Annotated in this window: 53 protein-coding genes and 1 tRNA gene (1 of these 54 running past the window's edge); 36 read left to right on the plus strand and 18 right to left on the minus strand. The window is 71.0% G+C overall.

Annotated features, from left to right (window positions below; genetic code table 11):
- The first annotated feature begins 529 nt into the window (after positions 1–529).
- The gene (locus tag ACZ4A5_RS17115) at positions 530–3,307 is read left to right on the plus strand and encodes a M4 family metallopeptidase (protein ID WP_467583847.1); all 2,778 of its coding nucleotides are present in this window, start codon (positions 530–532) and stop codon (positions 3,305–3,307) included.
- 82 nt (positions 3,308–3,389) lie between these two features.
- On the opposite strand, the gene ACZ4A5_RS17120 is transcribed toward ACZ4A5_RS17115, so the two are convergent.
- Entirely contained in the window at positions 3,390–4,259 is an 870-nt protein-coding gene (locus ACZ4A5_RS17120; RefSeq protein ID WP_467583850.1) for a lysozyme, read from the minus strand.
- A 215-nt stretch (positions 4,260–4,474) separates the two neighbouring features.
- On the opposite strand from ACZ4A5_RS17120, the gene ACZ4A5_RS17125 reads away from it, so the two are divergent.
- Positions 4,475–4,948, plus strand: a complete 474-nt coding sequence (locus ACZ4A5_RS17125; protein ID WP_467583853.1) for a MarR family winged helix-turn-helix transcriptional regulator — start codon at positions 4,475–4,477, stop codon at positions 4,946–4,948.
- A 274-nt stretch (positions 4,949–5,222) separates the two neighbouring features.
- Here ACZ4A5_RS17125 and ACZ4A5_RS17130 read toward each other — a convergent pair whose 3' ends face one another.
- Entirely contained in the window at positions 5,223–5,993 is a 771-nt protein-coding gene (locus tag ACZ4A5_RS17130; protein ID WP_467583855.1) for a hypothetical protein, read from the minus strand.
- Positions 5,994–6,228: 235 nt separating this feature from the next.
- Here ACZ4A5_RS17130 and ACZ4A5_RS17135 point away from each other — a divergent pair, with 235 nt between their 5' ends.
- Genes ACZ4A5_RS17135 through ACZ4A5_RS17155 form a run of 5 tightly spaced genes read left to right on the plus strand, consistent with a single transcriptional unit; the run spans position 6,229 to position 11,831 of the window.
- The gene (locus ACZ4A5_RS17135; protein ID WP_467583858.1) at positions 6,229–8,874 is read left to right on the plus strand and encodes a sensor histidine kinase; all 2,646 of its coding nucleotides are present in this window, start codon (positions 6,229–6,231) and stop codon (positions 8,872–8,874) included.
- Positions 8,871–9,386, plus strand: a complete 516-nt coding sequence (locus ACZ4A5_RS17140; RefSeq protein ID WP_398870480.1) for a roadblock/LC7 domain-containing protein — start codon at positions 8,871–8,873, stop codon at positions 9,384–9,386. Before ACZ4A5_RS17135 ends, ACZ4A5_RS17140 begins: the two co-directional genes overlap by 4 nt.
- The gene (locus tag ACZ4A5_RS17145) at positions 9,383–9,835 is read left to right on the plus strand and encodes a DUF742 domain-containing protein (RefSeq protein WP_467583863.1); all 453 of its coding nucleotides are present in this window, start codon (positions 9,383–9,385) and stop codon (positions 9,833–9,835) included. The genes ACZ4A5_RS17140 and ACZ4A5_RS17145 overlap by 4 nt, the downstream gene beginning before the upstream one ends.
- A gap of 28 nt (positions 9,836–9,863) precedes the next feature.
- Positions 9,864–10,490: a GTP-binding protein gene (locus tag ACZ4A5_RS17150; protein WP_467584121.1), complete on the plus strand. Its 627-nt coding sequence runs from the start codon at positions 9,864–9,866 to the stop codon at positions 10,488–10,490.
- Between the two features lie 57 nt (positions 10,491–10,547).
- Entirely contained in the window at positions 10,548–11,831 is a 1,284-nt protein-coding gene (locus tag ACZ4A5_RS17155) for a styrene monooxygenase/indole monooxygenase family protein (RefSeq protein WP_467583866.1), read from the plus strand.
- 296 nt (positions 11,832–12,127) lie between these two features.
- Here the strand turns inward: ACZ4A5_RS17155 and ACZ4A5_RS17160 are convergent, their stop codons facing one another.
- The 5 genes from ACZ4A5_RS17160 to ACZ4A5_RS17180 form a co-directional block, all read right to left on the minus strand.
- Positions 12,128–13,273, minus strand: a complete 1,146-nt coding sequence (locus ACZ4A5_RS17160; RefSeq protein WP_467583869.1) for a C40 family peptidase — start codon at positions 13,271–13,273, stop codon at positions 12,128–12,130.
- A gap of 123 nt (positions 13,274–13,396) precedes the next feature.
- Entirely contained in the window at positions 13,397–13,708 is a 312-nt protein-coding gene (locus ACZ4A5_RS17165; protein ID WP_467583872.1) for a hypothetical protein, read from the minus strand.
- A 59-nt stretch (positions 13,709–13,767) separates the two neighbouring features.
- Positions 13,768–14,523, minus strand: coding sequence for an AAA family ATPase (locus tag ACZ4A5_RS17170; RefSeq protein WP_467583875.1), 756 nt, complete (start codon positions 14,521–14,523; stop codon positions 13,768–13,770).
- Between the two features lie 46 nt (positions 14,524–14,569).
- Positions 14,570–15,313 carry a TetR/AcrR family transcriptional regulator gene (locus tag ACZ4A5_RS17175; RefSeq protein WP_467583878.1) on the minus strand — a complete coding sequence of 248 codons (744 nt, stop codon included), beginning with the start codon at positions 15,311–15,313 and terminating at the stop codon, positions 14,570–14,572.
- 45 nt (positions 15,314–15,358) lie between these two features.
- On the minus strand, positions 15,359–16,294 hold the full coding sequence (locus ACZ4A5_RS17180; RefSeq protein ID WP_467583881.1) for an AurF N-oxygenase family protein: 936 nt from the start codon (positions 16,292–16,294) through the stop codon (positions 15,359–15,361).
- A 211-nt stretch (positions 16,295–16,505) separates the two neighbouring features.
- Here ACZ4A5_RS17180 and ACZ4A5_RS17185 point away from each other — a divergent pair, with 211 nt between their 5' ends.
- Complete coding sequence (locus tag ACZ4A5_RS17185) at positions 16,506–17,639, plus strand: ferritin-like domain-containing protein (RefSeq protein ID WP_467583884.1); 1,134 nt, start codon at positions 16,506–16,508, stop codon at positions 17,637–17,639.
- A gap of 173 nt (positions 17,640–17,812) precedes the next feature.
- Entirely contained in the window at positions 17,813–18,619 is an 807-nt protein-coding gene (locus tag ACZ4A5_RS17190) for a polysaccharide deacetylase family protein (RefSeq protein ID WP_467583886.1), read from the plus strand.
- A gap of 78 nt (positions 18,620–18,697) precedes the next feature.
- On the opposite strand, the gene ACZ4A5_RS17195 is transcribed toward ACZ4A5_RS17190, so the two are convergent.
- The 6 genes from ACZ4A5_RS17195 to ACZ4A5_RS17220 form a co-directional block, all read right to left on the minus strand.
- Complete coding sequence (locus ACZ4A5_RS17195) at positions 18,698–20,233, minus strand: amino acid permease (RefSeq protein WP_398870490.1); 1,536 nt, start codon at positions 20,231–20,233, stop codon at positions 18,698–18,700.
- Between the two features lie 86 nt (positions 20,234–20,319).
- Positions 20,320–21,243, minus strand: a complete 924-nt coding sequence (locus ACZ4A5_RS17200) for a hypothetical protein (protein WP_467583889.1) — start codon at positions 21,241–21,243, stop codon at positions 20,320–20,322.
- Between the two features lie 504 nt (positions 21,244–21,747).
- A complete protein-coding gene (locus tag ACZ4A5_RS17205; protein ID WP_467583891.1) occupies positions 21,748–21,894 on the minus strand; it encodes a hypothetical protein in 147 nt (48 codons plus the stop codon).
- A gap of 125 nt (positions 21,895–22,019) precedes the next feature.
- Entirely contained in the window at positions 22,020–23,051 is a 1,032-nt protein-coding gene (locus tag ACZ4A5_RS17210; RefSeq protein ID WP_467583893.1) for a WXG100 family type VII secretion target, read from the minus strand.
- A 15-nt stretch (positions 23,052–23,066) separates the two neighbouring features.
- Complete coding sequence (locus ACZ4A5_RS17215; protein ID WP_467583895.1) at positions 23,067–23,495, minus strand: hypothetical protein; 429 nt, start codon at positions 23,493–23,495, stop codon at positions 23,067–23,069.
- Positions 23,496–23,761: 266 nt separating this feature from the next.
- Complete coding sequence (locus ACZ4A5_RS17220) at positions 23,762–24,376, minus strand: hypothetical protein (protein ID WP_467583898.1); 615 nt, start codon at positions 24,374–24,376, stop codon at positions 23,762–23,764.
- 248 nt (positions 24,377–24,624) lie between these two features.
- On the opposite strand from ACZ4A5_RS17220, the gene ACZ4A5_RS17225 reads away from it, so the two are divergent.
- Complete coding sequence (locus ACZ4A5_RS17225; RefSeq protein ID WP_467583901.1) at positions 24,625–25,941, plus strand: tyrosine-type recombinase/integrase; 1,317 nt, start codon at positions 24,625–24,627, stop codon at positions 25,939–25,941.
- Between the two features lie 141 nt (positions 25,942–26,082).
- Here ACZ4A5_RS17225 and ACZ4A5_RS17230 read toward each other — a convergent pair.
- Positions 26,083–26,154: transfer RNA gene (locus ACZ4A5_RS17230), tRNA-Arg, on the minus strand.
- A 109-nt stretch (positions 26,155–26,263) separates the two neighbouring features.
- On the opposite strand from ACZ4A5_RS17230, the gene ACZ4A5_RS17235 reads away from it, so the two are divergent.
- The 25 genes from ACZ4A5_RS17235 to ACZ4A5_RS17355 all read left to right on the plus strand — a co-directional run bounded on the left by ACZ4A5_RS17235 (position 26,264) and on the right by ACZ4A5_RS17355 (position 52,208).
- Positions 26,264–26,803, plus strand: a complete 540-nt coding sequence (locus tag ACZ4A5_RS17235) for a response regulator (protein WP_467583904.1) — start codon at positions 26,264–26,266, stop codon at positions 26,801–26,803.
- Between the two features lie 119 nt (positions 26,804–26,922).
- A complete protein-coding gene (nrtL, locus tag ACZ4A5_RS17240; protein ID WP_467583907.1) occupies positions 26,923–27,744 on the plus strand; it encodes an ArgS-related anticodon-binding protein NrtL in 822 nt (273 codons plus the stop codon).
- A gap of 13 nt (positions 27,745–27,757) precedes the next feature.
- Positions 27,758–29,149 (plus strand): diaminopimelate decarboxylase, encoded by a 1,392-nt coding sequence (lysA, locus tag ACZ4A5_RS17245; RefSeq protein WP_467583909.1) that lies wholly within the window; start codon positions 27,758–27,760, stop codon positions 29,147–29,149.
- A 139-nt stretch (positions 29,150–29,288) separates the two neighbouring features.
- Positions 29,289–30,581, plus strand: a complete 1,293-nt coding sequence (locus tag ACZ4A5_RS17250; RefSeq protein WP_467583911.1) for a homoserine dehydrogenase — start codon at positions 29,289–29,291, stop codon at positions 30,579–30,581.
- A 16-nt stretch (positions 30,582–30,597) separates the two neighbouring features.
- Complete coding sequence (thrC, locus tag ACZ4A5_RS17255) at positions 30,598–31,689, plus strand: threonine synthase (protein ID WP_467583914.1); 1,092 nt, start codon at positions 30,598–30,600, stop codon at positions 31,687–31,689.
- 274 nt (positions 31,690–31,963) lie between these two features.
- On the plus strand, positions 31,964–32,878 hold the full coding sequence (gene thrB, locus ACZ4A5_RS17260; protein ID WP_467583916.1) for a homoserine kinase: 915 nt from the start codon (positions 31,964–31,966) through the stop codon (positions 32,876–32,878).
- A 418-nt stretch (positions 32,879–33,296) separates the two neighbouring features.
- Positions 33,297–35,366, plus strand: a complete 2,070-nt coding sequence (gene rho, locus ACZ4A5_RS17265; protein ID WP_467583919.1) for a transcription termination factor Rho — start codon at positions 33,297–33,299, stop codon at positions 35,364–35,366.
- 296 nt (positions 35,367–35,662) lie between these two features.
- Positions 35,663–36,781 (plus strand): LCP family protein, encoded by a 1,119-nt coding sequence (locus ACZ4A5_RS17270; RefSeq protein WP_467583920.1) that lies wholly within the window; start codon positions 35,663–35,665, stop codon positions 36,779–36,781.
- Between the two features lie 156 nt (positions 36,782–36,937).
- Positions 36,938–37,147, plus strand: a complete 210-nt coding sequence (gene rpmE, locus ACZ4A5_RS17275; RefSeq protein WP_361527219.1) for a 50S ribosomal protein L31 — start codon at positions 36,938–36,940, stop codon at positions 37,145–37,147.
- Between the two features lie 100 nt (positions 37,148–37,247).
- The gene (gene prfA, locus ACZ4A5_RS17280; protein WP_366003345.1) at positions 37,248–38,327 is read left to right on the plus strand and encodes a peptide chain release factor 1; all 1,080 of its coding nucleotides are present in this window, start codon (positions 37,248–37,250) and stop codon (positions 38,325–38,327) included.
- 82 nt (positions 38,328–38,409) lie between these two features.
- A complete protein-coding gene (prmC, locus tag ACZ4A5_RS17285; protein ID WP_361527223.1) occupies positions 38,410–39,255 on the plus strand; it encodes a peptide chain release factor N(5)-glutamine methyltransferase in 846 nt (281 codons plus the stop codon).
- A 53-nt stretch (positions 39,256–39,308) separates the two neighbouring features.
- Positions 39,309–39,956 (plus strand): L-threonylcarbamoyladenylate synthase, encoded by a 648-nt coding sequence (locus tag ACZ4A5_RS17290; protein ID WP_467583926.1) that lies wholly within the window; start codon positions 39,309–39,311, stop codon positions 39,954–39,956.
- Positions 39,953–40,612: an arsenate reductase/protein-tyrosine-phosphatase family protein gene (locus tag ACZ4A5_RS17295; RefSeq protein ID WP_467583929.1), complete on the plus strand. Its 660-nt coding sequence runs from the start codon at positions 39,953–39,955 to the stop codon at positions 40,610–40,612. Before ACZ4A5_RS17290 ends, ACZ4A5_RS17295 begins: the two co-directional genes overlap by 4 nt.
- Positions 40,613–40,773: 161 nt before the next feature.
- A complete protein-coding gene (locus ACZ4A5_RS17300; RefSeq protein ID WP_467583932.1) occupies positions 40,774–42,087 on the plus strand; it encodes a serine hydroxymethyltransferase in 1,314 nt (437 codons plus the stop codon).
- A gap of 112 nt (positions 42,088–42,199) precedes the next feature.
- Complete coding sequence (locus tag ACZ4A5_RS17305) at positions 42,200–43,531, plus strand: MraY family glycosyltransferase (protein WP_467583935.1); 1,332 nt, start codon at positions 42,200–42,202, stop codon at positions 43,529–43,531.
- A 252-nt stretch (positions 43,532–43,783) separates the two neighbouring features.
- On the plus strand, positions 43,784–44,221 hold the full coding sequence (locus tag ACZ4A5_RS17310; protein WP_398873364.1) for a hypothetical protein: 438 nt from the start codon (positions 43,784–43,786) through the stop codon (positions 44,219–44,221).
- A 264-nt stretch (positions 44,222–44,485) separates the two neighbouring features.
- The gene (gene atpB / locus ACZ4A5_RS17315; protein ID WP_467583937.1) at positions 44,486–45,295 is read left to right on the plus strand and encodes a F0F1 ATP synthase subunit A; all 810 of its coding nucleotides are present in this window, start codon (positions 44,486–44,488) and stop codon (positions 45,293–45,295) included.
- 76 nt (positions 45,296–45,371) lie between these two features.
- Positions 45,372–45,623, plus strand: coding sequence for an ATP synthase F0 subunit C (gene atpE, locus ACZ4A5_RS17320; RefSeq protein ID WP_087926250.1), 252 nt, complete (start codon positions 45,372–45,374; stop codon positions 45,621–45,623).
- A gap of 42 nt (positions 45,624–45,665) precedes the next feature.
- Positions 45,666–46,223: a F0F1 ATP synthase subunit B gene (locus tag ACZ4A5_RS17325; protein WP_467583940.1), complete on the plus strand. Its 558-nt coding sequence runs from the start codon at positions 45,666–45,668 to the stop codon at positions 46,221–46,223.
- Entirely contained in the window at positions 46,220–47,035 is an 816-nt protein-coding gene (locus tag ACZ4A5_RS17330) for a F0F1 ATP synthase subunit delta (RefSeq protein ID WP_467583943.1), read from the plus strand. The genes ACZ4A5_RS17325 and ACZ4A5_RS17330 overlap by 4 nt, the downstream gene beginning before the upstream one ends.
- 140 nt (positions 47,036–47,175) lie before the next feature.
- Positions 47,176–48,768, plus strand: a complete 1,593-nt coding sequence (atpA, locus tag ACZ4A5_RS17335) for a F0F1 ATP synthase subunit alpha (RefSeq protein WP_398873359.1) — start codon at positions 47,176–47,178, stop codon at positions 48,766–48,768.
- A 23-nt stretch (positions 48,769–48,791) separates the two neighbouring features.
- Entirely contained in the window at positions 48,792–49,709 is a 918-nt protein-coding gene (locus tag ACZ4A5_RS17340) for a F0F1 ATP synthase subunit gamma (RefSeq protein ID WP_467583948.1), read from the plus strand.
- Positions 49,710–49,714: 5 nt separating this feature from the next.
- Positions 49,715–51,157: a F0F1 ATP synthase subunit beta gene (atpD, locus tag ACZ4A5_RS17345; protein WP_361527242.1), complete on the plus strand. Its 1,443-nt coding sequence runs from the start codon at positions 49,715–49,717 to the stop codon at positions 51,155–51,157.
- A 111-nt stretch (positions 51,158–51,268) separates the two neighbouring features.
- Complete coding sequence (locus tag ACZ4A5_RS17350) at positions 51,269–51,643, plus strand: F0F1 ATP synthase subunit epsilon (RefSeq protein WP_467583950.1); 375 nt, start codon at positions 51,269–51,271, stop codon at positions 51,641–51,643.
- 118 nt (positions 51,644–51,761) lie between these two features.
- Positions 51,762–52,208: a DUF2550 domain-containing protein gene (locus ACZ4A5_RS17355; protein WP_398873355.1), complete on the plus strand. Its 447-nt coding sequence runs from the start codon at positions 51,762–51,764 to the stop codon at positions 52,206–52,208.
- A 90-nt stretch (positions 52,209–52,298) separates the two neighbouring features.
- Here the strand turns inward: ACZ4A5_RS17355 and ACZ4A5_RS17360 are convergent, their stop codons facing one another.
- The 3 genes from ACZ4A5_RS17360 to ACZ4A5_RS17370 all read right to left on the minus strand — a co-directional run bounded on the left by ACZ4A5_RS17360 (position 52,299) and on the right by ACZ4A5_RS17370 (position 56,377).
- Positions 52,299–54,356, minus strand: coding sequence for a glycosyl hydrolase family 18 protein (locus ACZ4A5_RS17360; RefSeq protein WP_467583954.1), 2,058 nt, complete (start codon positions 54,354–54,356; stop codon positions 52,299–52,301).
- Between the two features lie 156 nt (positions 54,357–54,512).
- The gene (locus tag ACZ4A5_RS17365) at positions 54,513–55,199 is read right to left on the minus strand and encodes a response regulator (protein ID WP_467583957.1); all 687 of its coding nucleotides are present in this window, start codon (positions 55,197–55,199) and stop codon (positions 54,513–54,515) included.
- Positions 55,196–56,377, minus strand: a complete 1,182-nt coding sequence (locus ACZ4A5_RS17370; protein WP_467583960.1) for a sensor histidine kinase — start codon at positions 56,375–56,377, stop codon at positions 55,196–55,198. The genes ACZ4A5_RS17365 and ACZ4A5_RS17370 overlap by 4 nt, the downstream gene beginning before the upstream one ends.
- Positions 56,378–56,537: 160 nt before the next feature.
- Here ACZ4A5_RS17370 and ACZ4A5_RS17375 point away from each other — a divergent pair, with 160 nt between their 5' ends.
- Complete coding sequence (locus tag ACZ4A5_RS17375) at positions 56,538–57,116, plus strand: hypothetical protein (RefSeq protein ID WP_467583963.1); 579 nt, start codon at positions 56,538–56,540, stop codon at positions 57,114–57,116.
- 12 nt (positions 57,117–57,128) lie between these two features.
- Here ACZ4A5_RS17375 and ACZ4A5_RS17380 read toward each other — a convergent pair whose 3' ends face one another.
- Positions 57,129–57,215, minus strand: partial view of a cob(I)yrinic acid a,c-diamide adenosyltransferase gene (locus ACZ4A5_RS17380; RefSeq protein ID WP_398873345.1) — the final stretch only. The gene runs 486 nt beyond the window's last position; 87 of the gene's 573 nt are visible here — the last part of the coding sequence; its start codon lies beyond the right edge, outside the window; it ends in the stop codon at positions 57,129–57,131.

A 57,215-nucleotide genomic window follows, 5' to 3' on the forward strand; every position in this document is an offset into this window, starting at 1 on the left:
CGAAACACGAGCCGACCTCCATCTCGGAATGCTTCAACTCGCCTGCAACATAATCTGCTTGAGACGACTCCGAACCTCATTCTGAAACCATCAGTCAGTACGAGTCAGGGTGCCCGCACCGCGTTCCAGGTCCTCAGCCCGGAAGTCCCACCCCCGGCACCCACCACAACCAAAGCCCGTCCGGCGATTGAGGACGCGCCCGAAGGGCGTCCCCGCCGCAGGCGGCAACGAACCCGCACCCGGCAACGAACCCGCACCCAACAGCGCCCACCCCGGGCCCCCGCCCCCAACGCTTTCCGGTCAACTTCGACGTGGACTTCACCCCTTCCCCCGCGACTGAGCGGACCGCCGCACGGCCGAAAGCCGTCCCCAGGGCCTTACGCATCATTGTTCAGCCCTCGTCCCGCCGGTTGCATGTGCCCCGACCGCACATGTTCCGGACGTACGAGGGGGATCAACCTTGCGCAAATCCAGAGCACGTTCAGGCAGATCGGCCGCGAAGAGCGGCATAGCAGGGGCGGCAGCGCTGATGGGCGTTGCCGCCCTTGTCGTGAGCGCGGTGCCGGGGCAGGCCGTCGCCGCTTCCGGCAAGGATCCCGGGAAGGCTCCCGGTGAGGTGATTCCGGGGAAGGGAACCTCCACCCCCTCCCTGGTCGACGGCATCCGCGAAGGCGTGCGGGCGAGCGGCAGCGCGGCCGACGCCGCGCGTGAACACCTCGCCGACAAGCAGAGCCGCTATCACATCGCCGCCCCGGGGCGCGATCTGCGGCCCGTGCAGACGGCGGCCTCGGGGCGGGAAGAGATCGTCCGGCTCCAGCAGAAGTACGGGGGCGTGGACGTCCTCGGCGGGCAGTACGTCGTACGGATGGAGAAGAAGGACGGCAAGCGCGTCGTCACCGGCACCTCCGGGAAGTACTTCACCGGTCTGAGGGCCGGCACCAAGGCCGAGGTGAGCGAGGAGCTCGCGGTGCGGCGGGCCGTCGAGGCGACGTTGCGCGAGCTCGGCGGCACCTGGCTCGGCACCGGGTCCAAGGCGGCGCGGTCCCTGAGCGGCACCGCGCGCGGCCTGGTGGTCGTGCCCAAGGGGCCCGGCGTCCTCACGCACCACGTCACCGTGCGCGGCACCGACCCGGCCGACGGCCGGCCCGTGCTGCGCGAGGTCTACATCGACGCCAAGGCCGGCTTCCCGGTGCTCCAGTACAGCGGCATCAAGACCTTCGGGGACAGCACGGGCAGGTCCGCCGCCACGGCGTCCGCGAAGACCGCCGCGGCGGCGGCGAAGAGCCCCGCGAAGCCCGCGGACGGCGTGAGCCCCGGCATCGCGGGCTCCGGCGTGAAGTACGACGGCACCACCGTCGAACTCGGGCTCTTCAAGGACACCGCCCGCAACGAGTACGTCATGCGCGACTACTCCCGGATGTGGGACTCCACCAAGAACCTGATCTCCACCTGGGACGCGCGCGGCAAGGACGTCAGCGAGGCGTCCGGCAACTGGCCCGCCGGCATCAAGGAGGTCGGCTCGCCCGGCCCGAACTTCGGCAAGGACGCCACCGAGTCGGGCGCCGTCGACGCCCACTGGGCGGCGGGCAAGGTCTACGACTACTACAAGAAGGTCCACGGCCGGAACAGCCTGGACGGCCGTGGCATGGCCATCAACTCCCTGGTCGGCGTGACCCAGTTCGGCGGCGCGTACGTCAACGCCTTCTGGGACGGCACCAAGATGGTGTACGGCGGCGGCGACGAGGAGTACAAGACGCTCTCCGCCGACCTCGACGTCGTCGGCCACGAGATGACGCACGGCGTCGTGGAGAACTCCGCCAACCTCGTCTACGCGGGCCAGTCCGGCGCCCTCAACGAAGCGCTCGCCGACTACTTCGGCAACTCCATCGCCGTGGACGCCGCGGGCATGTCCATGGACGACCCGGACGCGGGCCTGCTGGGCGGCGACCTCTGCCGTACGAAGACCCCGCGGCAGTGCGCCTTCCGTGACCTGAACGACGGCAAGACGACGTCCAAGAACTTCGTCGGCGTCGGCTTCTCCACCGACAACGGTGGCGTGCACATGAACTCCACCCTCTTCTCCGGCGCGCTGTGGAACATCCGCCGGGACGTGGGCCGCACGCTCGCGGACAGGATCGTCTACAAGGCGCTCACGGAGTACATGACCCCGCTGGACGGCTTCACCGAGGGCCGTGAGGCGGTGCTCGCCGCAGCGAGGTCGCTCGGGGCCTCCGCCAAGGACCTGAACACCGTCACGCGCTCCTTCAACGCCCGCGGCATCGTGCCCAACTGGGAGCAGGCCCTCGGCGTCGACACCGACGTGCTGTCCGACAGGCTGAACACCGCGGGCACCGGCGTGGGCGCGGGCGGCGGCTGGTGGGCCGCGTCGCGGTCCAACGACGACGGCTCCGAGGCGTACTCGATCTGGGCGGGCCGCGCGGACGGATCGGGCTCCCCGAAGCTGATCAGCCCCAACGACGGGCGCTACCACGCCTACCCGGCCACGGACGGCAGGACCGTGGTGTGGGTCGCGGTCGGCAAGGACGGCATGGACGTGCTGTCCCGCCCGCTCGCGGGGGGACCCACCAAGAAGCTCTATTCCAGCGCGGTGATCAACGCGGTGCGCGTCGAGGGCGACGTCGTGGTCCTGGAGGAGCAGGGCGCATCCGGTGCCCGTCACGTCGGCTACCTGCGCCCCGGTGACAAGGCCCCGACCTGGGTGGACGGCCGGCGCGACGACACCGAGACGGCCATGCCGTCGGTCGGCGGCGGCCGGATCGCCTATGCCCGGATCACCTCGCAGGGCGACGACTTCCAGTCCGTCACCGAGGTGCTGGACCCGAAGACGGGCAAGGTGGCGCAGACGGGCGGCAACCGCAGGCCCTCGGCGATCGGCCAGACCGGCATCAACGGCACGCACGTCTTCTGGCTTGCGCACGAGTTCGACGCCCAGGACAAGGGGAGCTCGGCGGTGCGGCGGGCGAACCTCGACGGTACGGGCGTGACCGACCTCAGCAAGGAGCAGGGCCCGCAGTCGCTCTTCCCCCTCGACCTGACGGCCTCGGAGAGCGCCGTGACGGTCACCTCGCTGCCGCCGGAGACCACGACCGGCAACGAGGCGCTGCCGAAGCTCTACCAGTTCGCGGCGGACGGCTCGACCGACCCCGCGCGGGCGCGGGTCTCCTGCAACCGCGGTGAGCAGTCGTCGGCCGCGGCGGTGGGCGGCAAGCAGGTGGTGTGGCTCGACGGCACCACCGGTTACACCGACCTGGTCACCCGCACCCGCCCGGCGGGTTCCTGCGGCTGACGCGTGAGGTGAGGCAACGAACCGGGCCCCCGCCGCCGATGTGCGGGGGCCCGGCGCTCTTGCGGGCGGATGGTGGTGCGGTTCAGCCGCCGGCCAGTGCCTGGAGGCGGCTGTAGGAGCCGTTGAAGCGGTTGTGGTCACCGACGGTCGGTCCGGTGTCGGTGTACTGCCAGACGGTGTGGAAGCCCCAGCCCGCCGGGAGCTCGCCGACGGACGAGCCGTAGCGCGGGATCCACAGAGGGTTGACGGAGCCGAAGCCGCCGTAGTTGCCGGTGCACTGCTTCCACCAGCCCGTCGCGGTGTAGATCATCGCGTCGCGGCCGGTGCGCGCGCGGTACGTACGGAGGAAGTCCGCGATCCAGCTCCGCAGCGCGCTCCCGCTCATGCCGTAGCAGACCGAGCCGTAGGGGTTGTACTCGATGTCGAGCACCCCCGGCAGCGTCTTGCCGTCACCGGACCAGCCGCCGCCGTGCGTCGCGAAATAGGCGGCCTGGGCGGCGCCGCTGGAATTGTCGGGCAGAGCGAAATGATAGGAGCCGCGGATCATTCCCGCGTCGTAGGAGCCGTCGTACTGCTGGGCGAAATAGGGATTGGTGTAGCTCGTGCCCTCGGTGGCCTTCACATAGGCGAAGCGGTTGCCGCTGTTCCAGAGTGTGGACCAGGGGACGTTCCCGTTGTGGCTGCTGACGTCGACGCCCTCGACGGAGGCGCTGAGCGAGGGCGGAGGCGTGCGGCCCGTCTGCGGCTCGTGGCGGCGGACGGTGGAACCGAGCCAGTCCTGCTCGGGGTGGGAGGGCCGCTTGCCGCCCGGCGTGGGGGAGGCGGCGAGCGCGGTGCCGGGCAGGGCGACGACCAGGGCCAGCAGGGCGGCGAGCAGGGAGAGCAGGGGGATGCGGACGCCGGCAGCCGTGGGGGACTGCCGGCGCGGTGGAGCGGGTCTGAGCTCGGGCATGGCGGACTCCGGGGAGCGGTGTGGGGGGAGTGCCGTAGGACACGACTACGTTGGTGTGACCATGTCATACCCAAAATATCGAGCACGGACTCGTCGGCCTCACGGGGACGCGGTGCTGTTGCCGGTCCCATCCTGCGAAATACTTACGGAGCTGCGGCTATGTGCCGCGGTCCACGAGAATTTTCAGCAGCCGGAAAGCCGGAGAGGGCCTCGACGTGCACCAGACGACTCCCCCGCACCCCGAGGACAGCAATGGTGTGGACCAGGCTTACCTCGCACTGGAACGCGAACTGGCCGTCTTCCTCCGCCGCGCCCGCGCCTCCTCCGGCGAGATGGCCCGCGCCGTCCACCCCGAACTGGAGGCGGCCGCCTACGGCCTCCTCGTCCGGCTGGAGGACGCGGGGGAGCAGCGCGCGACGGATCTCGCGGCGTACTTCGGCGTCGGCAAGGCGACCATGAGCCGGCAGCTGCGGGCCCTCGGCGACCTCGGGCTCGTCGCCCGGACCCCCGACCCCGCGGACGGCCGCGCGTCCCTGGTCCGCATCACGGACGAGGGCCGCGCCCGCTTCACGCGCGTCCGCGACGCGCGGCGGGCTCATCATGTGCGCAAGCTGGCGGACTGGGATCCTCGGGAGATCGCCGAACTGGCCCGTCTGCTCCGCCAGTTGAACGTGAGCGCGGAGGGGTAGGGCGGGGTTCGGGTGCGGACCGACTGCGCCTGCGGCGGGAGCGCCCTGCGGGCGCGTCCTCAAACTCCCCCAGCTACCGCTGGGAGGTGCCCCCAACGGGCTGATTTGGCTGATCTGAGTGCGCCATCCAGCCCGTCCGGCGTTTGAGGACAACGCGCGAAGCGTGTTGCTGGGGGTCCGGGGTCTCCCCGGTTTCGGGAAGGGGCGGGGCTGGGGAAAGAGCCCGCCGCAGGCGCAGCCGGACCGCTCCCCGGGACCGAACCGCCGCCAACGGCTAGAGCTCCGCGAACACCACCGCCGCATCATCATGCCCCTTCCCCCGCACCAACCCCCGCCGCCCCGGATCCGACTCCGCACATCGCACCGCGTCGATCAGAGCCTGCGGCCCCTCCTTCGACAGCAGCCCGAAGCACGCCGGCCAGTCCCCCTCCCCGAAGACCTCCACCCACCGCCCCGCCCCGTCCGTGAGCGCCGCCAGCGCCCGCACGGACGCGCGCGGTGACACACCGGTCACGGCCAGGGCGGCGACCGACGGTGAGGCGGCGGCCGTGAAGAAGCCGCCGGGGGCGTTGCGTTGCCCGTCCGTCACGGGGCCCCGCGCGCGCAGCCGGTCGATGCGGTCGTCGAGGACCGCCCTCACCGTGCCGTCGGGTGCCTCGACGAGGAGGACGGAGTCGGAGAGGACGAGGTGCTCCACGCGCTCGTCGTCCCAGCGGGCCACGACGACGGTGGCCTGGGGCGTGCGGCGGTGGGTGAGGTCACACGTGGCGCGATGGGCGTCCGCCGTGCGGGAGACCGCCTCCGCGAGGCAGTCGGCGAGCGCGTGACCGGGGCGTGAGACGGCGAGTTCCAGGAGGGCGCCGCCGAGCCGCGCGGTGAACCAGGGGACGCCGTGGGCGCAGCCGGTGTCCCCGGAGGGCGGTGGGGTCACGCCGTCCAGCAGGACGAGCACGCCACCGCGCCCCGAGGCCGGCAGGGCGACGGACGCAAAGTCCTCGTTCGGGTGGTGGGGATCCCCCGGCTGGGTGGCGAGTTCGATGCGCATGGGGCCAGTGTGCCGGATGCCGGAAATCCAGTCGTGCGGGTGCGCATCCTGGAGGCACATGCCGCGTTCTCCAGGTGACGTGCTGACCTGGCCCGTATGCGATGAGTGAAGCATCGCGAGTCAATTCCCGGGCTGGGTTCACTCGTTCGAGTGGCCGGGTGGGCGAAGGGCACCCTCTCCTCAGAGGTGCTGAAAGGGTCAAATCCGTACCAGGGGTGGGGCAGGCGAGAGTGGAATGAGAGCACCGGTGCGGAAGAAGCGGCCGCGGGGCGGCGAGCGGGAGCGGCAGTCCTCGGCGGTGCGGGAGCGCACCGCCCGTGTGCGTAACCGGCTGACCGCCTCCGTCGCGGTCACCGCCCTCACCGTGCTCGCGGCGAGCACCTTCGGCGCCGTGGACGCCACCCGCGAACTCGGCCGCGCCGAGCGGCTCGCGGCCCTCGCCGACGCCGACGGGCCCGCCCTCGGCCTCGCCCACTCCCTCGCGGACGAGCGCGACGCCGCGACGCAGTACGTCGCGGGCGGCCGCTCCGACAAGGCGGAAGCGGCCGCCATCAAGACCCAACGCGCCCATGTGGACCAGGAGATCGAGGACTTCCGGCCCGCCGCCCCCGCCGCCCTGCGCGACCGGCTCGACGCCCTCACCGCCGCCCGCCACCAGGCGCTCGACAGTGACGACGCCCTGGCCGTCTTCACCGCCTACACCGGCATCGTCCAGGCGCTGCACGGCGTCGCCGACACCGTGACCCTGCACGGCGGCGCCGGGGGCGACGCCGCGGCCCTCCCCGCCCTCGGCCGCGCCGTCGAGGAGGACTCCGCCACCCGCGCCCTGCTGCTGGGCGCCATCGCCGCGCACGGCGACGCGGCCCTCGTCTCCGCGGCCCAGCGGACCGCCGCCGCGGAGAAGGACGCGCTCGCCGACTTCGACCGGCAGGCGAGCGCCAAGTCCCGCGAGGCGTACGCCGGTACGGTCAGCGGCCCCGACGTCACCGCCGCCGCGGACCACACCACGCGCCTCACCCGTCCCCAGGTCACCGCGGCGGAGCTGGCCGCAGAGCCCGTCGAGCCCGTGCGCTCGGCGCTCAGTTCCCGCCTGGACCTGATGCGCCAGGCCGAGTCCGACCTCGCCGCCAATCAGGCCGACCGCGCCGCGGCACAGCGCCACGACGCGCTCGCCGCGCTGGAGCTGCGCGCCGGGCTGTTCCTCGCATGCCTGATCGTCGCCCTCTTCACCGGCGTACGGACGGCCCGCTCCATCACCCGGCCGCTCACCTCGCTGCGGCTCGGCGCGCGCCGCGTCTGCGCCGACCCCGTCGCCGAGAAGCCGATCGGCTTCAAGGGCCGCGACGACGAATTCGCCGAGACCGCGCGGGCCGTCGACCTCCTCCACGAGACCGTCGTCCGCCAGCAGGAGCGCATCGCCGTCCTCGAAGGCGAGCGCACCCGTCTCATCGCCGCCCGCCACCTGCTCGCCGAGGAGCACGACGCCCTGCGCGAGCGGCACCAGGAGCTCGCCGGGCAGCTGGCGGAGGAGGCGGCCGCCCGCACCGCCGAGCACCCCGGTGACGCGGCCGAGCGGGCCCGCGGCCTCTTCGTCGGGCTCTCCCTGCGCACCCTCGGCCTCGTCGAGCGCCAACTCGCCGTCATCGAGGGCATGGAGACCCACGAGACCGACCCCGAGCGCCTGGAGACCCTCTTCACGCTCGACCACCTCGCCACCCGCATGCGCCGCAACAGCGAGAACCTCCTCGTCCTCGCGGGCACCGAGAGCGTCACCGGGCGGCCCGAGCCCGTACCGCTGCTCGACGTCCTGCGGGCCTCGGCGGGCGAGATCGAGCGGTATCAGCGCGTCCGCATCCAGTCGCTGCCTCCGCACGCCCGGCTCTTCGGCCACGCGTCCGAGGACGTCAGCCACCTCGTGGCCGAACTCCTGGAGAACGCCACGACGTTCTCCCCGCCCGACGCCCAGGTGCAGCTCTCCGGCTGGCTCCTGGAGACCGGCGACATCGCGCTGTCCGTGCAGGACGAGGGCATCGGCATCGCCCCCGACCGCCTCGCCGAGTTCAACGCCCTGCTCGCCGCCCCCGACCCGGACGGCCCGCCCCCCACCGCCCCGGCGGGCGGGGCCGCGTGGGCGGGGCGCGCCCGGGGCGGCATGGACGCCCACCCGGCCGACACCGGCCAGGCGCCGGGCCTCGGTCTGTACGTGGTCGCGCGGCTCGCCGCCCGGCACGGCATCCGCGTCCAGCTGCGCGAGCAGACCACGGGCGGCATCGCGGCCGTCGTCGTGCTGCCCGCCGCGCTCCTGGCCGACGGGCCCCCCACCGTCACCGGCCTCGGCGACACCCCGCCCGTGCCGGGCGCCGCGGCCGCGCCCCCGATCCACCTCCCCGGCTCCATCGCCGAGACCAGCGCGCCCCCGGTGCCCGGGAGCCGGCACCGCGCGCACGCCGCCCCCGCCCCCCTGCCGCCCCTTTCGCCCCTGCCCGTCCACCCGGCGGATCCGCCCACCGGCCACCTCCCGGACGGGATACGGCCCACCGGCCCGCCGCCCGGGGCACCCGTGGTGGGACGGCACGCCCGGCCGTCGGCGCTCGGCGACCCCGCCGCCTTCGCGCCCACCGTCCCCGGCCAGGGCTCCGCCCAGGTCACCGGCAACGGCCTGCCCCGCCGCACCCCCCAGTCCGTGCCGCAGCGGGCCGAGGCGCCCCAGCTGCGCCAGGGCGTCGACGCGGAGGCCCTGCGGCGCAAGCTCGCGGGATTCCAGCGGGGCGCGGCCGAGGGACGCCGCGACGCCGTGGCGGAGTTCGCGGCACGCACCACTGAATCGAACCAAGCGGGGCCGTCTGCTCAGGGCGGCACTGTCGAGGAGGCACGCGGTTGACTGCATTTTCCCGGGAGGCGACTCCCGTCACACCTGTCGGCCCCGCCGTCTACGGGCTGAGTCACGAAGCCCGCAATCTGCACTGGCTGCTGGCCGGTCTCGTCGACGAGGTGCCGGGCGTACGGTCCGTCGCCGTCGTCTCCTCCGACGGCCTGCTGCTGCTCTCCTCCGACCCCGAGCGGACCCCCCGGCCCGGCCTCGACCGGCCCGCCGGACCCCGCGGCTCCACCGGCGACCTCGCCACGATCGTGGCGGGCCTGGGCAGCCTGACGACGGGAGCCGCCTGCCTGATGGACGGCGGCGTCGTCAAGCAGACGATGGTCGCCATGGAAGACGGGAGCCTGTTCGTGATGACGATCAGCGATGGCTCGCTCCTCGGCGTGCACGCGGACCCCGACTGCGACATGAGCGTCATCGCCTATCAGATGGCGCTCTTCGTCGGCCGGGCCGGACACGTGCTCACCCCCGAACTCCGCAGGGAGCTAAGGCAGTCGGTGGAGGCGGTCGAATGAGCCAGGCGGTGCTCTGCCGCAAACCCGCCCGCGTACGCCCCTACTCCCTCACCGGCAGCAGGCCGCGCCGGTGCCGGGTGCTGCTCGTGGAGACGTTCGTGGCCGCGCTCGACGCCCCGGACGATGTCCCGGACCACGCACCGCCCGACGTACCGCCCGACCTACCGCCCGAGCCGGAGCCGCCGGGCGGCAGCGCGCCGCTGCCGCCCCGCTCCGTCCCGGAGGCGCGGCCGCTGCCCGAGGCCCGCGCCATCGTCGAACTCTGCTTCCGGCTGCGCTCGGTCGCGGAGATCGCCGCACTGCTGAAAATGCCCCTGGGGGTGGTCCGGGTGCTGCTCCTTGAACTGGCCGACCAGGGCAGGATCCGCGTCTTCGACACGGGCCACGGCACGGGCCGGCCCGACCGCGCGCTGCTGGAAAGGGTGCTGGGTGGACTTCACAGGCTCTGAAGCCGATCCTCGGAGGGCGGCCCTCGCCGTGCGCGGCGAGGACCCGACGCGCGGGGGACCGCCCGCCGCCCCCGACGTCCCCCGCGGCTGGCAGACCGACCGCAGCCGCGCCCCGCACGCCACGAAGATCGTCGTGGCGGGCGGCTTCGGCGTCGGCAAGACGACCTTCGTCGGCTCCGTCTCCGAGATCACCCCGCTGCGGACCGAGGCGGTCATGACGGTCGCGGGCGAGTCCGTCGACGACCGCAGCGCCACCCCGGAGAAGACGACGACCACGGTCGCCATGGACTTCGGGCGCATCACCCTCGACACCGACCTGGTGCTCTATCTCTTCGGCACCCCCGGCCAGGAGCGCTTCTGGTTCATGTGGGACGACCTGGTGCGCGGCGCCATCGGCGCGGTCGTCATGGCCGACACCCGGCGGCTGGCCGACTGCTTCCCCGCCCTCGACTACTTCGACAGCGCGGGCCTGCCCTACATCGTCGCCGTCAACCAGTTCGAGGGCGCCGAGCGCCATGAACCGGAAGAGGTGCGCGAGGCCCTCGCCCTGCCCCGCCAGGTGCCCCTGATCCAGATGGACGCCCGGCAGCGGGTCGCGGTCGTCGACACCCTGCTGATCCTCGTCGGCCGGGCCCTCGAAGCCACACCCGGATAACCGCCACACCCCGCCCGGTGCGGCGCGGCGCCACGCCCGTACGAAGGAGCTTCACCCATGCGCCGGATCCTCATCGTCGGAGCGGGCCAGTCCGGACTCCAACTGGCCCTCGGCCTCCAGGCCAAGGGGTACGACGTGACCCTGATGTCCCACCGCACCGCCGACGAGGTGCGGGCCGGCCGGATCATGGCACCCCAGTGCCTCTTCCCGACGGCGCTGCGCCACGAGAGCGAGCTCGGGCTCGACTTCTGGACGGACCGGGCCCCGCGCATCGAGGGGCTCGGCGTCTCGGTGGCCGGTCCCGAGGCGGAGAGCGGTGGGCGCACCCGGCTGGTCGACTGGCTCGGCAGGCTCGACGGCTGCGCCCAGTCCGTCGACCGCCGGGTCAAGACGGCCGGCTGGCTGGACACCTTCGCCGAGCGCGGCGGCCGGCTCGTCATCCACGCCGCGACCGTCTCCGACCTCGACGTCCTCGCCGGGCGCTACGACCTGGTGCTGGCCGCCGTGGGCCGGGGCGAGCTGGCGTCCCTGTTCGGCCGGGACGCGGCCCGCTCCCCGCACTCCACCCCGCAGCGCGCCCTCGCCGTCGCCTGTGTGCACGGGCTCGCCCCCCGCCCCGAGCACCCCGCCCTCGAAGCGGTCCGCTGCACCCTCGTCCCCGGCGTCGGCGAGCTCTTCGTCATCCCCACCCTCACCCTCTCCGGCCGCGCCGACCTCCTGCTCTGGGAGGGCCTGCCGGGCGGCCCGCTGGACGTCTTCCGCCAGACGGCGGGCCCGAGCGGGCACCTGGCCCGCTCGCTGGAGCTGCTGGAACGGTTCGCCCCTTGGGAATACGCGCGCGCCACGGAGGTCGAACTGACCGACGCCAACGCCACGCTGGCCGCCCGCCATGTCCCGACCGTCCGGCACCCCGTCGCCCGGCTGCCCTCGGGCGGCCTCGTCCTGGGCGTCGCGGACACGGTCGTCGCCGACGACCCCGTCACCGGCCAGGGCGCCAGCTCCGCCGCCAAGTGCGCCGCCTCCTACCTCGCGTCGATCGTGGAGCGGGGGGAGGGGCCCTTCGACGAGGCGTGGATGCGGGCCACGTTCGACCGCCACTGGGCATCCGCCCGGCACACGACCCGCTGGACGAACGCGATGCTCGGCCCGGTGCCGGAGCATGTGCTGACGCTGATGAGGGCGGCCGCCAGCTTTGACGCTGTGGCGGACCGGCTGGCCCGGGGCTACGACGATCCGTCGGATCTGGAGGGCTTCTTCTTCGACGCCGAACGGGCGGAGCGGTACGTGGCGAGCGTGGCGGGTTCCTTCCCCCCAGCCCCGCCCCTTCCCGGCTGCGTCTGATGCGGGGTGCGGGTTTCGTCGCCGCCTGCGGCGGGAGCGGCCTTGGGGGTCCCCCCGGACGAAGTCTGGGGGAGCGTCCTCAAACTCCCCCAGTTAACGCTGGGAGGTGCCCCCAACGGGCTGGTTATGGCTGAGCTCAGCCATAACCAGCCCGTCCGGCGTTTGAGGACAACGCGCGAAGCGTGTTGCGGGGTCCGGGGCGCGGCCCCCCACGCGGCGGAGCCGCACATCAGACGCAGCCGGGATGGGGCGGGGCTGGGGAAAAGCCCGCCGCAGGCGCACGCACACCCCAGCGCTCAGGACGGCGCCCCCGACCCCCCGTACCCCGCATCGGACCCGCCCGCCGAACCACTCGGCAGGGCGGCCGGCGGATCGTAGTCCCGCAACGGCGGAGCATCCGCGTCCGGCCGCACCACCCCCAGCAGCGGATTCGCCGCGATCGGCGAGACCTTCACCGTCGCCCCGGGACGGGGGGCCTGTATGACAAGGCCGTTGCCGATGTAGATCGCGACATGTGTCGCCCCCTCGAAATAGATCACGAGGTCACCGGGGCGGATCCGGTCCAGCGGCACCTTCGGCAGGGACTTCCACTGCTCCTGGCTCGTCCGCGGGATGATGTCACCCGCGTGGGCCCACGCCTGCGAGGTGAGGCCGGAGCAGTCGAAGGACTCGGGGCCGGCCGCGCCCCACACATAGGGCTTGCCGATCTGCCGGTACGCGTACTCCAGCGCCTTCCCGCCGAGCGCGGACGGCATGGCCGATCTCCCGAGCCGCCCGGAGGCGAGCAGCTTGCGCTGGGCCTCGCCGATGTCCTTCTGCTCCAGCTTGCGGAGCTCGGAGAGCTGCTCACCGGTGAGCGAGGCCAGCATCCTCTCGACCTGGTCGAGGCTCTTGCGCACATCGTCGCGCTGCTGCTTCTGCTGGGCGGCGAGTGTCTGCTGGGCGTTGAGGGCGTCCTGCGCCTTGCCCGCGAGGTCCGCGGCCCGCTTCTCGTTCTCCGTGAGCCGGCCGACGGTGGCGGCGCGCTGCCCGGCGGCCCGCTGGAGCTGGTGGCCCCGGTCGAGGGCCTGCTGGGGGTCGGCGCTGAAGAGGAAGCCCATGTACGGGGAGAGGGTGCCGCTGCTGCCCTGGTACTGCTCCCGGGCGAGCCGCCCGGCGGCGTCCCGGCTGCCGGTGAGCGCGATCCGCGCGTCGGCCAGCTGCTCGTCTATCTTCTTCACCTGGTCGCGCTGCTTCTTCAGGCGCTCCTCGGTGGCGTTGTACTTCTCCGTCGCTTCCTCGGTCTTGCGGTAGAGCGACTGGAGCTGGGAGAGCAGGGAGCTCACGGGCTGGTCGGGCGGGTCGGCGGGGGCCGCCGACGCCATGGGCGCGGGCAGTGCGACCGACGCGGCGCCGGCTATCAGCGCCGCCGTGCAGACAGCGCGCACGAACCGTCCTGACACGGGCTCACCTCCGATGCGTGGGCGTGATCGTCAGCCCAAGGAGGATCGTGCCATGGTGGCCGCCGTTACGGCAGTGGGGTGGGCGAATCCGCCTAACCTGCTCACCCCCTGGTTCCCCTGCCGTCACCCGTTCGGCGGGCGCGTGCCACCGCCGCCCGGGCCGCCTTGCGCGCCGGGGCGCGACCAGGGCCATCTGAGGCCGCCGCCGGGGGTGCCGTCCGGGTCGTACTCGTACTTCCAGCCCTTGTGCAGCCCCAGCCGCTTCGTCGTGGCCGCCTGGACGCGCCTGTACACGTGCACGACCTCGGTCCCCCCGTTTCCGTCCGGCACGGGGATCTCATAGGTCTTCGGCGGGTGCCCGGAGAGCCCGAGCAGTACCGGCAGTACGCGCCCGTCCAGGGGGCCGCCCACGAAGGGCGTATCTTCGCTTCTCACACCACCAGTCTGCGTCAGCCCCGGCCGGGGGCCCGCGTCCGTAGGGCCGCCCGCGCGGGTCAGTCGCGCTCTTCGCGCGGTATGAGGTGCCGGAGATACGCCTCCGGCTCGCTCAGATACCGCCGCCAGTGGTCGACGAGCAGCAGCTCGCTCCACTCCACGGGCGTGATGCCGTGCTCCCCGACCTCCAGGATCCGCGCGCCGGGCGTCGACGCGAGCACGGGGGAGTGGGTCGCGCAGATCACCTGGGCACCCGAACGGCCCAGCCGGTGCATCAGCGCGACGAGCCGCAGGCAGGAGGCGAAGGACAGCGCCGCCTCCGGCTCGTCCATCACATAGAGCCCCGGCTGCTGGAACATCGCCTCGAAGACGGTCAGGAAGCCCTCGCCGTGGCTCATCTCCGAGGTGTTCTCCTCCCAGTAGCCCGGCAGCCCCCACACCGTCTCCATCAGGCCGAACGCGGTCTCGGCCCGCAGGAAATAGCCCTTCTTCCGCGTCCGCGGGCCGGTCATCATGCGGGCGCCGGCCGAGGTCAGGTCCAGGCGCATGGCGCCGCCGAGCACCGACGGCGGCCGGTCGTTCCCGTACTTCCGCCCGGCCCGGCCGCCGCGCCCGTCCAGCCCGTACGCCTCCGCTATCGCCTCGACGACGGTCGACTTGCCCGACCCGTTCTCCCCGACGAGGAAGGTGACCGGGGCGTCGAAGGCGATCCCCTCACCGAGGAGCTCCTTCACACACGGCACGGCCCAGGGCCAGCCACCCCCCTCGCGGCCGTCGACGAGCTCGGGCGGTACGTAAGCGCGGTTCACGAGCATGCTCACGAGCGTACGAGGGGGGTCTGACATCGGCCCGGGGCCGCCGCTACAGCAAATGCTCCGCCGCCGAGAGCATCGGCGTGATCCGGCGCGCCAGCGTTCCCGCGCGGCCGTCCGGGGCCTCCAGGGACAGGACGGCCTCGACCACCCGGCCCGCCTGTTCGTCGCCCGCCCCGGTGGCCAGCAGGAGGGCCAGGAACTCGTCGACCAGCAGGTCGCGCAGCTCGGGCAGCGGCGGCTGCTTGCCCTCGTCCAGCCAGATCAGGGACGCCGCCTCGACCGCCGTGATCCACGTGCGGACCATCATCCGCAGCCGGGGGCCCGGCCGGCGGACCCGCAGGTGGGTGAGGACCTGCTCGGCCGCGGCCCGGCGGACGCCGTCGACGATCGCGCCCGTGCGGGAGGTCTCGACGACGCTGCCGCCCTGGAGCAGGGCGCTGAAGCCCGCGTCGTGCTGGTCGACGAAGCCGAGGTAGCGGTCGAGGGCGGCGGACAGCCGGCCGGTGAGCGGGCCGGACTGCGGCTCGGCGAAGCACAGTTGGAGATCGTCCGCCGCGCTGCGCAGCGCCGCCTCGTAGAGCTGGGGCTTGCCGCCGGGGAAGTAGCGGTAGACGAGCGGCCGTGACACCTCGGCGGCGGCCGCGACCTCGTCCAGGGAGACGTCCTCGGGCGCGCGGTGCGCGAAGAGCGCGAGCGCGGCGGCGATCAGCTGGGTGCGGCGTTCCTCGACGCTGAGCCTGCGGTAGGTGGAGCGGGGGGACGGAGTCGGTGCGGTTCCGCTGCCGTTCATGTACGGCAGCGTATCCGCACCTCCGCGCGGGCAGGCCGGGCCGCGTCAGGGCCGCGCGAGCAGGCCGGAGCTCTGCCACAGCCGCCGCCCGAGGCCCCGCATCACCCCGATCTCGTCCAGGAAGTCCGTCAGCCGCTTCGCGCCCGCCTGCATGACCTCCCGCCGGTGGCCGCTCGCCCGCACCTGGGCGACGGCCTCGCGGCGGTCGAGCCCCACGTTCGTATAGACGGCGGGGTTGACGAACGCGAGCGAGAAGACGCGGGCCGCCTCGCCGGAGCTCAGCCGGGTCAGGCCCGCCTCCCAGCGCGGGCAGGTCACCATCTGGCGGCGCAGCTCCTCGCGCGCGTAGCGGACGTGGCGCGCCTCCTCCACGACATGGATGCGGGTGGCGCCGCGGACCACGCTCTGCACGCGCTCGTCGGGGAAGGTCAGGCGCTGCATGTAGTCGAGGATCTCCTCGCCGAGGAGGGTGCAGGCGAAGGAACCGGGCGTGGTGGAGACGGACTTGAGAATCCTGGCCAGATTGTGATGCAGCCCGGAGACCGGATAGGTGGGGGCGCCCGACTTCTCGACCATGCGGGCGAACATCTTGGAGTGCCTGCACTCGTCGGCTATCTCGGTGAGCGCGTAGCGGACGTGCGCGCTGCCGACCGGCTTGTCGTAGATGTGCCGGACCAGCAGCTGCATCAGGATGATCTCGAACCAGATGCCCAGCGAGGCGAGCGACGCGGCCTCGTGCCGGGAGAGCTCCAGGCGCTGCTCCTCCGGCATCCTCCGCCACATCGGGGTGCCGTAGAGGGAGAGCAGCTCGGGCGGCCAGAACCACTTGCCCTCTTCGAGGGGCGCGTCCCAGTCCAGTTCGGTGTCGGGGTCGAAGGAGTGCTTCGCCGAGGACTCCAGCAGGCGCTCGGCCGTTCTCTCGCGGTCCTTGAGCAGGCCGAGCGCGTCCCGGAGCGGCTCTCGTGCGGTCTCGGTGGTCATGGCTGAGGACACCTCGTCTATGGGTTACCCGCGGTCACCCGCTTATGAGACTGCTTGTCAGCAAGGACGTCAATCCCCTTCGCGCAAGCTTTCGGCTTACGCGTACAGGACCGGCCACCCGGTCATTGACCCGGCGGTAACCACCGTGTGAGCCTGCCAACTGTCCACCCGCGCACGGGACATGCGGGCCACATCAGGGACGGGAGGCGTCATGACGACGCGGGATCTCACGCAGCGGAACTCCTACGCCCACGACCCCGGGGCCCCCACCTGGGCGGTCCCCGCCACCGGCGCCGCCCGCCTCGCCTGGGACTACGGGGGAGGCAGGGACAACCTCCTCGCCCTCTACCAGAAGGGCAAGGACAAGCAGTGGGACGCCGTCACCCGGATCGACTGGGGCCTGCCCGTCGACCCGTACGACCCGCTCGGCGTCCCGGACGAGAACCTGCCCGTCCACGGCACTCCTTACTGGACGCGGATGAGCGAGGCCGACAAGCGCGAGCTGCGCCGCCGCTACGCCGCCTGGCAGTTCAGCCAGTTCCTGCACGGCGAGCAGGGCGCCATGGTGTGCGCTGCGCGCATCGTGGAGTCCGTGCCCGACCTGGACGCGAAGTTCTACTCCGCGACCCAGGTCATGGACGAGGCCCGGCACGCGGAGATCTACAGCCGCTTCCTGCGGGAGAAGGTCGGGCTGCTCCACCCCATCGACGACAACCTCGCCTCGCTGCTGGACGACACCCTGCGGGACTCGCGCTGGGACATGCCCTATCTGGGGATGCAGGTGCTCATCGAGGGCCTCGCCCTCGCCGCCTTCGGCATGCTGCGCGACACCACGGACAAGCCGCTGCCGAAGCAGATCCTCGCGTACGTCATGCAGGACGAGGCCCGCCACGTCGCCTTCGGCCGCATGGCACTGCGCGACCACTACCGGCAGCTGACCGACGCCGAGCGCCGCGAGCGCGAGGAATTCGTCATCGAGGGCTGTTACTTGATGCGGGACCGGCTGCGCGGAGAGGTGGTACTCACCGATTTCGGCATACCGCGGGCCGACGCCGTCGAGCTCAGCGAGCAGTCCGAATTCCTGCGGCTCTTCCGGAAGCTGCTCTTCAGCCGCATCGTCCCGTGTGTGAAGGACATCGGCCTGTGGGGCGAGCGGCTCCAGCGCGCGTACGTCGACATGGGCGTGCTCGAACTCGGCGACAGCAGCCTCGACCTCCTCATGGCCCAGGACGAGGAGGCGGCCGAGCGGCTCGACGCCCGGCGCTTCGCCGCCGAGGAGGCGGCGCGCCGGGCGGAGGTGGCGGCGGTGATCGCCGACGGCGCGGGGGAGGCGGCCGGGAGCTGATCCGGAAGATGTCACTCCACTTTGCCCGGGGAGGACGTTGGGGCCGATAACGCGATGTGTAGGTCTTGTGACCGGTTGGAACCTTCTTTTCGGTATGGGCGTCCTTGCTGTGCACCAGCGGGGTAACTCACTGTGCACCAGCGGGGCAACTCGCACCGAGGGAGGGGAAGTTCATGGCACGACTCAACGCCCGCGCGCGGCACGTCGTGATGACGACGATGTCGATCCTGGCGCTCGCCGCGACCATACCGGGTTGCGTGGCCATGGCCACGGAGGATCCGGGGAAACCGGCACACCGCCAGGACGGCGAGCGGAGCCCGGCGCGGGCGCCGTCCTCGTCCCAGCCGCCGTCCGCACCGGCCACACCGGCCCGAGTCTCGGACGCGATCACTCACGAGTCGGAGACCCCGGGCAAGGCCGTCAACCTGACCATAGACGACGGTCCGGAACCCATCTGGACGCCGAAGGTGCTGGACGTACTGAAGAAGTACGACGTGAAGGCCACCTTCTGCATCATCGGCTCGCGCGCGAAGGAGTATCCCGAGCTCGTCAAAAAGGTGGTCGCCGCCGGTCACCGGCTCTGCGACCACTCCGTGGACCACAACACGGCCATGGACCAGCGCCCCGAGTCCTACCAGCGGCAACAGGTCCTCGACGCCCAGCAGATGATCCTGGACGCGGCGGGCCCCGGCGCCCGGGTGCTCTACTACCGCGCTCCCGGCGGCGCGTTCACCCCGTACAGCCGCGAGGTCGCGGCCTCCCACGGGATGCGCCCGCTCGGCTGGAACGTCGACACGCGTGACTGGACCAACCCCGGCGTCGAACGGATCGTCGACGCCGTCCACCAGGGCCTGCGGGACGGGCCCACCATCCTCTTCCACGACGGAGGCGGTAACCGCGGCCAGACCGTGGCCGCCCTCGACCGGCTCATCCCCTGGCTCAAGGACCAGGGTTACGCTTTCGGCTACCCCAAGGTCTGACACCCTCCGCCGCCCGCACGCGGAACCGATCCCGCGGACCCGCCGCACCGCACGCGGCGGGTCCGTCCGCGACCGGGGCTACCAGCGGAACGCGTCCATCGGCGGCGGGCCGGCCTGCCGCCCGGCGGGCGCCGCGTGCCGCGGGTGCCGCGGGTCCAGGAACCAGTGCCGGGCCGACACCAGCCACCACACGCCCGCGAAGCCCACGACCGCGGCCACCGCGATCGGCGCGTAGTTGAACGTGTCGACGGTGACGGGCCCGGACTGCGGCAGCATGAACAGCACCGTGATCACCGCCACCCAGGAGATCGCGGTGATCCCGACCGGCCTCGACCACCGCCCCAGGTGCCACGGCCCGCGCTCGAACGCCGCGCCCTTGCGGAGCCGCAGCAGGGTCGGCACCGCGTAGGCGATGTAGAGGCCGATCGTGGCGATCGAGGTGACCGCCGCGTACGCCGTGGAGTTGACCAGATAGGGCAGCCCCAGCAGGAAGGCGCCGAGCGCCGCCAGCCACACCGCGTTGGTGGGCGTGCGCGTCTGCGGGTTGATCCGGTGCCAGACCCGCGCGAAGGGCAGCGCGCCGTCCCGCGAGAACGCGTAGATCATCCTGGAGTTGGCCGTCACCGACGCCATCCCGCAGAACAGCTGCGCGACGATCACCACGAGCAGCAGCAGCTTCCCCGCCGAGGCGCCCAGCGCGTCCATGAAGATCTGCGCCGGCGGCACCCCGGTCCCGGTGCCCACCGAGCCCGCCCAGTCCTGGATCGCGTACGTCATCCCGGCCAGCAGCACGAAACCCGCGATCCACGACACCCAGATCGAGCGCACGATGCCCCGCGGCCCGGACACCGAGGCGTCGTTCGTCTCCTCCGTCATATGGGCGGAAGCGTCGTAGCCGGTGAAGGTGTACTGCGCCACCAGCAACGACAGCAGCCCCACATAAAGGCCCGAGCCCCAGCCCGTGTCGTTCACGAAACGCGTGAAGACGAACGACGTCGACCGGTGCCCGTCCGGCACGAAGGCCAGCGCCCCGACGATCAGCAGCACACCCAGCAGATGCCACCACACGCTCACGGAATTCAGAAAGGCGACCAGCCGGACGCCGAAGGTGTTCAGCAGGGCGTGCAGCACGAGCACGGCACCGAAAAGGGCGATCGTGTGGCCGGGCGTCGCCGCGACACCGAACTGAAGGTCCAGATAGGCGTTGAGGAAGGACGCCGCCCCGAAATCGACGCCCGCCGTGCACGCGATCTGGCCCAGCACGTTGAACCACCCGGTGAACCACGCCCACGCCGCCCGCGACCGCTCGGGCGCCATCCGGTGCGCCCAGAAATACAGCCCCGCCGAGGTCGGATAGGAGGAACACACCTCCGCCATCGCCAGCCCGACGACCAGCGTCATCGCGCCGACACCGACCCAGCCCCACATGAGCATCGCCGGGCCGCCGGTCCGCATGCCGAAGCCGTACATCGTCATGCACCCGGAGAGGACCGAGATGATCGTGAACGAGACGGCGAAATTCGCGAACCCGGACATCCGCCGGGCCAGCACCTGGGTATAGCCGAGCTGTCGCAGACGCTCTTCGTCGGAGACGCCGGGTACGTCGAGTGGCACGCGATTCTCTCTCTCGTGATCGTTCCGATGAACGGCGGTCAAGGAATGTGCGGTGCGCTTCTTCTTTGTTCAGGTGTTCCGCTTCGTCAGGTGTTCCGTTCGCTCCCGGGCCGGACGGCGCGGGCCGCCCGCGCCCGGTGCCGGAGGAAGAGCTCCTGTGCGTCCCCGCAGGACGACCAGGGCTCATCGGTGGCGTACGGCCCGATCGCCCGGAAGACGTCGTACGCCTCGGCATGGCGCCCGGCGAAGGCGAGCGCGTGCGCCAGATGGTTCGCGTCGTCCATGAACTGCGCGTGCGGGCGCGGCGGCCGGTGGCGCCACCAGTTCTCCAGCACCTGGTCGATGTGCGGGCAGTCGATCCAGGGGTGGATGCCCGGCCCGTGGCCGCCGGCCCCGGTCCGCGTCCGCCGCCGGTGCGACTCCGCCACCGCCACCAGCGGCAGCACCGCGATCGGCAGCCCCTTGGGCGCGGTGTCCGCCCGCTCCTGCGCCCAGCGGAACATCTCCGCGCCCGAACCGTGGTTCCGCGCGAAGAGATAGGTGAGGACCTCGTGGTGCGCCTCCCGGTTGTACAGATCGCGGGCCACCACCTCGGCCCACACCTGCCGCAGCATCTCCCGGCCGGGGGCGTGCACCCGGATCAGGGCGAGCATCACCACCCAGGGGGAGGGGTCCGCCGGGGCGGCCTCGGCGGCGGCCAGGCAGGTGGCCCAGGACCGCTCCATCTCCGCGCGGCCCCCGTCCACCCCGCGGATCATCGACCGCAGCGCCCGCACGTGCGCCAGCAGCGCGAGCGCGTCGGCGGACCCGGGCTCGGCCCGCGCCCAGGTGTCCGCGAACCGCAGCGTCGCGCCGGCCCGCGCCAGCACCTGGAGCCGGAAGACGCGCCGGTCCCAGTCGCCCCCGGTCGCCGCGAGCAGATCCCGGGGCCCTTCCCACCGCCCCATGCAAGCGTCCTCCAGCGCGGCGGGCAGGTCGGGATCGTCCCGGGCGGGATGCGTCCGAAGCACCTGCTCCCCACCCCGCCGAAACCTCACGGCCCGCCCGCCCTCTCGCTGCCCGATGTGCCTGACATCGCGTCAAGAAGCCGTCCAGCGGCCCGAGATGGCGTCTCGACGGCGGCACCATACCCCGCGGAGGGTCGCGCGGGAGGGGGCTGGGACGGGTGGGAATGCGGTCCGGGAGCGTCCGGATACGACGAAGAGCCGGACCCAGTGGGACTGGGTCCGGCTCTTCGATCGCGGCATCCGCCAAGCTCACATCCCAACTTCGGGAGGTGATCAGGCGAGTGCCCCCGGCAGGATTCGAACCTGCGCACACGGCTCCGGAGGGCGTGGTCCGTCCCGCCCGAATCTGGCCGCTGAGCTGCGCGGACGTGATCGGGGAGCCACAGGGGCCATGGATTCACGCGTCGCTCACGCGATACACCCCGGCGGCGAGCGTCCAGCGACCCGTTGCCGCATCCTCCGGGCGCACATCCAATCCATGAGGGGCTGCAACCCGAGCCGCCTGGGTCAGCGACGTCTGGCCCGGTACGGTGGCCTCTTCGACAGGACCACGATGTACCCCACGGCGAGAGCCAGGCCCAGGATCCCGATCCCGATAAAGCCGAGGATTTCGAGCACGCCGGCACCCGTGGAGAAGCCATCGACGGTGCCCACGACTCCGGCCACCGTCCCTAGAATCCCCAGAAGGAGCGCCCGGTGATTCGCGAAAGGCGCATAGGCGATGGGCTCTTGGCGCCTTCGTCTCGGCTGCGGATTTCCCTGCTGCATTGATTCGCGCCTCACTTCCAGTGAACTTGTCCGGGGTCCTTGGGGGCCATGATCTTCGCATCAGGTCGCTCGGAGGCGTGCATGGCAGGTGTGTAGTAGAAGTCAAGGCCGGTGGCGAGGACACCAGCGGGGAATCCGAAGACCTTGCCGCCGAACACTCCGGCCTTGTTCATCAGTGTGGGTTTGCGGTGCCGTCCTCCGCCGCCGGAGGTCTGCATCAGCCACGCCTCCATGCCCGCCGCGTAACCGGGCGTACCGCCGACGATGTACGAATTCATGCTCTCCCAGTCCCGTTTCCCGAAACTGTCGACAGCGTTCATCCAGGACCGGTAACCGATGAATTCTGCAGCGGGCTTGAGCGTGCGGTTGCCGAACTTGCCGTCCGACGCGTGCTGCATCTTGTCCGCGATCTCCTGGTCGGAGAGCAGCTTAAGCGAAATCTTCTTGTCGTTCTCCCGGCCTTGCTCTCTACGCATTTTCCGCGCGTCCGAGAGGCTCGTCGGGGCGGTGGGAAGGAATCCGCTGTCGTAGCTCTGCTTCATGCTGCGCAGCGTCCAGCTCAGCGTCTCGTCGGTTTCGCTGGCGTCTTCGAGAGCTTGGCGCGTCCGCTCCTTGTAGGACCTGATGGTGGGCTCGTACGCCTTCTGGAGGTGTGCCAGCTCTTCGGGCTTCACCTTCGATGCGTCCACGTAGACCGAGCCGTCGTCAGGCCTGAGCGACAGGTGCTCGTGCCCGGCCAGTTCCGTGGCGATTCCGTCGAGTTCCTTCTTCGCGGATCGGAACGACTCCAGGCAACTGTTCAGGAAGTCGTGGACGCTGCGAGCCTCTTGCTCCGCGTTCGCCAACTGGAAGGACAGTCCTGTAATGGCGGTAGACGCGGCCTCCGCTGATTCCCCTTGCCAGTCCGACTCTTGGAGCCCTTGGGCGACTTGGGTACGGAAGGTTTCCCCCGCGTCGTGAACACGCTTGGGTAGTTGCCCCCAGGCCCCCACTGCGGAGGCCAGCTTCTCCAGGTTCACCTGTCTGAGGTCCGTGTAGGTCAAGGACATAGCGCTCCCTTAGATGATGTCGCCGGGTTTGTACGTGGAGCGGACCTCTTGGAAGCTCTTCTCCGACTGCTTGTCCTGGTGCCCGAAGGAGTCCGCGGCCGACCGCAGGGCCTTTGCCAGCCCCTCTTCGCCGATCTGGTCCGCCACGTACGCGGCGCCCTTCTTCCAGGAGTCGGCGAAGTCGCCGAACGCCCCGCTGGAAGCGAACCCCTTCATTGACCCTGAAGCGTCCGACGTTTTGGACACAGCGTCTGTATGGGCTTCCCTGAATTCCTTGACAGCCTTGTTCACCGCGTTGTCCGCGCGGTCACGCAGCAGGGCAGGCGTTACATGGAGCTTGCCCTGGCCTCCGTCGCCTGCGCTGTTGAGCTGCATGTGCGGGGCCTGTTTTGCCTTGGCCTCGGCGACGAGCTGCGCCCATTCCTCTTCAAACGACATCTATACCCCCTAGCGATAGATACGCCCGTAGCGACGCTATCAGCGTCCCGCTGGGCGGGACGTGCCACGCGTAATCTCCGCGTGCACGAGGGCCCCAGCCAGCTGAACGTCATCGCGAGAGCCCGTGATGCTGGTGCTTGGCGGTGGGCTGCAACATCAATGAAGATGTCGCAGCCCACCTGGACCCGGACAGCCCGGACAGCTTCGGTTTCGGCTGTACGGGCTGTTCCCGCAGGTCACTGGCCCAACCGGACAGCTGGGACACCTCACTGCGACGGTAGGAACCCCGGCTTTGCCCGCCCAAGATCTTGAAGGTGTGCCAGGTAGTCCTGTGCTGCCGGCTCGCTGCTGTAGCGGTCCCGGACCACGGCTGCGAGTTCGCGGCTGGTCATGATGAGCGAAGGAACGGACTGCCTGTCCCCTTGCAGCGCGCGTTCACCGTGCTGCAGAGCCTGGTCAAGGTCTCCCGCACGCGCTGCGGTCACTCCGAGAGTGACCCGCGCTTCCGCGTTTCGCATGGGTTTGCGTTCGGTCCCGTCGAAGTCGGTTCCGGCACGGAGCACTTCGTTGGCGAGCGTGTGGGCGAGCCTGTCCTCGCCGACGAGTCTGTAGCAGTCCATGGCGTAGAAGTCGAACTTCGCAGGGTCTACGACGAAGTGGTGATCGACGTTCTCCGGGTGAGGCATCCCTTCGAGCATCCGCCGGCCCCGGTCGAGCGCGACCTCAACTTGCCGTCGGTCTCCAAGGCGGGCCCACGCCTTGGCCTCCTGCGCGGCGAGCTGTACAGCAACGCTGTGGTGCGGAGCCTGCTCTATCCCGGCTTGCGCTGCGGCGATGACGCCGCGGTAATCGCCCGTGGTGAGCGAGAACCACGCACGCATTTCGTGCCCCCAGCCTGCGACCTCCGCGTGATCCGCTTCAGTGGCTAAAGACACGGCGGCGCGACGGGCAGATTCAGCCAGACCCCGGGCGCCTGCCACGAGGGCGCCCGTCCGGGAGCGAGGAATCGATCAGCGCATTCTCCACCGACGTACGGGTCTGGAAAGTCAGCCAGGTGAAGAGCAAGAAAGCGCCCTACCAGCTTCGTTGGAAGGTCGCAGGCCGCGTGAAGACGGCCAGCTTCGCCACTGTGGCGCTCGCCGAGAGCCGCCGCTCGGAGCTCTGGCAGGCGATGCGCAAAGGCGAGGCATTCGATGTCGAGACCGGTCTGCCCGAATCCGAACTCCGGGCGGCCGCAGCGAAAGAGAGCACCAGGCCCGATCCCTCGTGGTGGGACTTCAGCCGTGAGTACATGGCGAGCCGTTGGTCGACGGCGGCCGCCAAGACCCGCGAGGGGCTCGCTGACAGCCTGGCCACGGTGGCGCTCGCCATGATGGAGGAAGGGAAGAAGGCGCCCACGCGGGAGGAGGCGCGGCTGGCGGTGCGCTGGGCGGTCGTGCCTGCGCACAAAGGAGAGGAACCTCCTCCCGAAATCGCGGACGCCTGCCAGTGGCTCCAGCGCCGTTCGTTACGCCTGTCGGCTCTCACCGACCCGAAAGTCGCGCGGGATGTCCTTTACCGCCTTTCGTTCAAGCTGGACGACACCCCGGCGGCGGGGGAGACCTACAAGCGCCGTCGCCGCGGCTTCAACACGGCCATGGAGTACGCGATCGAATGCGGGTATCTGGAAGAGAATCCGCTGGCGGGGGTGAAGCGAACCGGGTCCACTCGTGGCGATGCGGTGGACCCCCGGGTCCTGGTCAATTCCGTTCAGGGTTCCCAACTCCTGGTCGCCGTCTCGTACATCGGATCTCTCCACCGCAACCGAGGGCGCCGGCTGGTCGCCTTCTTCGCCTGCCAGCTCTACGCGGCGATGCGGCCCGCCGAAGCGGTCGGCCTTCGGAAGAAGGACTGCTACCTCCCCGAGAAGGGGTGGGGGACTCTCACCCTTCGGGAGACCCGGCCGGTGTCCGGCAAGAAGTGGACCAACTCCGGTAAGCGCCACGACAAGCGGGGGCTCAAGTCCCGCGAAATCAAGGCGGACCGACCGGTGCCCATTCCGCCGGTACTGGTCGCGATGCTCCGCGACCACTTGGAGGAGTTCGGCACGGCGAAGGACGGCCGGGTCTTCGCGAACGAGCGCGGGGAGGTTCTCGGCACGTCCAGTTACTGGCGGGTGTGGCAGGAGGCGCGCCCGATCGCTCTCCCGCCGGAGAAGGTGGACTCCCCACTCGCGCACCGCCCTTACGACCTGCGGCACACGTGCATCACCAACTGGCTGAACGCGGGTGTCCCCGTCGCCGAGGTGGCCCGTCGCGCGGGGAACTCGCCGGAGGTCATCCACCGCCGCTACGAGGGCTGCATCGACGGCCACGAGGAGGTGAACAACAAAAAGATCGATCAGGCGATGGGGTGGGACGAGGAGCCTGAGGCGGACGAGAACGGCAGCGCCTCCACCGGATCCTGACCCGGCCGGATTCTCACGCGCCACTCACGCGCCACCAGTGATGGACAACGACAAAGAGCCGGACCCAGTGGGACTGGGTCCGGCTCTCGATGTCCGGCACTTCGGCAGGTCAGCCGCCTCGCGGCGCTGGCTGAAGCGAAGTGCCCCCGGCAGGATTCGAACCTGCGCACACGGCTCCGGAGGCCGTTGCTCTATCCCCTGAGCTACGGGGGCGTGTCCGCCGCTTTTCGCGGCGACGGGAAGAACATTACCAGCTCCGGACGGGTGTCCCGCAACGTCGTTGGAGGTGGGGGCGAGGGGCGGTCGCCCGCACGGGGTGGAAGTGGGGAAAACCCGGACGCAGCGTGGCGGTCGCGCTTACTCTCGGGTTGTGCCTGGCTTGTCCGGCCGGGTCCTTGTCGTCGACGACAACAAGGTCATCCGGCAGCTGATCAGGGTCAACCTCGAGCTGGAGGGCTTCGAGTTCGTGACCGCGGCCGATGGTGCCGAGTGCCTGGAGATCGTGCACCGCGTGCGTCCCGACGTCGTGACCCTGGATGTCGTCATGCCCCGCCTCGACGGGCTGCTGACGGCCGCGCGGCTGCGGGCCGACGCCCGGACCCGGGACATACCGATCGCGATCATCAGCGCCTGCACCCAGCCGGAGGTCGACAGCGGGCGTTCCGCCGGGGTCGACGCGTTCTTGGCGAAGCCCTTCGAGCCGACGGAGATGGTCCGGCTCGTTCGGCGGCTGGTGCGGCACCGCAAGGGAGAGGGCGATGACGGGTTGCCGGGGGCCCCGGCCCCCGGGGACACGGGTTCCCTCCACAACGGGCGGCGGCGCGCGCCCACATCGGCCACATCGAGACCGTCCGGCGACTGAAGGAACGACTGAGGAACGACCGGGGAAGCGGCCCGGAGGACCGCCGCGTGAAGACGCCGCGTCCCACCTTCTGAAACCTGTTCGCCGAGCCTCCCCCCTTCTCGCCTAGGCTTGGCCCCGTGACCCCCGCCGAGCTCTCCCGCACCGTTCTGCACACGGTGCGTCGTGCCGTCGAGGCCGATGAGCTGAGCGCCGTCGTGCCCGACCGGGTCACCGTGCGGGTCCCGCCCCGGCCGGGCCGCGGGGACTACGCCACCAATGTCGCCCTGCGGATCGCCCAGCAGAGCGGCCGCCCCGCCCCCGAGATCGCCGAGGTGCTGCGGCGCAGGCTCGCCGCCGAACCCGGCATCGCCCGGGTCGACATCGCCGGACCGGGCTTCCTCAACATCACTCTTGAGGGCGCTTCCCACGTCCGCCTCGTACGGGAGGTGCTCGACGGGGGAGCGGGCGGGGCACCGCGGGTCCTGCCCGAGCCGCCGCCCGAACTCGTCCGCGGACTCGGCGCCGACGCCGCCCGCTGGAGCCTCCTCTGCCCCCCGGGCCTCGACCGCGACCTGCTGCTCGTGCAGCGCGAGAGCAACCCCCTCTTCCGCGTCCGGTACGCCCACGCCCGCACCCGGGCCCTGCTGCGCAACGCCCATGACCTGGGCTTCGGCCCCGAGCCGGGAGAGATGCCGGACGAGAGCGCGGCTGCCGTGCTCGCCGCCCTCGGCGACCATCCCCGCGTGAGCGCCACCCGCGCCCCCGACCGGCTCGCCCGCCACCTCGAACGTCTCGCCGACGCCTTCCTCCGCTGGCAGGCGGCGTGTCCCACGCTGCCGCGCGGTGACGAGAAACCCTTGGCCGTCCACCGCGCCCGACTGGCCCTCGCCGAGGCCACGGGCAAGGTGCTGGCCGACGGCCTCCACCAGCTCGGCATCACCGCACCCGCACACCTCTGAGGAGATCAGAGCCATGAGCCGTTCCGCACACCCCGCCGGGCCCCGCTACGCCGATGTGCTGCCTGAGGGCCACTACGCCGCGCCGCCCACCGATCTCAACGCCCTGGACCCGCGCGTGTGGGCCCGTAACGTCACGCGGGACGCCGACGGCGTGGCCACCGTCGGCGGGATCAAGGTCACCGAGCTCGCCGAGGAGTTCGGGACACCCGCCTACTTCCTCGACGAGGACGACTTCCGGGCGCGCTGCCGCGCCTGGCGCGACGCCTTCGGCACCGAGGCGGACGTCTTCTACGCGGGCAAGGCGTTCCTCTCCCGCGCCGTCGTGCGCTGGCTGCACGAGGAGGGGCTCAACCTCGACGTCTGCTCCGCCGGCGAGCTGGCCACCGCCCTCGACGCGGGGATGCCGGCCGAGCGCATCGCGCTGCACGGCAACAACAAGTCCACCGAGGAGATCACCCGCGCCGTCGAGGCCGGGGTGGGCCGGATCGTCCTGGACTCCTTCCAGGAGATCGTCCGTGTCGCGCACATCGCCGAGCGGCTCGGCAAGCGCCAGCGCGTCCAGATCCGGGTGACCGTCGGCGTCGAGGCGCACACGCACGAATTCATCGCGACCGCCCACGAGGACCAGAAGTTCGGGCTCGCGCTCGCCGGGGGACAGGCCGCCGAGGCCGTCCGCCGCGCGCTCAAGCTGGACGGCCTGGAGCTCGTCGGCATCCACTCCCACATCGGCTCGCAGATCTTCGACACCTCGGGCTTCGAGGTGGCCGCGCACCGCGTCGTGGGTCTGCTCAAGGACGTCCGCGACGAGCACGGCGTCGAGCTGCCCGAGATCGACCTCGGCGGCGGCCTCGGCATCGCCTACACCTCCGAGGACGACCCGCGCGAGCCGCACGAGATCGCCAGGGCGCTCCGCGACATCGTCACCCGCGAGTGCGCGGCCGCCGGGCTCGCCGTGCCGCGGCTGTCCGTGGAGCCGGGCCGCGCCATCGCCGGGCCGCCGTCCTTCACGCTCTACGAGGTCGGCACGGTCAAGGAACTGCCGGGCCTGCGCACGTACGTGAGCGTGGACGGCGGCATGTCGGACAACATCCGCACCGCGCTCTACGACGCCGAGTACAGCGTCGCGCTGGTCTCCCGGGCCTCCACCGCCGAGCCGATGCTCTCCCGCGTCGTCGGCAAGCACTGCGAGTCCGGCGACATCATCGTGCGCGACGCCTTCCTCCCCGGTGACCTGGCCCCCGGCGACCTGCTCGCCGTGCCCGCGACCGGCGCCTACTGCCGCTCGATGGCCAGCAACTACAACCACGCGCTGCGCCCGCCGGTCGTCGCGGTCAAGGACGGCACGGCGCGCGTGATCGTCCGGCGGGAGACGGAAGAGGACCTCTTCCGGCTCGACGTCGGCTGACTGGGGCAGCGGATTCCAGGTAAAAACGGAAGTAAAGATCTCGGATACTGGACGGGGGAGGGAATCCCCCGTCCGGTGAGTGAGACTGGTGACCACCGAAGATGTACCGGGTTGAAGACGAGTGAGAAGCAGGGGTCGGATGATGCGTACGCGTCCGCTGAAAGTGGCGCTGCTGGGCTGTGGAGTGGTCGGCTCAGAGGTGGCGCGCATCATGACGACGCACGCGGACGACCTCACGGCGCGCATCGGCGCGCCCGTCGAGCTCGCGGGCATCGCCGTGCGCCGTCCGGGCCGGGTGCGCGCGGGGGTGCCGGAGGAGCTGATCACCACCGACGCCACCGCGCTCGTCAAGCGCGGTGACATCGACGTGGTCGTCGAGGTCATCGGCGGCATCGAGCCGGCCCGCACCCTGATCACCACCGCCTTCGAGCACGGCGCGAGCGTCGTGTCCGCCAACAAGGCGCTGCTCGCCGGGGACGGCGCGGCGCTGCACGCCGCGGCCGAGGCCCGGGGCGCGGACCTCTACTACGAGGCGGCCGTGGCCGGTGCCATCCCGCTCGTACGGCCGCTGCGCGAGTCCCTCGCGGGCGACAAGGTCAACCGCGTGCTCGGCATCGTCAACGGCACGACCAACTTCATCCTCGACAAGATGGACACCAGCGGCGCGGGCTACTCCGAGGCGCTGGACGAGGCCACCGCGCTCGGGTACGCGGAGGCCGACCCGACCGCCGACGTCGAGGGCTTCGACGCCGCCGCGAAGGCCGCGATCCTGGCCGGGATCGCGTTCCACACCCGCGTGCGCCTCGACGACGTCTATCGCGAGGGCATGACGGAGGTCACCGCCGCGGACTTCGCGTCCGCGAAGCAGATGGGCTGCACCATCAAGCTGCTCGCCATCTGCGAGCGCGCCGCCGACGGCAAGTCCGTCACCGCCCGCGTGCACCCGGCGATGATCCCGCTGAGCCACCCGCTGGCGTCGGTGCGCGAGGCGTACAACGCGGTGTTCGTGGAGGCCGAGGCGGCCGGTCAGCTGATGTTCTACGGGCCCGGCGCCGGCGGCTCGCCGACCGCGTCCGCGGTCCTCGGCGACCTCGTCGCCGTGTGCCGCAACAAGGTCGCGGAGACCACCGGCCCCGGCGAATCCGCTTACACCCGGCTGCCCGTGAGCCCGATGGGCGATGTGGTCACGCGCTACCACATCAGCCTCGACGTGGCCGACAAGCCCGGTGTCCTGGCGCAGGTCGCCACGGTCTTCGCCGGGCACGACGTGTCGATCGACACGGTCCGCCAGACGGGCAAGGACGGCGAGGCGTCCCTCGTCGTCGTGACGCACCGGGCCCCCGACGCCGCCCTCTCGGCGACCGTCGAGGCGCTGCGCAAGCTGGACACGGTCCGCGGTGTCGCGAGCATCATGCGGGTCGAAGGCGAATAAGGGGAGCAACGAAGCAATGTCTGCCAACAACGGTCCGCGGAGGACCTCCGGCACCCATCAGTGGCGCGGCATCATCGAGGAGTACCGCGACCGGCTCCCCGTCTCGGCCGACACGCCCGTCGTCACCCTGCGCGAGGGTGGCACGCCGCTCGTCCCCGCCCAGGTGCTCTCGGAGCGCACCGGGTGTGACGTCCATCTCAAGGTCGAGGGCGCCAACCCCACCGGGTCCTTCAAGGACCGCGGGATGACCATGGCCATCACCCGGGCCAAGGAGGAGGGCGCCAAGGCCGTCATCTGCGCCTCCACCGGCAACACCTCCGCCTCGGCCGCCGCCTACGCCGTGCGCGCCGGGATGGTCTGCGCCGTCCTGGTGCCGCAGGGCAAGATCGCGCTGGGCAAGATGGGCCAGGCGCTGGTGCACGGCGCGCGCATCCTCCAGGTCGACGGCAATTTCGACGACTGCCTGACGCTGGCGCGCGGGCTGTCCGAGAAGTACCCCGTCGCACTCGTCAACTCCGTGAACCCGGTGCGGATCGAGGGCCAGAAGACCGCCGCCTTCGAGATCGTGGACGCGCTCGGCGACGCGCCCGACATCCACGTCCTGCCGGTCGGCAACGCGGGCAACATCACGGCCTACTGGCGGGGTTACCGCGAGTACGCCACGGACGGGATCGCCGCCCGCAGGCCCCGGATGTGGGGCTTCCAGGCGTCCGGTTCCGCGCCCATCGTGCGCGGCGAGCCGGTCAAGGACCCGCACACCATCGCCACCGCGATCCGCATCGGCAACCCCGCCTCGTGGCAGTTCGCCGAGCAGGCGCGCGACGAATCGGGCGGCCTCATCGACGAGGTGACCGACCGACAGATCCTGGCCGCCTACCGCCTGTTGGCCTCGCAGGAGGGCGTCTTCGTCGAGCCGGCCTCGGCGGCGAGCGTCGCCGGTCTGCTCAAGGCCGCCGAAGCGGGCCTGGTGGACCCCGGTCAGCGCATCGTCTGCACGGTCACCGGCAACGGCCTCAAGGACCCCGACTGGGCGGTGGCGGGCGCCCCGCAGCCGTCCACCGTGCCGGTGGACGCGGACGCCGCCGCCGAACGCCTCGGCCTGGCCTGACGTCACGGTCCGCGGCCCGGCCCCGGATCGCCCCCCGTTTGTTCCTCCGTGCCGCCGGACGGGCCGGATTGACCGGATTCCTTCATTCCGGGAAAACCCGTCCGGCGTGGGCGACGCGCCTCCCATGCCCTATGTCGCCGCTGAACCTTCCTTCGATAGGCTGTAACCACTCCGCCCCGTCGCAGACCCCCGCCGTCACCGCGCGGCATCTCGTCGCGGCCCTTGCGGACGTTGCACGCCCTACCGAGGCCACACCAAGGAGAGTCATCGAGCGATGGCCGGTCCCGCCTTCCGCGCCGCCGCTGTCCGCGTGCGCACCCCCGCCACCAGCGCGAACCTCGGCCCCGGCTTCGACGCCCTGGGCCTGTCGCTGGGGCTCTACGACGACGTCGTGGTCCGGGTGGCCGAATCCGGGCTGCATATCGACATCGCGGGCGAGGGCGCCGAGAGCCTCCCGCGCGACGAGAGCCACCTGCTCGTGCGGTCCCTGCGCACCGCCTTCGACCTGCTCGGCGGCCAGCCGCGCGGCCTGGAGGTCGTCTGTGCCAACAGGATCCCGCACGGCCGGGGCCTGGGCTCGTCGTCCGCCGCCATCTGCGCGGGCATAGTCGCCGCCCGCGCCGTGACGATAGGCGGGGCCGAGAAGCTCGACGACGCGGCGCTGCTGGAGCTCGCCACGGAGATCGAGGGCCACCCGGACAACGTCGCGGCCTGCCTGCTCGGCGGATTCACCCTGGCGTGGATGGAGTCGGGCGTGGCACGGGCCATTCGGATGGACCCCTCGGATTCCATCGTTCCGGTGGTCTTCGTCCCGGCGAGGCCCGTACTGACCGAGACCGCGCGCGGGCTGCTGCCGCGGAGCGTCCCCCATGTGGACGCCGCGGCCAACGCCGGGCGCGCGGCGCTGCTCGTCGAGGCGCTGACCAGGCGCCCCGAGCTGCTGCTCGCGGCCACCGAGGACCGGCTCCACCAGGAGTACCGGGCCCCGGCGATGCCCGAGAGCGTGGCCCTGGTCAACCGACTGCGCGCGGACGGCGTCCCCGCGGTCATCTCCGGCGCGGGCCCCACGGTGCTCGCGCTGGCCGAGAACGGTGCGGCCGCCCAGGTCGCACGACTGGCGGGTGAGGGGTGGGCGGCCAACCGGCTGGCCCTCGACGCCGGGGGGACGAGTGTGCTTCCGCTCGCCTGACCAGCGCGGAGCCTGGCACGACCCGGGACCCGCGAAAAATAGCGGTTGCCGGTCTTTGAGAGGGGGAATGTTTGTGGGATCCGGTAGTGTTAACCTCAAGTCTGCACTCGAAGCCACATCGGCTCGGTGCTCTGTGTCCCGATCAGGGACCGCTTTTCTTCCGGGAGCCTCCCAAACTGCCTGAGCAGCCTGCCTGAGCAGCTTCGAGCACGCTCCGGAATCGGCGTGGGTGACATGAGTGAAGTTGAAGCGTCGTGTCTTCACCTCATTTCTTCACGCCGGAACCAATGAACTGATTCTTCCGCCGTACCGGCGGACCACCGCCCCGGCCCGGTCCGCACAGCCAGACCGCAGCCGGACAGCACAACCGGTCGCCGAGCCAGACAGGCCGACGCCCGCTCCAGGGAAGGACCCCTTCGTGAGCGACACCACCGATCTGATGGGCGTGACCGCCTCCGGCACTGCCAGCAGTGCCGCCGGCAATGCCGCCGCGCCCGCCACGGACGCTCCCGCCGCGCCTGCCACCGGTGCTGCCACTGCCCCCAAGCGGCGACGCTCGGGCACGGGCCTCGACGCCATGGTGCTGGCGGAGCTCCAGCAGCTCGCCTCCGGCCTCGGCATCAAGGGCACCGCGCGGATGCGCAAAGGCCAGCTGATCGAGGTCATCAAGGAGAAGCAGGCCGGCTCCGCCGCGCCCGCCAAGGCCACGGCCGCCGAGCCCGCCAAGGCGGCGTCCGACACCGAGACCAAGCCCAAGCGCCGCGCCACCTCCAAGGCGCGTACGGGTGAGTCGGCCGCGGCCGACAAGGCCGAGAAGCCCGCCGAGAAGGCCGCCACGCAGCAGCAGATCGAGATTCCCGGTCAGCCGAGCAGCGATGAGCAGCCGGCCGGCGAGCGCCGCCGCCGTCGGGCTACCGCGCCCTCGGGCAGCCCCGAGCAGGCCGTCGAGGCCAAGGACGGGGCGCGCGCCGACGAGCGGGCCGAGGCCGCGGCGGACACCGCCGAGGGCAAGGCCGTCAAGGCCGGCGAGCGCGGCGACCGCGGCCAGAAGAGCGAGCGCCGTGACCGCGGCGAGCGCGGCCAGCGGGGCGAGCGCGGAGACCGTGGCGAGCGCGGTGAGCGCGGCGACCGCGACCGCCGTGGCAACCGCGGCGAGGACGCCGGCCAGCAGGGCGGCAACCGCCAGCAGCGCGACAACCGTGGCGCGCCGCAGGGCCCCCAGGGCGGCCCGCAGGACGAGGACGACTTCGAGGGTGGCCGCCGCGGCCGCCGCGGCCGCTACCGCGACCGCCGTGGCCGCCGTGGCCGCGACGACTTCGGCAACGAGCCGCAGGTCTCGGACGACGACGTCCTGATCCCCGTCGCGGGCATCCTGGACATCCTCGACAACTACGCCTTCATCCGGACCTCCGGCTACCTCCCCGGTCCGAACGACGTCTACGTCTCCCTCGCCCAGGTCCGCAAGAACGGCCTGCGCAAGGGTGACCACGTCACCGGCGCGGTGCGGCAGCCGAAGGACGGCGAGCGGCGCGAGAAGTTCAACGCCCTTGTCCGGCTGGACTCGGTGAACGGCATGGCGCCCGAAACCGGGCGCGGTCGGCCGGAGTTCAACAAGCTCACCCCGCTCTACCCGCAGGACCGCCTGCGGTTGGAGACCGACCCGGGTGTGCTGACGACCCGGATCGTCGACCTGGTCGCGCCGATCGGCAAGGGCCAGCGCGGTCTGATCGTGGCCCCGCCGAAGACCGGCAAGACCATGATCATGCAGGCGATCGCCAACGCGATCACCGTCAACAACCCCGAGTGCCACCTGATGGTCGTCCTGGTCGACGAGCGTCCGGAAGAGGTCACCGACATGCAGCGGTCGGTCAAGGGCGAGGTCATCTCCTCGACCTTCGACCGCCCGGCCGAGGACCACACCACCGTCGCCGAGCTGGCCATCGAGCGCGCCAAGCGCCTCGTGGAGCTGGGTCACGACGTGGTCGTCCTGCTGGACTCGATCACCCGTCTGGGCCGCGCCTACAACCTGGCCGCCCCGGCCTCGGGCCGCATCCTCTCCGGTGGTGTCGACTCGACCGCGCTCTACCCGCCGAAGAAGTTCTTCGGCGCGGCGCGCAACATCGAGGACGGCGGCTCGCTGACCATCCTGGCCACCGCGCTCGTCGAGACCGGCTCGCGCATGGACGAGGTGATCTTCGAGGAGTTCAAGGGCACCGGCAACATGGAGCTCAAGCTCGACCGGAAGCTCGCCGACAAGCGCATCTTCCCGGCCGTCGACGTGGATGCCTCCGGCACCCGCAAGGAGGAGATCCTCCTGGGCGGCGAGGAGCTGGCCATCGTCTGGAAGCTCCGCCGGGTGCTGCACGCGCTCGACTCGCAGCAGGCCATCGAGCTGCTTCTCGACAAGATGAAGCAGACGAAGTCCAACGCCGAGTTCCTGATGCAGATCGCGAAGACCACGCCCTCCTCGGGCAACGGCAACGACTGATCGCGGCATTCGAAGGCACGGGCCCTCCCCGCCACCCGGCGGGGAGGGCCCGTGCCTTTCGTTATCCCCTTGTGATCTTCTGAGATCTGCGTCACGGGACCGCCGCTCGGACCTGGCCGGAACCGGGCCCCCGCGAATGACCGAAACCGCAGGTGGCAGTAGGCGAAGGGGATGGGTGTAGGGGCCACTGGTCTGAGCTTTTCTAAGAAGGTCCTCAGATCGCGCTGTGCAACCCTGACGCAGACTTCCCCGTCAACCAGCAAGGGGTAGACAGACACCGAAGGACTGAGGAGCGCATGAGCGACGACAGCAGGGGTACGCCGACGGGTTCGCACCGCCGACGTGCCGGTGGTGGGCGTGGCCGGCGCCGCAAGGTCCGTGCCCGCCGCAGGGGCTGGCGAATAGCCGCGTGGACGACGGCCGGTGTGGTCGTCGCCGGAGGCGCGGGCGCCGGTTTCCTCTACTTCAAGTTCAACGGCAACCTCAACAGCGTCGACATCAACGCGGCGCTGGGCAAGAACCGCCCGGAGAACATCGACAACGGCTCGCAGGACATCCTCGTCCTCGGCTCCGACTCCCGCGCCGGCGCCAACGGCAAGTACGGCCGCGACGAGGGCAGCTCCCGCTCCGACACCGCGATGATCGTCCACGTCTACGCGGGTCACAAGAAGGCCAGCGTCGTCAGCATCCCGCGCGACACGATCGTGCCGCGGCCGCAGTGCAGGACGCCGGACGGCAAGACCAGCCCGGCCGTCAAGCGCGCGCAGTTCAACGACGCGTACTCGGTGGGCGGCGCCGCCTGCGCGGTCGCCACGGTCGAGCAGATGACCAACATCCGCATGGACCACTATCTGGAGGTCGACTTCGCCGGCTTCCAGAAGCTGATCGACATGCTCGGCGGGGTGCAGGTCACCACCACCAAGCCCATCCGCGACAACTTCAGCCACCTGAACCTCGCCGCGGGCACCCACACCCTCAACGGCGAGCAGTCCCTCGGGCTCGTGCGGACCCGGCACGGCGTCGGCGACGGCAGCGACCTCGGCCGGATCAAGCTCCAGCAGGCGTTCATCAAGGCGCTGCTTGACCAGGTCAAGCACGTGGGCGTCTTCACCAACCCGGCCAAGCTCTACGGGATCGCGGACACCGCCACCAAGGCGCTCACCACCGACTCCGAGCTCAACTCGATCGACAAGCTCTACTCGTTCTCGAACGGGCTCAAGGGCATCGGCTCCGGGGACATGCACATGGTCACGCTGCCGGTCGGCGACGACCCCGTCGACAAGAACCGCGTGATCCCGCTCGCGGAGGCGTCCCAGCAGCTCTGGACCGCCCTGCGCAACGACCAGCCGATCCCGGACTCCGCGGTCAAGGACGGCGCGGGTGCCAGGACCGAGGCCGACGACGTCGTGAAATAGGGCCCCGACGGCCCGCGGGACCCGCTGGAATAACCGGCCGCCACCTCTCGTTTTGGGGGATACGGCCAGTGCTGGCAAACTGGTACGTCGGCCCCGGTTCACGTAAGGCAATCCCGCCTCTGCGACCCGGTGCCCTCCCGAACCTAGGAGATCCCCTTGAAGCGCGAAATCCACCCGGATTACGTCGAGACCCAGGTCAGCTGCACCTGTGGCGCCTCGTTCACCACGCGTAGCACCGTCGCGGACGGCACCATCCGTGCCGACGTGTGCTCCGAGTGCCACCCGTTCTACACGGGCAAGCAGAAGATCCTCGACACCGGTGGCCGTGTGGCGCGGTTCGAGGCCCGCTACGGCGCGAAGAAGTAGCGACCCGCAGGCGCCGGTCCTCGGTCGCCCTCGTTGCGAGGGTGACCGGACCGGCGCTTTGTCGTCCAGCAGGCCCGTCACTTCCGCTGAAGGAATCTTGATGTTCGAGGCAGTCGAGGAACTGATCGGCGAGCACGCCGACCTCGAGAAGCGGCTCGCCGACCCCGCCGTGCACGCGGACCAGGCGAACGCCCGAAAGCTCAACAAGCGCTATGCCGAGCTGACCCCGATCGTCGGGACGTACCGCTCCTGGAAGCAGACCGGCGAGGACATCGCGACCGCGCGCGAATTCGCGGCCGACGACCCCGACTTCGCCGCCGAGGTCAAGGACCTGGAGAAGCAGCGCGAGCAGCTCACCGAGAAGCTCCGGCTGCTGCTGGTCCCGCGCGACCCCAGCGACGACAAGGACGTCATCCTCGAGGTCAAGGCGGGCGCGGGCGGCGACGAGTCCGCGCTCTTCGCGGGCGACCTGCTGCGGATGTACCTCCGCTACGCCGAGCGCGTGGGCTGGAAGACCGAGATCATCGACTCCACCGAGTCGGAGCTGGGCGGCTACAAGGACGTCCAGGTCGCCGTGAAGACCAAGGGCGGCCAGGGCGCCACCGAGCCCGGCCAGGGCGTCTGGGCCCGGCTGAAGTACGAGGGCGGCGTCCACCGCGTCCAGCGCGTGCCCGCCACCGAGTCCCAGGGCCGGATCCACACCTCCGCCGCCGGCGTGCTCGTCACGCCCGAGGCCGAGGAGATCGACGTCGAGATCCACGCCAACGACCTGCGCATCGACGTCTACCGCTCGTCGGGCCCCGGCGGCCAGTCCGTCAACACCACGGACTCCGCCGTCCGCATCACGCACCTGCCGACCGGCATCGTGGCCTCCTGCCAGAACGAGAAGAGCCAGCTCCAGAACAAGGAGCAGGCCCTGCGCATCCTGCGGTCCCGGCTGCTCGCCGCCGCCCAGGAGGAGGCCGAGAAGAACGCCGCGGACGCCCGCCGCAGCCAGGTCCGCACCGTGGACCGCTCCGAAAAGATCCGGACGTACAACTTCCCCGAAAACCGCATCTCGGACCACCGGGTCGGCTTCAAGGCGTACAACTTGGACCAGGTGCTCGACGGCGACCTGGACGCGGTGATCCAGGCGTGCGTCGACGCGGACTCGGCGGCGAAGCTCGCCGACGCGAGCTGACCCGAGGAACCGAGCGCCGGACGGGCCGGCCCCGGCCTGCCCGGCGATGGAACGACCGTAACGAACGCGCGAGAGGACCACTGTGAATCTGCTGCTCGCCGAGGTGGCGCAAGCCACTCAGCGGCTGGCCGACGCCGGCGTACCTTCTCCGCGCTTCGACGCGGAGGAGCTCGCCGCCTTCGTCCATGGCGTCAAGCGGGGTGAGCTGCACAACGTGGCGGACGCCGACTTCGACGCCCGCTACTGGGAGGCCGTCGCCCGCCGCGAGGCCCGCGAACCGCTCCAGCACATCACCGGCCGTGCCTTCTTCCGCTACCTGGAGCTCCAGGTCGGCCCCGGCGTCTTCGTGCCCCGCCCCGAGACCGAGTCGGTCGTCGGCTGGGCCATAGACGCCGTGCGCGCCATGGACGTCGTCGAGCCCCTCATCGTCGACCTGTGCACCGGCTCCGGGGCCATCGCCCTCGCCCTCGCCCAGGAGGTGCCGCGCTCGCGCGTGCACGCCGTCGAGCTCGACGAGGGCGCCCTCGGCTGGGCCCGTAAGAACGTCGAGGGCTCGCGCGTCACCCTGCACCACGGCAACGCCCTCACCGCGCTCCCCGAGCTCGACGGCCAGGTCGACCTGGTGATCTCCAACCCGCCGTACATCCCGCTCACCGAGTGGGAGTACGTCGCCCCCGAGGCCCGCGACCACGACCCCGAGCTCGCGCTCTTCTCCGGCGAGGACGGCCTCGACACCATCCGCGGCATCGAGCGCACCGCCCACCGGCTGCTGCGCCCGGGCGGCGTCGTCGTCATCGAGCACGCCGACACCCAGGGCGGCCAGGTGCCGTGGATCTTCACCGAGGAGCGGGGCTGGGCCGACGCGGCCGACCACCCCGACCTCAACAACCGGCCGCGGTTCGCCACCGCCCGGAAGGCGATGCCGTGAGCACGGCACCCCGCACTCTTGTCCTGTTTTTTCCGCACGAGGAGGTCTCGTAGATGGCACGGCGATACGACTGCAGCGACGCGACCGACCGTAAGACCGGTCTGCGCGAGGCCGTCGCCGCGGTCCGCCGCGGTGAGCTGGTCGTGCTGCCCACCGACACGGTGTACGGCATCGGTGCGGACGCCTTCAGCCGGGACGCCGTGGGCGACCTCCTGGAGGCCAAGGGCCGCGGCCGGGGCATGCCCTCGCCCGTCCTGATCGGCTCCCCGAACACCCTGCACGGGCTCGTCACGGACTTCTCCGAGCAGGCGTGGGAGCTCGTCGACGCCTTCTGGCCCGGCGGGCTCACCCTCGTCGCCACCCACCAGCCGTCGCTGACCTGGGACCTGGGGGAGACCCGCGGCACCGTCGCGGTCCGGATGCCGCTGCACCCGGTCGCCATCGAGCTGCTCACCGAGTTCGGCCCGATGGCCGTCTCCAGCGCCAACCTCACCGGCCACCCGGCGCCGCAGGACTGCGACGCCGCCCAGGGCATGCTCGGCGACTCCGTCTCCGTCTACCTCGACGGCGGGCCCACCCCCGCCGACGTGCCGTCCTCCATCGTGGACGTCACCGGCAAGGTCCCCGTCCTGCTGCGCGCCGGTGCCATCAGCGCCGAGCAGCTCCGCGAGGTAGTACCCGACCTCGAGGTGGCGAATTGATCGCCCCGCAGGGGCGTGGCATAGCGGGACCGGGCACGGACAGTTCCACCGACACCTTCCGCATCCTCCACGTCAGCACCGGCAACGTCTGCCGCTCCCCCATCACCGAGCGGCTGACCCGCCATGCCCTCTCCGACCGCCTCGGCGACCCCTACGCGGGCGGCCTGGTGGTGGAGAGCGCGGGCACCTGGGGCCACGAGGGCGCCCCGATGGAGGCGCACGCCGCCACCGTCCTGGCCGACCTCGGCGCGGACCCGCACGGCTTCATCGGCCGTGAGCTCCTGGACGAGCACGTCATCCGTGCCGACCTGGTGCTCACCGCCACCCGTGACCACCGCGCCCAGGTCATCTCCATGGGCCACTCGGCGGGCCTGCGCACCTTCACCCTGAAGGAGTTCACCCGGCTCGTGCGGGCCATAGACCCCGCGACCCTCCCGGACCCCGAGCGGGCCGGCGGGGTGATCGACCGCGCCCGCGCCCTGGTGCAGGCCGCGGCCGCGCTGCGCGGCTGGCTGCTGGCGCCCAACGCGGAGGCCGACGAGGTCCACGACCCCTACGGCGCCCCCATCACCTTCTTCCGTTCCATCGGCGACGAGATCAACCAGGCGCTCGACCCGGTCCTCACCGCCCTCACCGGGGTGCCGGGCCGCCCCTGAGGCGCGGCCCCGCCGGAAGGGGCCGCTCCGGGACGGCCTTACGGAACCGTGCGGGAACAACCGGAACCGCGCCGGGATAATCGGCGGAAAGCCGGGCATCCGGGACAGCGTGGGCCTACATTGGTGCTGAACCCATCGCACCGCACAGGTCGGAGCCCGCGATGTCCACCCCACTGCCCACTCAGGGCCTCAGCGCAGCGGTGGCCACCGGCGCCGCGGCACCAAAGAGGCCACGCGGCGACCGGTCCACGGGCCTGGACGCGCTGACACGGCAGGACCCGGAGATCGCCGGCCTCCTCCTCGGCGAGGCCGACCGGCAGGCCGGGTGCCTCCAGCTGGTCGCCGCCGAGAACTTCACCTCGCCCGCCGTCCTCGCCGCCCTCGGCTCCCCGCTGGCCAACAAATACGCCGAGGGCTATCCCGGCGCCCGCCACCACGGCGGCTGCGAAGTGGTCGACCTCGTCGAACGCACCGCCGTCGAGCGCGCCAAGGCGCTCTTCGGCGCCGAGCACGCCAACGTCCAGCCGCACTCCGGCTCCTCCGCCGTCCTCGCCGCCTACGCGGCCCTGCTGCGCCCCGGCGACACCGTGCTCGCCATGGCCCTCCCGCACGGCGGCCACCTCACCCACGGCTCCCCGGCGAACTTCTCCGGCCGCTGGTTCCACTTCGTCGGCTACGGGGTGCGCCGCGACACCGGCCTGATCGACTACGGCCAGGTGCGCGCCCTCGCCCGCGAGCACCGCCCCCAGGCGATCGTCTGCGGCTCGATCTCCTACCCCCGCCACCCCGACTACGCCGCCTTCCGGGAGATCGCCGACGACGTGGGCGCCTACCTCGTCGCCGACGCCGCCCACCCCATCGGCCTGATCGCCGGGGGAGCGGCCCCCAGCCCGGTGCCGTACGCCGACGTCGTCTGCGCCACCACCCACAAGGTGCTGCGCGGGCCGCGCGGCGGGCTGATCCTGTGCCGCGCGGGACTGGCGGGCCGGATCGACCGCGCGGTCTTCCCCTTCACGCAGGGCGGGGCGCAGATGCACACCGTCGCGGCCAAGGCCGTGGCCTTCGGTGAGGCCGCGACCCCCGCCTTCACCGCGTACGCCCACCAAGTCGTGGCCAACGCTCGTCTCCTCGCCGCCGCCCTGGCCGCTGAGGGCGTCGCTGTGACCACGGGAGGCACCGACACCCACATCGTCACCGGCGACGTCTCCGCGCTCGCTCTGGACGCCCTCACGGCCCGCGCCCGGCTCGCCGCCGCGGGCATCGTCCTGGACATCTGCGGCCTGCCCCACGGCACCGCGCACGGCCTGCGGCTGGGCACGGCCGCGGTGACCACCCAGGGCATGCGCGAGCCGGAGATGGCCCGGATCGCCGTGCTGCTCGGCGCGGCGCTGGGCTCCGGCGGCCCGGACGGCGGGGCACGCGCGGCGGTCACCGAGCTGGTGCGGGCCTTTCCTCCTTATCCCGGCCACACCTGAGGACTGCAACCATCTCGGGACGGCCATTCGTCTACGGCTGTATTCACGTATCGGGGGCGGACGCGAATATGGTGTGGGGCTGTGATGACCAGCGCGACCTCTGGGGCGGCCCGTGCGTGAATACCTCCTGACGCTGTGCGTCACCGCGGCGGTCACCTATCTGCTGACGGGACCGGTGCGGAAGTTCGCGATCGTCGCCGGCGCGATGCCGGAGATCCGCGAGCGCGACGTGCACCGTGAGCCCACACCGCGGCTCGGCGGCATCGCTATGTTCGGCGGGCTCTGCGCGGGCCTGCTCGTCGCCGCCCACCTGTCGAACCTCGGGAAGGTCTTCGAGCTCGGCAACGAGCCCAGAGCCCTGCTCTCCGGCGCCGGGCTGATCTGGCTGCTCGGCGTGCTGGACGACAAGTGGGGCGTCGACGCCCTGGTGAAGCTCGGCGGCCAGATGATCGCCGCCGGTGTGATGGTGCTCCAGGGCCTGACGATCCTGTGGATCCCGATCCCCGGCGTGGGAACGGTCGCGCTCACCTCCATGCAGGGCACCCTCCTGACGGTCGCCCTCGTCGTGATCACCATCAACGCGGTGAACTTCGTCGACGGCCTGGACGGCCTCGCCTCGGGCATGGTCTGCATCGCCGCCGCGGCGTTCTTCCTCTACGCCTACCGCCTCTGGTTCGGGCACAACATCGAGGCCGCCGCGCCCGCGACGCTCTTCGCCGCGGTCCTGATGGGCATGTGCCTGGGCTTCCTGCCGCACAACATGCACCCCGCCCGCATCTTCATGGGCGACTCCGGCTCCATGCTCATCGGCCTCGTGCTGGCCGCGGGCGCGATCTCCATCACCGGCCAGGTCGACCCGGACCTGCTCTACCAGCAGGTCGGCGGCGAGCGGCAGGCCGTGCAGGCGATGGTGCCGGTCTACATCCCCCTGCTGCTCCCGCTGACGGTCATCGCCGTGCCGGTCGCCGACCTGCTGCTGGCGATCGTGCGGCGCACCTGGAACGGCCAGTCGCCCTTCGCCGCGGACCGCGGCCACCTCCACCACCGGCTGCTGGAGCTCGGGCACTCGCACAGCCGCGCGGTGCTGATCATGTACTTCTGGTCGGCGCTCATCGGCTTCGGCACGGTGGCCTACTCCGTGCACTCGGCGAGCGTCTGGATCGTCCTGCTGATCGTGGCGCTGAGCGCCGTCGGCCTGGTGCTGTTGCTGCTGCCGCGCTTCAGGCCGCGTGCCCCGCGCTGGGCGGAGGCATTCGTTCCGCCGCGCTACCGGCGCAAGAGAGCCCTGGCCGGCCCGGCCGTGGAGCCCGCGCTCGGCGCGGCCGCCGAGCACGCCGCCGCCTCCGAGGAGCGCGAGCCCGTGCCCGCCGGGATCCACGGGGCGACCGCCATCGGCGACCGGTCCCGTTTCCATCACGTCAGGAAGATCAGCAATCAGCGCTGAGAGGGCGCTTTAGCAGAGGAAATGCCGTCGCGTCAGCCCAATGACCAGCGGGTTGACACGTCCGTGTGACGTCCGGCACACGATGTAGGTAAAGACCTCATCAAATAGTTTGTGATACCGTTCACGAAACCCGGTGCTAGAGCCGAAGGACCGTAGTGCGGCGGTCCTTCGTCGAGAGTCATGTCTCACTCCCGGGGATACGCTCGTCCACGACGAATCGTTGCTTCCGACCTCTCGCCGGAGAAACCCTTCATGCAGTCCAACGACGCCCGAACACTCCTGCAGTGCGCCGTCCCGACCGCCGTCGCGGGCGTTGTCGCAGTCGTCGTCAGCGGTGTGCTGGCCGGTGGCAAAGGCGCGGTCGGCGCCGCCGTCGGCACGTTGGTCGCGGGCGGTGTGATGGCCCTGGGCCTCTACGTTCTCCAGCGCACGGCCAAGTCCTTCCCGCACCTGTTTCAGGCCATGGGACTGGTGCTCTACGTGACGCAGTTCCTGATCTCCGCCGTCGTGCTGGCGGTCTTCCGGGACACCACGCTCTTCAACACCCGGGCCTTCGCCTTCGCGCTCCTCGGCGCGGTCCTCGTGTGGACCGCCGCCCAGACCCGGGCCTATCTGAAGGCCAAGATCCTGTACGTCGATCCGGAATCCGCCGAGGCGAAGAAGTCCGCGCCCGCCGGGTCCCCGACGTGACCGGTAGGGCCGCGATAAAGGTGCCGGCGCTCACCTGCTATCGTCCGGTGCCATCTGAGGCACAGTGGGCGCAGGCAGCTGAACACCCGAGAATCCCGGGACGGAATCGGCAGTCCATGCAGCTGATGCCGAATACCCAGACCGGCCCCGCGCCGATCACCTGCCCCCCCATCCGCAAGACCAGTCCAGTGCCGTTCCGCGGCTGTGCGCCGCGCCGACACAACGAGGTTGCCGTACCTATGCGCCACGCTGAAGGAGCTCGCGGTGAGTGCTGACCAGATGCTCGCCTTCGAGACCGATTGCCACATCTTCGATGGGTGCGGCTTCCCAGCCCCAGGGCTCCACTCGTTCTTGTTTGAACCGCTCTTCACTGTCGGCGGCTACGACTTCAACAAGCCCATGCTGCTGGCCGTGCTCACCACGGTCATCGTCATCGGTTTCTTCTGGGCGGCGTTCGGCCGGGCCAAGGTGGTCCCCGGCAAGCTTCAGATGGTCGGTGAGGCGGGTTACGACTTCGTCCGCCGCGGCATCGTCTACGAGGCGCTCGGCAAGAAGGAGGGCGAGAAGTACGTCCCCCTCATGGTCTCGCTGTTCTTCTTCGTATGGATCATGAACCTGTGGTCGATCATTCCGGTCGCCCAGTTCCCCGTGACGTCGATCATCGCCTTCCCGGCCGCCCTCGCCCTGATCGTCTACGTCCTCTGGATGTACCTGACGTTCAAGAAGCACGGCTTCGTCGGCGGTCTGAAGAACATCACCGGCTACGACAAGACGCTCGGCCCGGTGCTGCCGCTCGCCATGACCATCGAGTTCTTCTCGAACGTCCTGGTCCGGCCCTTCACACACGCGGTGCGACTCTTCGCGAACATGTTCGCCGGTCACGTGCTGATCCTGATGTTCACCATCGCCAGCTGGTACCTGATGAACGGCATCGGCTTCGCCTACGCCGGCGTCTCGTTCGTGATGACCGTCGTCATGACCGCGTTCGAGCTCTTCATCCAGGCCGTCCAGGCGTACGTCTTCGTGCTGCTGGCCACCAACTACGTCCAGGGCGCGCTCGCCGAGCACCACTGAGCACCCCCGCTCCCCAGACCAACAATCGTCCGGTGGCCAACCCCCACCGGTCCGTGAAAGAGAAGGAAGAACGAGCATGTCTGCTGCTCTCCAGACCATCGCCGCTGGTGTCGAGATCAAGGGCAACCTGGGCTCGATCGGCTACGGCCTCGCCGCGATCGGCCCCGGCGTCGGCGTCGGCATCGTCTTCGGTAACGGCACCCAGGCGCTGGCCCGTCAGCCCGAGGCCGCCGGCCTGATCCGCGCCAACCAGATCCTCGGCTTCGCCTTCTGTGAGGCGCTCGCCCTGATCGGTCTGGTCATGCCGTTCGTCTACCCGTCTGCCTGATCCGCAGCCTGACGACCACTGTTTTCGACGGAAGGCATTGATGTGAACGCCCTGACATTGGCGGAGGAAGTGGAGAACCCCCTCCTCCCGCCGATCCCAGAGCTCGTCATCGGTCTGATCGCCTTCGCCATCGTCTTCATCTTCCTGGCCAAGAAGCTCCTCCCGACGATCAACAAGACTCTGGAAGAGCGTCGCGCGGCCATCGAAGGCGGTATGGAGAAGGCCGAGGCCGCCCAGGCCGAGGCCCAGCAGGTGCTCGAGGACTACCGGGCGCAGCTTGCCGACGCCCGCCACGAGGCCGCTCGGATGCGCCAGGAGGCGCAGGAGCAGGGTGTCGCGGTGATCGCCGAGATGCGGTCCGAGGGACAGCGTCAGCGCGAGGAGATCATCGCTGCCGGCCACGCCCAGATCGAGGCGGACCGCAAGGCCGCCGCGGCGTCGCTCCGCCAGGACGTGGGCAAGCTCGCCACCGACCTGGCCGGCAAGATCGTCGCCGAGTCCCTGGCGGACGCCGGCCGGCAGAGCCGCACCATCGACCGCTTCCTCGACGACCTCGAGGCCAAGGCGGCCGACGTGACGAAGGTCGAGGCCACCCGATGAGCGGAGCGAGCCGGGAGGCCCTGGCCTCCGCACGTGAGCGCCTCGACGCGCTGGCGGACAACACGGCCGTGGACGCGGCGAAGCTGGCCGAAGAGCTGGCCGCCGTGACCGGGCTGCTCGACCGCGAGGTGTCGCTGCGCCGGGTCCTGACCGACCCGGCGCAGTCCGGCGAGGCCAAGGCCGAGCTGGCGCGCCGCCTGATCGGTGGCCAGGTGGGCGGCGAGAGTGCCGACCTGGTGGCCGGCATGGTCCGCTCCCGCTGGTCGCGCTCGCGCGACCTGGTGGACGCGCTCGAGGAGCTGGCCGCGACGGCCGACCTCGTCGCCGCCGAGCGGGCCGGGGTCCTGGACGACGTCGAGGACGAGCTGTTCCGCTTCGGCCGGATCGTGGGCGCGAGCCCCGAGCTGCGCTCCGCGCTGACCGACAAGGTCGCCGGGCGCGGCGCCAAGACCGGTCTGGTGAGCGAGCTGCTGGGCGGCCGGGCCAACCCGGTCACCGAGCGCCTCGTGATCCGTCTGGTGGGACAGCCGCGTGGTCGTAGCCTGGAGGCAGGGCTCACCGCCCTGTCCAAGCTGGCCGCCGACCGCCGGGACCGGATGGTCGCGGTGGTCACCTCCGCGGTGCCGCTGAGCGCGGCGCAGAAGCAGCGCCTTGGTGACACGCTGGCGAAGCTGTACGGACGCCGGGTCCACCTCAACATGGACGTCGACCCCGAGATCCTCGGTGGCGTCCAGGTGCGGATCGGCGACGAGGTCATCAACGGCAGCATCGCCGACCGCCTCGCCGAGGCGGAGCGGCGGATGGCCGGCTGACCAGCCACCAACTCAAGAGCATGACTGACGGCCCGAGTTGGGCCGACGGTGTCCTCCGGGGGCCCGCAGCGCGACCGCTGCGGAAGCCGGCCCCCGGGGAAGAAATACTTCGGGCCCAACAAGGAGAGCAGGGAACCCAGATGGCGGAGCTCACGATCCGGCCGGAGGAGATCCGGGACGCGCTGGAGAACTTTGTCCAGGCGTACAAGCCGGACGCGGCCTCGCGCGAGGAGGTCGGTACGGTCAGCGTTGCCGGCGACGGCATCGCTAAGGTCGAGGGTCTTCCCTCGGCCATGGCGAACGAGCTGCTGCGGTTCGAGGACGGAACCCTCGGTCTCGCCCTCAACCTCGAGGAGCGCGAGATCGGTGCGGTCGTCCTCGGCGAGTTCAGCGGCATCGAGGAGGGCCAGCCGGTGCAGCGCACCGGTGAGGTGCTCTCCGTCGCGGTCGGCGAGGGCTACCTCGGCCGCGTCGTCGACCCGCTGGGCAACCCGATCGACGGCCTCGGCGAGATCGCGACCGAAGGTCGCCGCGCCCTGGAGCTGCAGGCCCCGGGCGTCATGGTCCGCAAGTCGGTCCACGAGCCGATGCAGACCGGCCTCAAGGCCGTCGACGCCATGGTGCCGATCGGCCGTGGCCAGCGACAGCTGATCATCGGCGACCGCCAGACCGGCAAGACCGCGCTGGCCGTCGACACGATCATCAACCAGCGCGACAACTGGCGCTCCGGCGACCCGAAGAAGCAGGTCCGCTGCATCTACGTCGCCGTCGGCCAGAAGGGCTCCACCATCGCGTCCGTGCGCGGCGCGCTGGAGGAGGCGGGCGCCCTGGAGTACACGACGATCGTCGCCGCTCCCGCGTCCGACCCGGCCGGCTTCAAGTACCTCGCCCCGTACACCGGCTCGGCCATCGGTCAGCACTGGATGTACCAGGGCAAGCACGTCCTGATCGTCTTCGACGACCTGTCGAAGCAGGCCGACGCCTACCGCGCCGTCTCCCTGCTGCTGCGCCGCCCGCCGGGCCGTGAGGCCTACCCGGGTGACGTCTTCTACCTGCACTCGCGTCTGCTGGAGCGCTGCGCCAAGCTCTCCGACGACATGGGCGCCGGCTCGATGACCGGTCTGCCGATCGTCGAGACCAAGGCCAACGACGTGTCGGCGTTCATCCCGACCAACGTCATCTCCATCACCGACGGCCAGTGCTTCCTGGAGTCCGACCTCTTCAACGCGGGCCAGCGCCCGGCGCTGAACGTCGGTATCTCGGTCTCCCGTGTCGGTGGTTCCGCCCAGCACAAGGCCATGAAGCAGGTCTCCGGCCGGCTTCGCGTGGACCTCGCCCAGTACCGCGAGCTGGAGGCGTTCGCCGCCTTCGGTTCCGACCTGGACGCGGCCTCGAAGGCGCAGCTGGAGCGCGGCAAGCGCATGGTCGAGCTGCTGAAGCAGGGCCAGTACGCCCCGTACGCGGTCGAGGACCAGGTCGTCTCCGTCTGGGCCGGCACCACCGGCAAGATGGACGACGTGCCGGTCGAGGACATCCAGCGCTTCGAGCGCGAGATGCTCGACTACCTGGGCCGCGAGCACAAGGGCCTGATGACCAGCATCGTCGAGGGCGGCAAGATGTCCGACGACACCCTCCAGGCGCTCGCCGAGGCCATCGCCACCTTCAAGAAGCAGTTCGAGACCTCGGACGGCAAGCTTCTCGGTGACGACGCCACGGCCGGCTCCGCGAAGTGACGACGACGGAAGGGACCTGATCCATGGGAGCCCAGCTCCGGGTCTACAAGCGTCGCATCCGCTCCGTCACCGCGACCAAGAAGATCACCAAGGCGATGGAGATGATCGCCGCCTCGCGCATCGTCAAGGCGCAGCGCCAGGTGGCGGCATCGACGCCGTACGCGAGTGAACTCACCCGCGCGGTGACGGCGGTTGCGACCGGTTCGAACACCAAGCACGCGCTGACCACCGAGGTCGAGCGCCCGGTCCGGGCCGCGGTCCTGCTCGTCACGAGCGACCGCGGTCTGGCCGGCGGCTACTCCTCCAACGCCATCAAGGCCGCGGACCGCCTCACCGAGCGCCTGCGCTCGGAGGGCAAGGACGTCGTCACGTACATCATCGGCCGCAAGGGCGTTGCGTACTACGGCTTCCGGGAGCGTCCGGTGGCGGAGTCGTGGACCGGCTTCACCGACAGCCCGACGTACGCCGACGCCAAGCGCGTGGCGGGTCCGCTGATCGAGGCGGTCCAGCTGGACACGGCCGAGGGCGGCGTCGACGAGCTGCACATCGTCTTCACCGAGTTCGTCTCGATGATGACGCAGTCGCCGGTCGAGAAGCGGCTGCTGCCGCTCACCCTCGACGCGGCGGAGGAGCCCGAGGAGGGCGCGAAGGGCAAGATCCTTCCGCTCTTCGACTTCGAGCCGTCGGCGGAGGACGTCCTCGACGCCCTGCTGCCCCGGTACGTCGAGAGCCGTATCTACAACGCGCTGCTGCAGTCGGCCGCTTCCGAGCACGCCGCCCGCCGCCGCGCGATGAAGTCGGCGACCGACAACGCCGGCGAACTCATCAAGACGCTGTCGCGCCTTGCCAATGCGGCCCGACAGGCCGAAATCACCCAGGAAATCAGCGAGATCGTCGGTGGCTCCAGTGCCCTGGCCGACGCTAACGCGGGGAGTGACTGACCACTATGACCACGACTGTTGAAACCGCCACGGCCACCGGCCGCGTCGCGCGGGTCATCGGCCCGGTCGTCGACGTGGAGTTCCCCGTCGACGCGATGCCGGAGATCTACAACGCGCTGCACGTCCAGGTCGCCGACCCGGCCGAGGACGGCAAGCTCAAGACGCTGACCCTCGAGGTCGCGCAGCACCTGGGCGAGGGCCTGGTCCGCGCCATCTCGATGCAGCCCACCGACGGCCTGGTCCGCCAGGCCGCCGTCACCGACACGGGCACGGGCATCACCGTCCCCGTCGGTGACGTCACCAAGGGCAAGGTGTTCAACACCCTCGGTGAGATCCTGAACAAGCCGGAGGCCGAGTCCGAGGTCACCGAGCGCTGGGCGATCCACCGCAAGGCGCCGAGCTTCGACCAGCTCGAGTCGAAGACCGAGATGTTCGAGACCGGCGTCAAGGTCATCGACCTGCTGACCCCGTATGTCAAGGGCGGCAAGATCGGTCTGTTCGGTGGTGCCGGTGTCGGCAAGACCGTGCTGATCCAGGAAATGATCTACCGCGTGGCCAACAACCACGACGGTGTGTCGGTGTTCGCCGGTGTCGGTGAGCGCACCCGTGAGGGCAACGACCTCATCGAGGAAATGACCGACTCGGGCGTCATCGACAAGACGGCGCTCGTCTTCGGTCAGATGGACGAGCCGCCGGGCACCCGTCTGCGCGTCGCCCTGGCCGGTCTGACCATGGCGGAGTACTTCCGCGATGTGCAGAAGCAGGACGTGCTCTTCTTCATCGACAACATCTTCCGTTACACCCAGGCCGGTTCCGAGGTGTCCACGCTGCTCGGCCGTATGCCGTCCGCGGTGGGTTACCAGCCGAACCTGGCGGACGAGATGGGTCTGCTGCAGGAGCGCATCACCTCGACCCGTGGTCACTCGATCACCTCGATGCAGGCGATCTACGTCCCCGCGGACGACCTGACCGACCCGGCGCCGGCGACCACCTTCGCCCACCTGGACGCGACGACCGTGCTGTCGCGTCCGATCTCGGAGAAGGGCATCTACCCGGCGGTCGACCCGCTGGACTCGACGTCCCGCATCCTGGACCCGCGCTACATCGCGCAGGACCACTACGACTGCGCCTCGCGCGTCAAGACGATCCTGCAGAAGTACAAGGACCTCCAGGACATCATCGCGATCCTCGGTATCGACGAGCTGGGCGAGGAGGACAAGCTCGTCGTCCACCGTGCCCGTCGCGTCGAGCGCTTCCTGTCGCAGAACACCCACGTGGCGAAGCAGTTCACCGGTGTCGACGGCTCGGACGTGCCGCTGGACGAGTCCATCGCCGCGTTCAACGCGATCTGCGACGGTGAGTACGACCACTTCCCCGAGCAGGCGTTCTTCATGTGCGGTGGCATCGAGGACCTGAAGGCCAACGCCAAGGAGCTGGGCGTCTCCTGAGCCCCGTGCTCACGGCCGGGGGTGGGGCGATCCCGCCCCCGGTCGTCACGTCCCCTATTCTTTGACCCAACACCTGCCGGATCCGGCAGGTGACAGACCCGAGGAGCCACGTTGGCTGCTGAGCTGCACGTCGAGCTGGTCGCGGCGGACCGAAGCGTCTGGTCCGGCGAGGCCACTCTGGTCATCGCGCGTACCACATCGGGTGACATCGGCGTCATGCCCGGCCACCAGCCGCTGCTCGGTGTGCTGGAGTCCGGCCCGGTGACCATCAAGACCGCCGAGGGCAATGTCATCGCCGCGGTGCACGGTGGGTTCATCTCCTTCGCGGACGACAAGCTCTCGCTCGTCGCCGAGATGGCGGAGCTCGCCGACGAGATCGATGTCCAGCGCGCCGAGCGCGCGCTGGAGCGTGCGAAGGCGGAGGCCGACGCGGCCGCCGAGCGTCGCGCGGACATCCGGCTGCGTGCGGTCACGGGCGTTCACTAGCCCGCGACCCACAGAGATCGTCCCTCAGCCGCGGACCGCACTGGATCACTCCAGGGCGGTCCGCGGCTGAGGCAATACAGGTGCGGTTGCTCTAGATGATGCGAGGAGGTCGGTGGAGATGGTCCTCGCTCTGCTCGTGAGCGGCATCGTCGTCTTGCTGGTGTTGATCGGGCTCTTTGTCTTCGGGCTGCGCAGGCGGCTCATCCAGCGGTCGGGTGGCACGTTCGACTGCAGCCTGCGGTGGGGCGTCCCGGAGGACGCCCCGCTGGACGGCAAGGGGTGGGTCTACGGCGTCGCCCGCTACAACAGTGACCGGATCGAGTGGTTCCGGGTCTTCTCCTACGCGGTGCGCCCGCGGCGCGTGCTGGAGCGCGCGTCGATCGAGGTGCTGGAGCGGCGCGCGCCCCTCGGGGACGAGGAACTGGCGCTGCTCTCCGACGCCGTCGTGCTGATCTGTCTCCATCAGGGGACGCGGCTCGAACTGGCCATGAGCGAGGACGCGCTGACCGGATTCCTGGCCTGGCTGGAGGCGGCGCCTCCCGGGCAGAGAGTCAATGTGGCGTAGATCAGGGCTGTCTCTCCGAGCGGGGGCGCCGCCCTGCGTCAAGGTGCCTCAGCGCTCAGTGTTCAGCGCTCAGCGCTTCGGGGCCGTCGGTCAGCCCAGGCCCGTGGAGACCGCTGACATCAGCGGACCCGTGTCGCCCGACATCTCCCAGATCATCACGCCGCCCAGGCCCTTGCCGCGCAGCCAGGCGGCCTTCTTGCCGATGGACCACGCGTCGTCGAAGGTCCACCACTGGCCGTTGTCCCCGGTGTAGCCGTACGTGGCGACGGCCTGTTCGTCGTGGTAGACGGTCAGGTTGGGCACGGACGCGATCAGGTTGGCGTAGCCGCGCGTGCCCGACTCCTCGGGGAACTGCCCCGGCGCCGCCCCGTTCGCCTTCTGCCACGCGCCGTGCGCGCCGCCGTCGGCGACCTGCTGCCAGCCGCGCCCGTAGAACGCCAGGCCGAGCATCACCTTGCGCGGGTCGACTCCGGCGTCGAGGTAGGTCTGCACGGTCTTGTCCACGCTGAACTTCGTGGTGTACGGGTCCTTGGGGTCGGTGTAGAGGTTGCCCTGGTGCCCGGTGAGGTTGGGCTCCCAGCTGTTGTCGCTGCCGGAGCCGTGGAAGTCGTAGCCCTGGACGTTGGCGTAGTCCATGGAGTCGAGGACGCTGGGCGTGCCGTCCTTGGTGGTGATGTCCCAGCCTGCGTCGATCTTGGCCGGGTCCGCCGGGGTGAAGGCGGTGACGAGGTACTTCTTCCCGGTGGTCTGGGACAGCGTGTCGAGCTGCTTGCGGAACTCCGCGAAGAGCAGGGTGTTGTTCGCCTTGTCGTCCTTCGACACGTGGTTGCCCGGGTGGCCGTCGGAGCCCGGCCACTCCCAGTCGATGTCGAAGCCGTCGAAGATCCCGGCCGCCGAGCCGTCGCCGCCGCGTCCGTTGCTGACCGGCAGGTTGCCCTTGAGGTACATGTCGATGCAGGACTTCACGAACTTCTGCCGGGAGGCGTCGGTCTTCGCCACGTCGGAGAAGTACTTGCTGTAGGTCCAGCCGCCCACCGACATGATGATCTTGAGGTTGGGGTGCTTGGCCTTGAGCTTCTTCAGCTGGTTGAAGTTGCCCGCCAGCGGCTGGTCCCAGGTGTCCCCGACGCCGTCGACGGACTCACCGGCCGCGAACCCCTTCTCGTAGTCGGCCCAGGAGTCGCCCGCGCCGTCGCCCTGGTTGGGGTCCTCGGGGTTGGGCAAGGTGGCCTTGGTGACGCCATTGAGACAGGTGAGGTTGTTCGGGTCGATGTTGGAGAAGGCGTAGTTGAGGTGCGTGAGCTGCGCGGCCGCGCCGGAGTCCTCCAGCGACTTCACGGTGTACGCGCGCCCGTAGATGCCCCACTGCACGAAATAGCCGACCTTGGCGTAGTCGCCGGCCGGCGGCTTCGTGCCGCCGCCCGTGGTGCGCACGGTCAGCGGCGGGCTCGCCTTGCCGGTCTGGTCGGCGGTGTCGCGGGCCACGACGGTGTAGGTGTAGTCGGTGCCCGGCGTCAGGCCCGTGTCGGTGTACGCGAGCTTGGCGATCGTGGTGACCTTGGCCGTGCCGCGGTAGACGTCGTAGTTCTTGATGCCCTTGTCGTCCGTGGCCGCAGGCCACTTCAGGGAGACGGAGGTGTCCGTGACGGCCGTCGCCTGCGGAGTGCCGGGCGCGGACGGCGGGTTGTCGCCGGGAGGTGTGCCGCCGTCACAGGTGCCGCCGTTGAGCTTGCAGGCGTTCGGGGCGCCGTCGCCGGTGGCCACGAAGCCGAAGGTGACGGCGGCGCCTGGGGCGATGGCCCCGTTGTAGTCCCGGTTCTTGGCCGTGACGTGGTTGCCCGAGGTGGTGATCAGGGCGTCCCAGAAGGAGCCGACCGTGGTGGTCGCGGGGAAGTCCCACTCCACGGTCCAGCCGTTGACGGCGGCGGTGCCGGTGTTCTTGACCGTCCACTCGCCCTGGAAGCCCGTGCCCCAGTCCGAGGTCTTGACGAAGGCGGCGGTGAGCGAGGCCGCCTTCGGGGCGGGGGCGGCGTGCGAGGGGGCGGTGGCCAGACCGACGAGCGCGGCGGCCGGGAGGAGCAGCGCGGAGAAGACCGCGACGGCTCGGGAGAGGGGGTGTCTGCTGGGGTGTAAGGAACCTGTGCTCAAGGGAGCTCCTCGAGTGGGGCCTTGTGGTGGGGGTGTTGTGGTGAGGGTGTGGGGGGTGGTGGTGCGCGGGGGTCGTGGCGCGACCGGTGAGCGTGCGCTATCCGGACACGTTCCGCGCGGTTGTGGTGGGGAGAGTAAAAAGGTCCGTACCAATGGTCAAGAGGTCTGGACCAGCCCCAACTCCCGGGCCAGGACCGCCGCCTGCACCCGGCTGCGCAGCTCCAGCTTGGCCAGCAGGCGGCTGACATGCGTCTTCACCGTCGCCTCCGCCATCGTCAGCCGCACCGCGATGTCCGCGTTGGACAGCCCCTCGCCCAGACACGCGAGCACCTCCCGCTCCCGCCGGGTGAGCGGCTCCAGGATCCGCGGGTCCGGCGCCCCCGGCCGTGCGGCGGCGGGCCGCGCGAACTCCGCGATCAGCCGCCGCGTCACCGCCGGGGAGATCAGGCCCTCGCCCCGCGCCACCGTCCGCACCGCCGTGACCAGCTCGGCGGCCTCGCTGTCCTTGAGCAGGAACCCGGCGGCCCCGGCGCGCAGCGCCCCGAAGACGTACTCGTCCAGGTCGAAGGTGGTCAGCACCAGCACGTCCGCGAGCCGCTCCCCGGTGATGACGCGGGTGGCCGACACCCCGTCCAGGCGCGGCATCTGCACGTCCATCAGCACCAGGTCCGGCTCCAGCTCCCGGGCCAGGCGCACGGCCTCCTCGCCGTCGGCCGCCTCCCCGACCACCTCGACGCCGGGCGCCGAGCGCAGGATGAGCACGAGCCCGGAGCGCACGGCGGCCTGGTCCTCGGCGACGACCACGCGGATGGTCCCGGGCCCGCCGTCGGTGGGTGTCGTCACGGTGCTGCCGTCCCTTCCTCCGGTACGGGCAGCACGGCCCGCACGTGCCACTGCCGGCCGGCCGGTCCTTCGGCCGGGCCCGCCTCGAACTCCCCGTCCACCAGGGCGACGCGCTCGCCCATGCCCACGAGCCCGGCGCCCGAGCCCGGCGCGCGCGGGCCGGGCGCCGCGTCGAACGCGCTGGTCACCTCGACCACCAAGGAGCCGGCACCGCCCGCCAGGCGCACCGCGACCTCGCCGGGCCCGGCGTGCTTCACGGCGTTGGTCAGCGACTCCTGGACGATGCGGTACGCCGCGAGCTCGACCGGCGCGGGCAGCGGCCGGGTGCCCCGCTCGTCGTGGAGGACGAAGACGAAGCCGTCGTCCCGCGCAGCTCCGCGGGCCCGGTCGAGCAGCGCCTCGACGCCGTCCAGCCGGGGCACGGCGGCGGGCTCGTCCGCCGCGCCCGCGTCGCGCAGGATGCCGATGAGGCGGCGCATCTCCGCGAGCCCCTGCACGCTGTTCTCCCGGATGACGGCGAGCGCCTCGTCGGACGCCTCCGGGTCGCCGATCGACAGCGCGGCCGTGGAGTGGATCGCGATGGCGGACAGGTGCCCGGCCACCACGTCGTGCAGCTCGCGCGCCATCCGGGCGCGCTCCGCGCCGACCGCCTCCCGGCGGTCCAACTCGGCCAGCAGCGCGGTCCGCTCGGCCTCCAGCCGGGCGGACCGGGCGGCGTCCCGGTGCACCCGGACCCCCACCCCCGTCCACGCGGGGGCGATGGTGATCACGCCGAGGCCGATGCCGACCAGCAGCGCGGAGGGGGCGCGGACGATCGCGGCGGCCAGCAGCGTCCCCACGACGGTGAGCACCTCGGTGGCGCGCGGGATGAAGCGGTACGCGGCCGGAGGGCCGTAGAGCACCGCCGCGTAGACGAGATCGGTGAACATCGCGACGTTCGCCATGACGCTGCCCGAGAGCACGTCGAGCGTGAGCGCGCCCACCCCGACGGCGAGGCCCGTCAGCGGGGCCCTGCGGCGCAGCAGTTCGGCGCCGGCCATGACCGCCAGCGCCAGCAGCGCGAGCCGCCCCGGCACCGCCGCCACCGGCCTGCTGCTCAGCCCCAGCGCGTACAGCGCCACGCCGCCGAGCAGGCCGGTGGCGGCGATGAGCACCTCTTCGCGGGGGAAACGGGACATGGATCCATCACAGCACGTCAAAAGGGGTGCGGGCGCCCCCTGCCGGGGCGGTGCGGGCCGGCGGCGCTACATCGAAGGATGCAGTGGAGGATCGTCGCCGCCGACGAGGAAAGGGCCGCGCGCGGGGGCGACGCTGGTGGGGAGGGAAGGGAGAACCCCCGTGATCGTGTCGTTGATCATCGTGTGCGAGGCCGGCTTCTGGGTGCTGCTGGCCGGCGGGCTGAGCCTGCGCTATCTGGCCCGGATGCCGCGCGCGGGCCTCGCGGTGCTGCTGCTGGAGCCCGTACTGGAGCTGGTCCTGCTGATCGCGACCGCGGTCGACCTGAGGAACGGCGCCCAGGCCGACTGGAAGCACGGCCTGGCCGCGGTCTACATCGGCTTCTCGGTGGGCCTCGGGCACTCCACGCTCACCTGGGCCGACCAGCGCTTCGCCCACCGCTTCGCGGGCGGCCCGCCCCCGGTCGAGCCTCCGAAGTACGGCACGGCGCGCACGGTGCGTGAGTGGCGGACGGCGGGCCGCTGGTGCCTGGCGGCGGCGGTCGCCGCGGGCCTGCTCCAGGCCGCCGTGTGGTACGTCGGCGACTCCGGCGACATCAGCTCGCTGCGGGCGTGGCAGACGAAGATGCTGCTGGTCGTCGGCATCAATGTGGTGATCGCGCTCAGCTATACGATCTGGCCCAAGCGGCCGCCGGAGCCCGGGGCGGCCGAGGAGCCGGCCCGGGACCGCGAGAGGCTCTGACTCGCAGAGAATTCAGCGGTTCTCGCCCGGCACCCAGAGGATGTCCCCGACCTCCTTGTTCGCCGTCCGCGCCAGGATGAAGAGCAGGTCGGAGAGGCG

The organism is Streptomyces sp. NPDC025618 (genome assembly GCF_055558795.1).

Coding starts and splice junctions, on each gene's coding strand:
- ACZ4A5_RS17155 (WP_467583866.1), top strand. CDS start 10,548: ATGCGCCGGATCCTCATCGTCGGAGCGGGCCAGTCCGGACTCCAACTG.
- ACZ4A5_RS17185 (WP_467583884.1), top strand. CDS start 16,506: ATGACGACGCGGGATCTCACGCAGCGGAACTCCTACGCCCACGACCCC.
- ACZ4A5_RS17370 (WP_467583960.1), bottom strand. CDS start 56,377: ATGTCCCGTTTCCCCCGCGAAGAGGTGCTCATCGCCGCCACCGGCCTG.
- ACZ4A5_RS17270 (WP_467583920.1), top strand. CDS start 35,663: ATGAGCGACGACAGCAGGGGTACGCCGACGGGTTCGCACCGCCGACGT.
- lysA (WP_467583909.1), top strand. CDS start 27,758: ATGAGCCGTTCCGCACACCCCGCCGGGCCCCGCTACGCCGATGTGCTG.
- ACZ4A5_RS17175 (WP_467583878.1), bottom strand. CDS start 15,313: ATGAACGGCAGCGGAACCGCACCGACTCCGTCCCCCCGCTCCACCTAC.
- ACZ4A5_RS17310 (WP_398873364.1), top strand. CDS start 43,784: ATGCAGTCCAACGACGCCCGAACACTCCTGCAGTGCGCCGTCCCGACC.
- atpD (WP_361527242.1), top strand. CDS start 49,715: ATGACCACGACTGTTGAAACCGCCACGGCCACCGGCCGCGTCGCGCGG.
- ACZ4A5_RS17145 (WP_467583863.1), top strand. CDS start 9,383: ATGAGCCAGGCGGTGCTCTGCCGCAAACCCGCCCGCGTACGCCCCTAC.
- ACZ4A5_RS17130 (WP_467583855.1), bottom strand. CDS start 5,993: ATGCGCATCGAACTCGCCACCCAGCCGGGGGATCCCCACCACCCGAAC.
- ACZ4A5_RS17355 (WP_398873355.1), top strand. CDS start 51,762: ATGGTCCTCGCTCTGCTCGTGAGCGGCATCGTCGTCTTGCTGGTGTTG.
- ACZ4A5_RS17180 (WP_467583881.1), bottom strand. CDS start 16,294: ATGACCACCGAGACCGCACGAGAGCCGCTCCGGGACGCGCTCGGCCTG.
- ACZ4A5_RS17135 (WP_467583858.1), top strand. CDS start 6,229: ATGAGAGCACCGGTGCGGAAGAAGCGGCCGCGGGGCGGCGAGCGGGAG.
- thrC (WP_467583914.1), top strand. CDS start 30,598: ATGTCTGCCAACAACGGTCCGCGGAGGACCTCCGGCACCCATCAGTGG.
- ACZ4A5_RS17215 (WP_467583895.1), bottom strand. CDS start 23,495: ATGTCGTTTGAAGAGGAATGGGCGCAGCTCGTCGCCGAGGCCAAGGCA.
- thrB (WP_467583916.1), top strand. CDS start 31,964: ATGGCCGGTCCCGCCTTCCGCGCCGCCGCTGTCCGCGTGCGCACCCCC.
- ACZ4A5_RS17190 (WP_467583886.1), top strand. CDS start 17,813: ATGGCACGACTCAACGCCCGCGCGCGGCACGTCGTGATGACGACGATG.
- atpA (WP_398873359.1), top strand. CDS start 47,176: ATGGCGGAGCTCACGATCCGGCCGGAGGAGATCCGGGACGCGCTGGAG.
- ACZ4A5_RS17340 (WP_467583948.1), top strand. CDS start 48,792: ATGGGAGCCCAGCTCCGGGTCTACAAGCGTCGCATCCGCTCCGTCACC.
- ACZ4A5_RS17250 (WP_467583911.1), top strand. CDS start 29,289: ATGATGCGTACGCGTCCGCTGAAAGTGGCGCTGCTGGGCTGTGGAGTG.
- prfA (WP_366003345.1), top strand. CDS start 37,248: ATGTTCGAGGCAGTCGAGGAACTGATCGGCGAGCACGCCGACCTCGAG.
- ACZ4A5_RS17115 (WP_467583847.1), top strand. CDS start 530: ATGGGCGTTGCCGCCCTTGTCGTGAGCGCGGTGCCGGGGCAGGCCGTC.
- ACZ4A5_RS17290 (WP_467583926.1), top strand. CDS start 39,309: ATGGCACGGCGATACGACTGCAGCGACGCGACCGACCGTAAGACCGGT.
- ACZ4A5_RS17120 (WP_467583850.1), bottom strand. CDS start 4,259: ATGCCCGAGCTCAGACCCGCTCCACCGCGCCGGCAGTCCCCCACGGCT.
- ACZ4A5_RS17170 (WP_467583875.1), bottom strand. CDS start 14,523: ATGCTCGTGAACCGCGCTTACGTACCGCCCGAGCTCGTCGACGGCCGC.
- ACZ4A5_RS17330 (WP_467583943.1), top strand. CDS start 46,220: ATGAGCGGAGCGAGCCGGGAGGCCCTGGCCTCCGCACGTGAGCGCCTC.
- atpE (WP_087926250.1), top strand. CDS start 45,372: ATGTCTGCTGCTCTCCAGACCATCGCCGCTGGTGTCGAGATCAAGGGC.
- ACZ4A5_RS17300 (WP_467583932.1), top strand. CDS start 40,774: ATGTCCACCCCACTGCCCACTCAGGGCCTCAGCGCAGCGGTGGCCACC.
- ACZ4A5_RS17220 (WP_467583898.1), bottom strand. CDS start 24,376: ATGCGTGCGTGGTTCTCGCTCACCACGGGCGATTACCGCGGCGTCATC.